This is a genomic window from Edaphobacter acidisoli (assembly GCF_014642855.1).
In the GTDB taxonomy this organism is placed as follows: domain Bacteria; phylum Acidobacteriota; class Terriglobia; order Terriglobales; family Acidobacteriaceae; genus Edaphobacter; species Edaphobacter acidisoli.
Genome location: NZ_BMJB01000001.1, coordinates 2993751 through 3051106, shown reverse-complemented (window position 1 = coordinate 3051106; position 57356 = coordinate 2993751). Strand labels below are relative to the sequence as shown.

General features: G+C 59.8%; 50 protein-coding genes (2 of these 50 cut by a window edge). 24 read left to right on the top strand and 26 right to left on the bottom strand.

The window, feature by feature from the left end; genetic code table 11:
• The 5 genes from IEX36_RS12440 to IEX36_RS12420 all read right to left on the bottom strand — a co-directional run.
• On the bottom strand, positions 1-559 hold the 5' end (the start) of the coding sequence (locus tag IEX36_RS12440; RefSeq protein ID WP_229668935.1) for a choice-of-anchor D domain-containing protein. Its footprint begins 4055 nt before the window's first position; only the first 559 of its 4614 coding nucleotides appear in the window; its start codon is at positions 557-559; its stop codon lies off the left edge, out of view.
• 266 nt (positions 560-825) lie between these two features.
• The gene (locus IEX36_RS12435) at positions 826-2421 is read right to left on the bottom strand and encodes an aldehyde dehydrogenase (NADP(+)) (RefSeq protein ID WP_229668934.1); all 1596 of its coding nucleotides are present in this window, start codon (positions 2419-2421) and stop codon (positions 826-828) included.
• 29 nt (positions 2422-2450) lie between these two features.
• Positions 2451-4157: a tetratricopeptide repeat protein gene (locus tag IEX36_RS12430; protein ID WP_188759589.1), complete on the bottom strand. Its 1707-nt coding sequence runs from the start codon at positions 4155-4157 to the stop codon at positions 2451-2453.
• Between the two features lie 12 nt (positions 4158-4169).
• Positions 4170-5234, bottom strand: a complete 1065-nt coding sequence (locus IEX36_RS12425) for a tetratricopeptide repeat protein (protein WP_188759588.1) — start codon at positions 5232-5234, stop codon at positions 4170-4172.
• Positions 5235-5311: 77 nt separating this feature from the next.
• Complete coding sequence (locus IEX36_RS12420; RefSeq protein WP_229668933.1) at positions 5312-8998, bottom strand: TonB-dependent receptor; 3687 nt, start codon at positions 8996-8998, stop codon at positions 5312-5314.
• 488 nt (positions 8999-9486) lie between these two features.
• Here IEX36_RS12420 and IEX36_RS12415 point away from each other — a divergent pair, with 488 nt between their 5' ends.
• From IEX36_RS12415 to IEX36_RS12405, 3 genes are all read left to right on the top strand, one after another.
• Positions 9487-10707, top strand: coding sequence for a GntR family transcriptional regulator (locus IEX36_RS12415; protein ID WP_188759586.1), 1221 nt, complete (start codon positions 9487-9489; stop codon positions 10705-10707).
• A 204-nt stretch (positions 10708-10911) separates the two neighbouring features.
• Positions 10912-12600, top strand: coding sequence for a glycoside hydrolase family 13 protein (locus tag IEX36_RS12410; RefSeq protein ID WP_229668988.1), 1689 nt, complete (start codon positions 10912-10914; stop codon positions 12598-12600).
• Positions 12601-12715: 115 nt separating this feature from the next.
• Positions 12716-14401 carry a trehalase family glycosidase gene (locus IEX36_RS12405; protein WP_188759585.1) on the top strand — a complete coding sequence of 562 codons (1686 nt, stop codon included), beginning with the start codon at positions 12716-12718 and terminating at the stop codon, positions 14399-14401.
• 56 nt (positions 14402-14457) lie between these two features.
• Here the strand turns inward: IEX36_RS12405 and IEX36_RS12400 are convergent, their stop codons facing one another.
• Positions 14458-15879: a DNA recombination protein RmuC gene (locus IEX36_RS12400; protein WP_188759584.1), complete on the bottom strand. Its 1422-nt coding sequence runs from the start codon at positions 15877-15879 to the stop codon at positions 14458-14460.
• Between the two features lie 234 nt (positions 15880-16113).
• Here IEX36_RS12400 and IEX36_RS12395 point away from each other — a divergent pair, with 234 nt between their 5' ends.
• Complete coding sequence (locus IEX36_RS12395) at positions 16114-16359, top strand: acyl carrier protein (protein ID WP_188759583.1); 246 nt, start codon at positions 16114-16116, stop codon at positions 16357-16359.
• 3 nt (positions 16360-16362) lie between these two features.
• Positions 16363-17613: a beta-ketoacyl-ACP synthase II gene (fabF, locus tag IEX36_RS12390; protein WP_188759582.1), complete on the top strand. Its 1251-nt coding sequence runs from the start codon at positions 16363-16365 to the stop codon at positions 17611-17613.
• A gap of 65 nt (positions 17614-17678) precedes the next feature.
• Here fabF and IEX36_RS12385 read toward each other — a convergent pair whose 3' ends face one another.
• The 4 genes from IEX36_RS12385 to IEX36_RS12370 all read right to left on the bottom strand — a co-directional run bounded on the left by IEX36_RS12385 (position 17679) and on the right by IEX36_RS12370 (position 21475).
• Complete coding sequence (locus IEX36_RS12385; protein ID WP_188759581.1) at positions 17679-18428, bottom strand: YIP1 family protein; 750 nt, start codon at positions 18426-18428, stop codon at positions 17679-17681.
• A gap of 100 nt (positions 18429-18528) precedes the next feature.
• On the bottom strand, positions 18529-19017 hold the full coding sequence (locus tag IEX36_RS12380; protein ID WP_188759580.1) for an acyl-CoA carboxylase biotin carboxyl carrier protein subunit: 489 nt from the start codon (positions 19015-19017) through the stop codon (positions 18529-18531).
• Complete coding sequence (locus tag IEX36_RS12375; protein WP_229668987.1) at positions 19014-20462, bottom strand: acetyl-CoA carboxylase biotin carboxylase subunit; 1449 nt, start codon at positions 20460-20462, stop codon at positions 19014-19016. Before IEX36_RS12375 ends, IEX36_RS12380 begins: the two co-directional genes overlap by 4 nt.
• A gap of 191 nt (positions 20463-20653) precedes the next feature.
• Positions 20654-21475 carry a tetratricopeptide repeat protein gene (locus IEX36_RS12370; RefSeq protein WP_188759578.1) on the bottom strand — a complete coding sequence of 274 codons (822 nt, stop codon included), beginning with the start codon at positions 21473-21475 and terminating at the stop codon, positions 20654-20656.
• A gap of 415 nt (positions 21476-21890) precedes the next feature.
• Between IEX36_RS12370 and IEX36_RS12365 the strand changes: the two genes are divergently transcribed.
• Positions 21891-23165, top strand: coding sequence for an ABC transporter permease (locus IEX36_RS12365; RefSeq protein ID WP_188759577.1), 1275 nt, complete (start codon positions 21891-21893; stop codon positions 23163-23165).
• 54 nt (positions 23166-23219) lie between these two features.
• Here the strand turns inward: IEX36_RS12365 and IEX36_RS12360 are convergent, their stop codons facing one another.
• The 5 genes from IEX36_RS12360 to IEX36_RS12340 form a co-directional block, all read right to left on the bottom strand.
• Entirely contained in the window at positions 23220-23951 is a 732-nt protein-coding gene (locus IEX36_RS12360; protein ID WP_229668932.1) for a polysaccharide deacetylase family protein, read from the bottom strand.
• 20 nt (positions 23952-23971) lie between these two features.
• Positions 23972-24736: a CAP domain-containing protein gene (locus tag IEX36_RS12355; protein ID WP_188759575.1), complete on the bottom strand. Its 765-nt coding sequence runs from the start codon at positions 24734-24736 to the stop codon at positions 23972-23974.
• A 5-nt stretch (positions 24737-24741) separates the two neighbouring features.
• Entirely contained in the window at positions 24742-25206 is a 465-nt protein-coding gene (locus tag IEX36_RS12350; protein WP_188759574.1) for a peroxiredoxin, read from the bottom strand.
• A gap of 54 nt (positions 25207-25260) precedes the next feature.
• Complete coding sequence (gene fabD / locus IEX36_RS12345) at positions 25261-26250, bottom strand: ACP S-malonyltransferase (protein WP_188759573.1); 990 nt, start codon at positions 26248-26250, stop codon at positions 25261-25263.
• A gap of 124 nt (positions 26251-26374) precedes the next feature.
• Complete coding sequence (locus IEX36_RS12340) at positions 26375-26647, bottom strand: hypothetical protein (protein ID WP_229668931.1); 273 nt, start codon at positions 26645-26647, stop codon at positions 26375-26377.
• Positions 26648-26839: 192 nt separating this feature from the next.
• On the opposite strand from IEX36_RS12340, the gene IEX36_RS12335 reads away from it, so the two are divergent.
• The 3 genes from IEX36_RS12335 to IEX36_RS12325 are packed head-to-tail and all read left to right on the top strand — an operon-like array spanning position 26840 to position 28258.
• Complete coding sequence (locus IEX36_RS12335; protein ID WP_188759572.1) at positions 26840-27292, top strand: hypothetical protein; 453 nt, start codon at positions 26840-26842, stop codon at positions 27290-27292.
• A gap of 7 nt (positions 27293-27299) precedes the next feature.
• On the top strand, positions 27300-27830 hold the full coding sequence (locus IEX36_RS12330; protein ID WP_188759571.1) for an RNA polymerase sigma factor: 531 nt from the start codon (positions 27300-27302) through the stop codon (positions 27828-27830).
• A complete protein-coding gene (locus tag IEX36_RS12325; RefSeq protein WP_188759570.1) occupies positions 27827-28258 on the top strand; it encodes a hypothetical protein in 432 nt (143 codons plus the stop codon). The genes IEX36_RS12330 and IEX36_RS12325 overlap by 4 nt, the downstream gene beginning before the upstream one ends.
• Before the next feature lie 482 nt (positions 28259-28740).
• Here IEX36_RS12325 and IEX36_RS12320 read toward each other — a convergent pair whose 3' ends face one another.
• The 6 genes from IEX36_RS12320 to IEX36_RS12295 form a co-directional block, all read right to left on the bottom strand.
• The gene (locus IEX36_RS12320) at positions 28741-30168 is read right to left on the bottom strand and encodes a hypothetical protein (protein WP_188759569.1); all 1428 of its coding nucleotides are present in this window, start codon (positions 30166-30168) and stop codon (positions 28741-28743) included.
• Between the two features lie 307 nt (positions 30169-30475).
• Entirely contained in the window at positions 30476-31117 is a 642-nt protein-coding gene (locus IEX36_RS12315; RefSeq protein ID WP_188759568.1) for a hypothetical protein, read from the bottom strand.
• A complete protein-coding gene (locus IEX36_RS12310; RefSeq protein ID WP_188759567.1) occupies positions 31114-31449 on the bottom strand; it encodes a PadR family transcriptional regulator in 336 nt (111 codons plus the stop codon). The genes IEX36_RS12315 and IEX36_RS12310 overlap by 4 nt, the downstream gene beginning before the upstream one ends.
• 126 nt (positions 31450-31575) lie before the next feature.
• On the bottom strand, positions 31576-33573 hold the full coding sequence (locus IEX36_RS12305; RefSeq protein ID WP_229668930.1) for a CRTAC1 family protein: 1998 nt from the start codon (positions 33571-33573) through the stop codon (positions 31576-31578).
• A 2-nt stretch (positions 33574-33575) separates the two neighbouring features.
• Positions 33576-35399: a CRTAC1 family protein gene (locus IEX36_RS12300; RefSeq protein WP_188759566.1), complete on the bottom strand. Its 1824-nt coding sequence runs from the start codon at positions 35397-35399 to the stop codon at positions 33576-33578.
• Positions 35396-37195 (bottom strand): tetratricopeptide repeat protein, encoded by a 1800-nt coding sequence (locus IEX36_RS12295; RefSeq protein WP_188759565.1) that lies wholly within the window; start codon positions 37193-37195, stop codon positions 35396-35398. Before IEX36_RS12295 ends, IEX36_RS12300 begins: the two co-directional genes overlap by 4 nt.
• Positions 37196-37447: 252 nt before the next feature.
• Between IEX36_RS12295 and IEX36_RS12290 the strand changes: the two genes are divergently transcribed.
• Entirely contained in the window at positions 37448-39958 is a 2511-nt protein-coding gene (locus IEX36_RS12290; RefSeq protein WP_188759564.1) for an amylo-alpha-1,6-glucosidase, read from the top strand.
• 9 nt (positions 39959-39967) lie between these two features.
• Here the strand turns inward: IEX36_RS12290 and folP are convergent, their stop codons facing one another.
• Positions 39968-40876, bottom strand: coding sequence for a dihydropteroate synthase (gene folP / locus IEX36_RS12285; protein WP_229668929.1), 909 nt, complete (start codon positions 40874-40876; stop codon positions 39968-39970).
• 58 nt (positions 40877-40934) lie between these two features.
• On the bottom strand, positions 40935-41399 hold the full coding sequence (locus IEX36_RS12280; RefSeq protein WP_188759563.1) for a nuclear transport factor 2 family protein: 465 nt from the start codon (positions 41397-41399) through the stop codon (positions 40935-40937).
• 101 nt (positions 41400-41500) lie between these two features.
• Here IEX36_RS12280 and dacB point away from each other — a divergent pair, with 101 nt between their 5' ends.
• The 5 genes from dacB (at position 41501) to IEX36_RS12255 (ending at position 45470) form a co-directional block, all read left to right on the top strand.
• Positions 41501-43093, top strand: coding sequence for a D-alanyl-D-alanine carboxypeptidase/D-alanyl-D-alanine endopeptidase (gene dacB, locus IEX36_RS12275; protein WP_229668928.1), 1593 nt, complete (start codon positions 41501-41503; stop codon positions 43091-43093).
• Between the two features lie 58 nt (positions 43094-43151).
• Entirely contained in the window at positions 43152-43892 is a 741-nt protein-coding gene (locus tag IEX36_RS12270; protein WP_188759562.1) for a sulfite exporter TauE/SafE family protein, read from the top strand.
• A gap of 28 nt (positions 43893-43920) precedes the next feature.
• Positions 43921-44274 (top strand): c-type cytochrome, encoded by a 354-nt coding sequence (locus IEX36_RS12265; protein WP_229668927.1) that lies wholly within the window; start codon positions 43921-43923, stop codon positions 44272-44274.
• Positions 44271-44636, top strand: a complete 366-nt coding sequence (locus tag IEX36_RS12260; RefSeq protein ID WP_188759560.1) for a hypothetical protein — start codon at positions 44271-44273, stop codon at positions 44634-44636. The genes IEX36_RS12265 and IEX36_RS12260 overlap by 4 nt, the downstream gene beginning before the upstream one ends.
• A 204-nt stretch (positions 44637-44840) precedes the next feature.
• The gene (locus IEX36_RS12255) at positions 44841-45470 is read left to right on the top strand and encodes a flavodoxin family protein (RefSeq protein ID WP_188759559.1); all 630 of its coding nucleotides are present in this window, start codon (positions 44841-44843) and stop codon (positions 45468-45470) included.
• A 276-nt stretch (positions 45471-45746) separates the two neighbouring features.
• On the opposite strand, the gene IEX36_RS12250 is transcribed toward IEX36_RS12255, so the two are convergent.
• Positions 45747-48512: a glycoside hydrolase family 31 protein gene (locus tag IEX36_RS12250; RefSeq protein ID WP_188759558.1), complete on the bottom strand. Its 2766-nt coding sequence runs from the start codon at positions 48510-48512 to the stop codon at positions 45747-45749.
• 147 nt (positions 48513-48659) lie between these two features.
• On the opposite strand from IEX36_RS12250, the gene IEX36_RS12245 reads away from it, so the two are divergent.
• The 8 genes from IEX36_RS12245 to IEX36_RS12215 all read left to right on the top strand — a co-directional run bounded on the left by IEX36_RS12245 (position 48660) and on the right by IEX36_RS12215 (position 55048).
• Positions 48660-49544, top strand: coding sequence for a hydroxypyruvate isomerase family protein (locus IEX36_RS12245; protein WP_229668926.1), 885 nt, complete (start codon positions 48660-48662; stop codon positions 49542-49544).
• Positions 49545-49603: 59 nt separating this feature from the next.
• The gene (gene lipA / locus IEX36_RS12240) at positions 49604-50524 is read left to right on the top strand and encodes a lipoyl synthase (RefSeq protein ID WP_188759557.1); all 921 of its coding nucleotides are present in this window, start codon (positions 49604-49606) and stop codon (positions 50522-50524) included.
• 38 nt (positions 50525-50562) lie between these two features.
• On the top strand, positions 50563-50853 hold the full coding sequence (locus IEX36_RS17505) for a hypothetical protein (RefSeq protein ID WP_229668925.1): 291 nt from the start codon (positions 50563-50565) through the stop codon (positions 50851-50853).
• A 58-nt stretch (positions 50854-50911) separates the two neighbouring features.
• The gene (locus IEX36_RS12235) at positions 50912-51526 is read left to right on the top strand and encodes a flavin reductase family protein (RefSeq protein WP_229668924.1); all 615 of its coding nucleotides are present in this window, start codon (positions 50912-50914) and stop codon (positions 51524-51526) included.
• Positions 51527-51604: 78 nt separating this feature from the next.
• A complete protein-coding gene (locus IEX36_RS12230; RefSeq protein ID WP_188759555.1) occupies positions 51605-52804 on the top strand; it encodes a pyridoxal phosphate-dependent aminotransferase in 1200 nt (399 codons plus the stop codon).
• A 91-nt stretch (positions 52805-52895) separates the two neighbouring features.
• Positions 52896-53480, top strand: a complete 585-nt coding sequence (gene frr, locus IEX36_RS12225) for a ribosome recycling factor (RefSeq protein ID WP_188759554.1) — start codon at positions 52896-52898, stop codon at positions 53478-53480.
• A 108-nt stretch (positions 53481-53588) separates the two neighbouring features.
• The gene (locus IEX36_RS12220; RefSeq protein ID WP_188759553.1) at positions 53589-53984 is read left to right on the top strand and encodes a PilZ domain-containing protein; all 396 of its coding nucleotides are present in this window, start codon (positions 53589-53591) and stop codon (positions 53982-53984) included.
• 59 nt (positions 53985-54043) lie between these two features.
• Entirely contained in the window at positions 54044-55048 is a 1005-nt protein-coding gene (locus IEX36_RS12215) for a cytochrome D1 domain-containing protein (RefSeq protein ID WP_188759552.1), read from the top strand.
• Between the two features lie 17 nt (positions 55049-55065).
• On the opposite strand, the gene IEX36_RS12210 is transcribed toward IEX36_RS12215, so the two are convergent.
• Positions 55066-55539 carry a YybH family protein gene (locus tag IEX36_RS12210; RefSeq protein ID WP_188759551.1) on the bottom strand — a complete coding sequence of 158 codons (474 nt, stop codon included), beginning with the start codon at positions 55537-55539 and terminating at the stop codon, positions 55066-55068.
• Between the two features lie 87 nt (positions 55540-55626).
• Positions 55627-56256 (bottom strand): TMEM175 family protein, encoded by a 630-nt coding sequence (locus IEX36_RS12205; protein ID WP_188759550.1) that lies wholly within the window; start codon positions 56254-56256, stop codon positions 55627-55629.
• 85 nt (positions 56257-56341) lie between these two features.
• Here IEX36_RS12205 and IEX36_RS12200 point away from each other — a divergent pair, with 85 nt between their 5' ends.
• Positions 56342-57356 carry the 5' portion of a molybdopterin-containing oxidoreductase family protein gene (locus IEX36_RS12200; RefSeq protein WP_188759549.1) on the top strand. Its footprint extends 1145 nt past the window's final position, so only the first 1015 of its 2160 coding nucleotides appear in the window; its start codon is at positions 56342-56344; the stop codon falls past the right edge of the window.

Below are 57356 nucleotides of genomic sequence, written 5' to 3'. Positions count from 1 at the left end.
TGAAGACCGGTAGCGTGTCGGTGAGCGCGGTGAAGCTGACGCTGGCAGCGGACCCTGCGGCGTTGGTGGACTTCCATACGCCTCCGCCTGTCGTGCCTACGTAGACGGTGTTGCCGGTTGGGTCAGCCGAGTCTATGGCGATGGAGGTGATGCGTCCTGAGATTATGCCGTAAGCGACGCTGGTCACCTGTCCCGGACCGACTTGCTGCCACGGTGTCGTCAGACTGGTGAGATGCGGCTGAGCTGTTTCCTGCTGGCGGAGCATCGCGGCCTGTTGCCTGCGGGCAATTTCCATTGCGCGCGCTGCCGGTGCGCCGCCAATGGCGGCTCTTCCGTGGAGAAAATGATTTGTTTGCGTGGAGCGAAGCGCGGCCATGCGCGTCGCGTTTGAATTGTTCGTGGTTGTATTGCTGGTGAACCGTGCGCTGACTGTCTGGGCCTGCAACGACGATGCGCCTAGAGCTAGCGCGAGGCACACAGCCTTGCGCAGATGCCGGACTGGTTGTCGAAGCGGAATCTCTTGTGGAGGCGCGGGTTGAAGAGGAGCGATCAGGCCCATGTGTGCTGGCCGGCAATTCAGCCATCTCATCTCAAGGCTGCAAGCTGACGCCGGGTGAGTCAACGCTGGAGCTGAAAAGAACCTCTTCGTGCGGTGCCAGAACGGGATGAGAAAACTCTCATCTTGCGAGCGTGGCATCGGCAGCGGCCCTGGAGCAGTGTGCGAACATTCATTCGGACACCGTCAGGTACATCCATCTCTTCGCGCTTCTCGCAATGTACCATCGGCCTCGCGACGCTACAATGACTGATTTCTGGGCACGAAGCTCAGGGCTTTTCTGCCGCGGTCCGCGTCCAGGCTCCGTTCCACATGCGCAGGATGCCTTCGGGGTTGGATGATTGCAGCTCCGGTAGCAGAGCAGACTCCGGTAACCCCTGATAAGCTACCGGGCGCGTGAACCGGAAGATTGCCTGACTGCCGACCGAGGTCGAACGGCCGTCGGATGTAGCTGGATATGGTCCACCATGTACCTGCGCGTGACATACCTCGACCCCCGTTGGAAAGCCGTTGAAGATGAGGCGCCCGGCTTTGGTCTCGAGCACACGCAGCAGCTCCACGTTCTGCTGGAGGTCTTCTTCAGTGCCCAGGATGGTTGCGGTCAGATGGCCTTCGAGGCTGCGCGCGGCTTCAAGCATCTGCGCTGTGTTCGTGCACTGTACTACGAGTGTCGTCGGCCCGAAGACCTCGTCAGATAGCTCTTGCTCGGACAAAAACTGATCGCCACTCACCTCGTAGAGCGTCACCTGCGCGGAGTATCCGGTGCTGTTCGCTTTGCCTGAAGCAATCAGGTGCTTCTTGCGCTGGTTGACCTCGTGTTGATAGGCGCCGGCGATGCCGCTGGTGAGCAGGGAAAATGCTGGAGTCTCGCCGGTGAGCGAACGCATCCGCTCCATAAACCCTGTTGATTCCGAACGAGGCGCAAACACCAGCCCTGGTTTCGTGCAGAACTGGCCGCCGCCGAGGGTGAACGAACCATGCAGTCCGGCGGCGAGCGCGTCGCTGCGTTCGCGGAGTGCATTCGGCAGAACAAAGACGGGGTTGGTGCTGCCCATCTCGGCATAGACCGGTATCGGTGTTGGGCGCGATGCAGCGAGGTCCATGAGGGCGCGACCGCCGCGGAATGAGCCGGTAAAGCCGACGGCGCAGACATGTGGATGCTTCACCAGTGCAGCACCTACCTCATGGCCAGCATCGAAGAGCAGCGAGAAGGTGCCGCCGGGAAAGCCGCTCTTTCGAACTGCATCGACGATGACCTGCCCTGCCAGTTCGCTTGTGCCGGGATGCGCCGGATGCGCCTTCACGATGACGGGATTTCCCGCCGCGAGCGCGGACGCCGTGTCTCCACCGGCAACCGAAAACGCGAGAGGAAAATTGCTTGCGCCGAAGACGACGACAGGACCGAGCGGGCGCAGCATCGAACGAATGTCAGGTTTGGGAGGCGTGCGCGCAGGGTCGGCCGTGTCGATGCGCGCCATTACCCACGAGCCTTCTTCAAGCACGCTGGCAAAGAGACGCATCTGGTTGCTGGTGCGCGCGACTTCGCCGGTCAGACGCGGGACTGGCAGCGCTGTCTCGCGATGTGCGCGCTCGACCAACTGCGCGGATGCAGCATCAATCCCGTCGGCGATGCTGCGCAAGAATGCAGCCCGCTGTTTGCCTGAGCTTTGGGCCAACGCCGACGCGGCTTTGACGGCTTCAGCTACTGCGCTCTCGACATCTTCCGTCGTGGCCGAAAGGTACTCCGGATCGAGCGTGGAGCCATCTGCAGGCTGGTAGCCATGGAACGCAGCGCCGCCGCTTATGGCGGTCTTTCCTGCAACAATCGAGCGCCCATTGAGGCGATAGAGCGAGGTATCGGACATGCTTGTCTCCATCTCAATCGCAGCGTTGGTTATTGCACTGAACACTGGCCGCCGCGATAACGTCCGGATGCGAGAAATTGACGCAGTTCCGGATCGTCTGGATTTAAGCGTAATAGATTTTGAAGTATCTGCCGCGCCCGGTCTTTATTGTTCAGCCTGCACTCGATGAATGCGAGGTCCATCCCGGCGGCCATCTGGCTGGGGTCGGCATTGACGACTCTCTGCAATAGCTCGATAGCCTCGGTGGCCCGGCCCGATCTTAGATCGAGAATCGCTAGATCTCCTGCTGCGCTTGCGCCGTGCGGATCTTTCCTGAGCGCATCCATATATTCCTTTTGCGCGTCGGCGGTGTCGCCGGAGACCTGATCCAGAAAACCTAGTTGCGTATGGAGCTCGGCGTCATCGGTGCCGCTCTTCTCTGCGTTGCGTAAGAGAGGAAGCGCTTTTTCACCTGCTGCCTGGCTGCCGCGCTCGGCCAATTCAGCGTAGGCGAGGCCAAGCTCTCTGTCTCCTACTGAGACATGTCCTACTGGAACCAGATCGATGGAAGCGACGCGCGCCTGCTGCAAGGCATTCGCCTGCGCTGGATAGCGCTGAATATTGTGGTCCGTTTTTTGCTCGTGTGAGATGTCCGTCGTCTCACGCGTGGGCATGTGGCAGGCGGCACAGTCACGCTGCTCGGGATGATGCTTCGTTGCCATCGTTGTTCCGGCGTGGCACGTCAGGCACTTGCTGCGGAAGTATTCGACGCGCTCGGACGCGCTGGGTGAGTAGTGCGGATCATGGCATGTGATGCAGGTCAGTTTGTCTCCGCTGGCGATCTTGCAGGCGCTACGCAATAGAGCTTCGTACTGGCTGCTGGCCCTGCCTCCTCCGGTTGCTTCGCTCGTCTTCACAAAATACACGACGTCGTCCGATAGCTCATCGCCTGGATGAAACTGCGCCAGTGAGCATCCCGCACGATAGATGGCGACATCGCCCTCAAGATGGCATTGCAGGCACACGCTGTCTCTTCGCGGTGGGGTTAGCTTCGCCGGATTCAAGATCGGCGCGTAGCCATCAGCGGCAAGATGCTGCGAAGGATCTCCGTGGCACGACGAGCAGCCCACTCCGCCCTGCGAGAACGGCGGCCCTGCATACTTGTTGCGCGCCTCTGGAAGCGAAGCTTGGACACCTGTGGCGTGGCAGTGCAAACAGTTTGAGTCGATGGGAAGAGCGTCGGGCATCGACTTTGCCTGTCCATAGTTGGGAGCCATGTCCCAGAGTTGCTTCTTGCTGTAGTAGTTGATGGGAACTTCGAACCACTCCCCGCCCACTTGATAGAGGTACGTCCGCCCGCGATGGCCGGAACCGATGAAGTAGCGGAGTTGTCTTTCGCCGTGGAGTGGGGCCTGGGTTGCATCACGGTCATACGACATCCATGCCTTTCCATCGCGCAGAAATATTTGGTAATGAATGTCTGAAGCGACGTGGAGAAAGCCGCTTTGTATCAAGCCAGCAACGGCGTCGCCGCTATCGCGTGCCATCGGTGTGCGCTCGTAGCTCTCATAGATGTCGCGATGGCAGTTCGCGCAGACGGCGTCGGGATTTGTTGGGGTGGCCTGCTGGGTCGATTCGCTGGAAGCTGCAGCTACGCGAACCGGCCGCTCCATATAGAATGCGGCCACCAGTAACGTCGCAACCACGAAGAGCGCGGTCGAAGCTGCTCGTCTCCAATTTGGCTTCACAACCGGCACAGACGCCTCCGCTCAGTGGGTCGTCTCCAGCTTTGGCTCGCTGGCTGCTTGAATTTTCTGCGCCATGTCGGTTTCGCGGTGGGCTTCGTCGGTACGGCCCAGTGAGCGATATGCCTGCCCGAGCAATGCGTGCGTCATATAGTTGTTGGGGTCCATCTTCTCCGCACGCTCGAGATACATCAGCGCGTTCGCCGGGTCTTGTTGCCGCAACAGCACCTTGCCAAGAAGAATGTATGGCCCGGTCGATGTCGGCTCCAGAAGCACGGCGCGTTGTAACGATTGTTCAGCTCTGGTGTAATCCCCTGCCCGCGTGTACGCGTCGCCCAAGCGATCGTAGACTTCGCCGTTGAGTGGATTGAGCTGCTGCTCTTTTTGAAAATCTGCAATCGCTGTGTCCAGGTGCTCGCTTGCAAGCTCGATCTCGCCAAGCAGTTGATGCGCCAGCGGCAATTGCGGGTTGAGTGTCACTGCCTTTGTCGCATATTGCTGAGCGATAGGCAGGTATTCGCGTCGCAAGAGCATTCTCGCGGCCAGAAGATACGCAGAGGCCGAGTCGGGAGCAAAACCATACTGCACTGCAAAGGACTGCCTCGCCTTGTCATACTGCCGCGTGTCGATGTAGCAGAGCGCGAGTACGTAGCTGGGATCGACCTTCGTGTGCGAGGTCCAGTTGTGCGCTGATTCGAGCAGCGGAATCGCCTCCGCCGGCCGGCCTAAGCGAAAGAGCGTAAGGCCGCGTAACTGCGCTGATTCGACATCATGCGGGTCCTGTTTGAGCGCGCTGGCGAAGGCCGTGTCGGCCTGGGCAAATTGGTTTTCGGAGTAGAGCGCGAGTCCGCGCAGCCGGTTGACACCTGCCGGGACCGTTGGCCGCGTCGCAAAGGTATCGAGTTGCTTCAATGCCTCGACAGCTTGTCCACGGTCGATCATCAGGCGAAGCTGCGCGAGGTCTGGAGATGCCTCGGCTGTGTTGGGAGCAGCGGGGAGCGCCTGCGAAGGCGCTCTCACAGCCAGCAGCACAAGACACGCGGCAAGGAAGAACAACAAAAGCTGAACTGCATTCCAACGATGGCGCATAAGAAACGTGGCCCTAAGTGTAGATGAAAAAGAAGAGGGGAGCCGAGGCTCCCCTCTTGGGTGATCCAGTCACACGGCTAGAACTGGAAGCGGGCCATAAAGGACAATTGACGCGGACTTGCCTGTCCCACCTGGCCGACGCCGTTTCCGCCTGCGCCGTTGGTGATGTTGCCGTTGCTGTCAACATTGCCAGTGTTTGGATTGGCAGCATTGATGTGGTTGAAGACGTTGAATGCGTCCATGCGGAACTGGACCGACATGCTTTCCCTGATCGGGAAGTCCTTCTGCAGTGCGAGGTCGGTATTGAAGAACCCAGGACCGAAGTTGCTATTACGGCCAGTGCTGCCGATCTCGTCCAGACCCGGGCAAGAGAAGCCACCTGCAGGTGTTCCTGTTGGGTCGGCCTGCGACGGGCAGAGTGTGTTGCTGCCAGTCTCAACCGACTGATAGTAAGGCCGCAGGTGGGTGGCCGGGTTGAACGCGCCAAGATGAGTCTTCAACAGCCTGGGGTTTCCATTTGGGTAGCACGGCGCTGAAGTGCCGCCCACGGAAGATCCGCAGTTGTTGAAGCCGAGCGTGAATGGCAGGCCACTCGACAGATTGATGACTGGACTCAATTGCCAGCCACCAACCACCTCATCGACATACTTCGGCACACCGGAGAGGAACTGCCGGTTGTGCCCGAACGGCAACTGATACTCACCGTAGACAACCCACTGCTGTTCACGGATAGAGTCGTCACGGCCCTTGCCTGCCTGCTTATCCCAGGTAGCGTAGCCGCTGGCAAAGTTGAAGGCCCGCTGCCAGGCATAGGTTGATGTGAATGAGAGACCCCGCGTGAGCTGCTTGGTCAGAGTTATCTGCAATGCGTTGTAGTGTGTGTCCTGGTCGTCGCCATAGTAGCCGATACTTTGAGTCCATCCGCATGCCTGATTTGGAAGCCCCTCGCCGGTAGGCTGGCTATAGGCTGGGTCGGCGCATGCTGGTAGCGTGCCACCGTAGTAGCGCTGCAGGATCGTCCCAGTTGAGACGGCACCGCTTGCAGGAATGACTTTGCCTGTACCGCCAGCTCCGGTCGCTGTGCAGTTCGGTCCAAGTGGCCAGCAGTTGCCGCCATTCGGATCATAGTGCAGCGGTTGTCCCGTCACACTGTACTGAGCGGGCAGGAAGATCGCTGCTTCGTTCGGGTTGGTGTTGTTGCCATCGCCTGCGCTCAGGGTATGGGTTCCCTTGTTGCCGACGTAGGCCATGGTCAGCGAGAGTGTTGGCGTCAGAGCCTGTTGAACGCTCAGGTTCCAGGCGTCCAGCGTAGGCAGTCGCAACGGATTAGGACGCGCCTTCGTGCTGACAGCGTATCCGGGGTTCGGGAGCAGACCATTCGAAGGAACAGCAACCGTTTGATTGGGTACCGGACCAGTCGTTAAGGTGAACGGCTGCACGTAGCTCACTGCGTTTCCACCGACGCCGGTAATCTCCTGGTTAGCCAACACTGGCAGGTTCTGCGTGACGACGTGGCCGAAGATCGAGCCGAACACTCCCAGGTCGAAGCTACGACCATAACCTGCGCGTATAACTGTCTTGTCCGTTGCCTGATATGCAACGCCAATACGTGGGTTGTAGGTATGTGGAGCTGCTCCCCAACCCATATCACTCGGAACGCCACCGATACCGGCGACGTGCAGGTATCCCGTCTTGGGATCCATCAGAGCGCCATTACCCACACCGTTGACTGCCTCCGGGAAATAGAGCTCGTATCGAAGCCCAAGATTCAGGGTCAGCTTGGACGTAGCGCGCCATGTGTCCTGGGCATAGAAGAAGTCTCTCTTCTGAAACTCCTTCGCGTTCGTCGAAGTACTGACATAACGACCAAACTGACTAGGATCGCCAAGCACAAACGACGCCAGGCCCACGCCGCCAGTGCCATCCGTATTTCCAGTTGCCGATGCGTTGAAGGTAAACAAGCCGGTGCGGTCGGTATCGCTTGGCACACGCAGGTTGCGTGCATATCGCAGGTCAACACCGAACTTGATCGAGTGGTTTCCAATCGTCTTCGTCCAGTTGTTGACCACCTGGAACTGGTCTTCGCGCTCGGTCAGCGGGCAGTTGCAACGATTGATGTTCAGGCCCGCGCCCCACTCCGTCTGTCCACTGTTCGGCAGGGTGATCTGGAAACCGGGAAGGCCATTGGTGAAGTAGCTGCCGGTGTTCAGTCCGCCAAAGCCTAGCGCCGCGGCTGCCTGCGTGGACTGGTCGAACTTCGAGTCAACGATATTGTAACGGTAGTAGCCAAGCCGGAAGTCCGTCACCAGCGTCTGGTTCACCGCAATATCCATGCCTGCCGCAAGGCTGTCGTTGGCGCCCTGCGAGTTGCCGCCGTACCCGCCAAGTCCGAATCCGGGACCGCCAGCATTGCCGAGCAATAGCTTGCCGCTGAGAACGTCGGTAAACCGGCTGAAGCGAACGAACGCATGTGACGCTCCATTCACCTGATCGTCAACACGCACGTCCCACTGATTCCCGTTGAAGATGCCCGTTCCGCCCTGAGTGTAGGTGTCTAGCAGGCCGCTGGCGCCAATCTTGTTTGGCGTGTACTGCGAGATTGCCTTAAGGTAGTTAATCGCTGGCGTTGAGAGCTGCGAGTTGGGAATCACGTCGCCGGGATATTCGACGGCAACGCCGCCTACGTTGTGGTAGATGGGATAGCCCAGCGCCTTGTACTCGCTGAAGTCGCAGCCGTTGCCGCTCAGGCAGGTTGTCATGATGTGGCTGGTCGGAACGATGGTCGAAGAACTCGTGCCGACTCGTTGACGCGTTCCCTGATAATCGCCAAAAAAGAACAGCTTATCTTTGATAATTGGACCGCCAATCGATCCGCCAAACGCGCTCTTCAGGCCGGGAGCAATCAGACTTGCCGGAGTTGAGCCAACAGCAGGGAAGTTGTTGTATGGGTCTTGCGCGAGGTTAGCCGTGCTGGTGCGATAGTCAAAAATCGCGCCATGGAAACTATTCGACCCCGACTTCGTCTGCGCCGTCACAACCGACGAGACCGCCTTGCCGAACTCCGCGTCAAAGTTCTGCGTCGTGATCTTGGTCTCAGTCAGCGAGTCCAGGTTTGGGTTGATAACGATGATACCCAGAATCGGGTCCTGGTTATCCGTTCCATCGAGCGCGTAAGCAACTCCGCCAAATGCCTGTCCATCAACCTGGATCTGCGCGCTGCCTTGCGGGTTTTCGTCAGGAGCGTGGTTCCAGCCCAGCAACTGAGCGCCGGGCAACAACAGTTGCAGGTTGGTAAAGTTGCGTCCAGCCACCGGCAACTGTGCGACATCCTTCGAACTGAACACCGTCGAGACATCCGCGCGGTCTGTCTTCAGCTCGGGCACGGAGTCTGCGTTTACCTCGACGGTCTGCGCCGATCCGCCAACGGCAAGGGCTGGCGCTATCTTCACAGAGGTATCGGCGTAGACCTGAATGCCCTTCTGCTGATAGCTCTCGAATCCCTGCGCAGTAATCGTTACATCGTAGATGTCTGGAATCAGGTGCTGGACGTTGAAATCGCCCGTGCCGTTCGACTGGACGGTGACAGAGGTGCCTTTCGACTCGTCGTTGACAACAATAGATGCTCCCGGCACGACTGCGCCGGTTGAGTCTGTCACGGTGCCGTAGACGGAACCGTACACGGCCTGGCCAAATGCTGCCGGCGTAGACGCCAGCAGAAACAAGGCCGACAACAGAGCAAGTGTCTTTGCCGCAAATCCTCTCATAACTCCTCCCAAAGTTGCAGGTGCTGCCATTTGATTTACCGGCGATACCGTCTTCGGCTGCTGTTGGGCATCGCTCGTCTTGAACCTGAAGCCTGAAACGCTTCGAGATCGCGCTGTTCTGGTTTGCTCCTTCCGCCTTCAGACACGAAGGGTGTTTTCAGGAACTTCCCGAAAATACTCGCCAGCAAGCAAATATGTCAATAACTTTTGCATGTTGATACCATGCTTATTAGACATATATGACATAACAATTAAATCCCATCACAGCAAACAAACAATAAGGGGGTTGTTTTACATCCCTCGCTGTTCCGCTAAATAGCTGGAAAACACTAGCAGGGGTGTCGCAGCTCGATCTTCAGTAACGGTTGGCCGGCGGAAGTAACTTGGCAACAAGCCGCACTGACGGGCAACAAATTTCTCACTCGTTTCTTGATGCCGGAAAGTGGTATATACAATCAAGTCACGCCTTTTGGCATGAGTTGGGAGCGATGGGAACGGATAAGAGCAAACAGGCTTTGCGGCAGGCGCCAAGGCAACATGCGACAGGAGACACTCCAATCGCCACAAATCTCTCCTCGAGTGATCTGGCTGCAGTTCCGGCGACGCTGCCAAAGTACCGTCAGGTCTACGACGACCTGCTCTCTGCCATCAAAGCTGGGGTTTATCAGCCTGGAGACCGCCTGCCTAGCGAGGCCGAGCTGGGCGAACGCTACAACACCTCGCGCATCACCGTGGCCAAGGCCGTCAATGATCTACAGCTGCAAGGGCTCGTTACGCGGCGGGCCGGATCAGGCACGCACGTCATGGCCCCGGCTGGCTCCAAGGGCCATGTCTTCGGGCTTCTCATCCCTGACTTGGGCCGTACCGAGATCTTTGAGCCTATCTGCCACGGCATGATGCAGTCTCCGCTGTCGAAGGCGCATTCGCTACTCTGGGGGCACTCCATGGGTGAAGAGAGCGAGCAGGAGCAGGAGGCCGAGCACCTGTGCCAAAAGTATGTTGCCCAGAAAGTCTCTGGTGTCTTCTTTGCGCCGCTTGAGTTTACTCGCGATAAGGATGTGGTGAACCGCAGGATCGTCGCTGCGCTCGACCGAGCGGGCATTCAAGTAGTGCTGCTGGACCGTTGTTATGCGCCTTATTCGATGCGCTCGAAATATGATCTGGTCGGCATCGACAACCGTCGCGCGGGCTTTCTGATTACGCAGCATCTGCTGTTGCATGGCGCCAAACGTGTGGCGTTCGTGGCCAGGCCATTGTCAGCCGCCACCGTAGCGGCTCGCATTGCCGGATACCGCGAAGCTCTGCTGGAACATGGAATTCAACCGCACCAGAACCTCGTGTGCCACGGCGATCCTGACGACGACTCCTTCATCCGAAAGGTCTTGAAGGACGCGAAACCTGACGCTATCGTCTGTGCAAACGACTTCGTCGCTGCACGCGTTATGGCTGCACTGGCAAACCGGGGCGTGCGAGTGCCGGAAGAGGTACGTATCGTTGGAATCGATGACGTGAAGTATGCCGCTCTGCTGCCTGTTCCCCTTACAACGCAGCATCAGAACTGCGCTGACATTGGTGCAATTGCCATACTCACGATGCTGCAACGTGTTGAAAATCCCACCTTGCCGACGCGAGACATCTTGCTCCAAACCCATACTGTAGTTCGCAGGTCATGCGGCTCTCACCTTGCTCCACGTCACAAGCAGGCATAAGGCGTCCTCGTTGCCGTAAATATTGCCATAGCAATCTATCTCAATCGCCATACCGATGGTGCTATAGTGCAGTGGGCTTCACGAGGAGGCATCTTGACTACCGCTCGCACTATTTTTCGCACACGCTTTTTCAACCCAGGAGCGATCATCTGCGCGTTTGCACTGCTTGCGGCGACCTGCATGGGGAGTTTAAGCTGGGCGCAGATGTCCGGAACCTCCGCCAACGCGGCAGCGCACCACAGTGACGGCCCTTGGTGGAAGCACGCCGTCATTTATGAGATTTATCCACGCAGCTTTCAGGATTCGAATGGCGATGGCATTGGTGATCTGAACGGCATCACCTCGCGACTCGACTACCTCCACTCGCTCGGCATCACCGCCATCTGGCTGTCGCCGATCTATCCTTCGCCACAGGTTGACTTCGGCTACGACATCTCTGACTACGAGAACATTGATTCGCAGTATGGCACGCTGGCCGATTTCGACCGCCTTGTCGCCGAGGCAAAAAAGCGCGATATCCGGGTCATCATGGACATGGTGATGAACCACACCTCTGACCAACACAAATGGTTTCTTGAGTCGGAGAGCTCACGCGACAATGCCAAGCGCGACTGGTATGTCTGGCGCGATCCCAAGGGCTACGATACTAAGGGCAAACCCATTCCGCCGAACAACTGGATTAGCGTTTTCGGAGGCTCGGCCTGGCAGTGGGATCCCAAGACGAAGCAGTTCTACTATCACGAGTTCTATAAGCAGCAGCCCGACCTGAACTGGCGCAATCCCGAAGTCGAAAAGGCCATGTTCAATACGGTGAAGTTCTGGCTCGATCGCGGCGTCGCAGGCTTCCGGCTCGATGCGGTTCCTACGCTCTTTGAAGATGAGAAGCTGCGCGATGAACCACTGACCGGCGGCACCAACGCGTTCGGCGATCCGAACGTGAGCGACATCTACACGAACAATCTTCCCGAGGTTCACGACGTCATGAGGAGGCTGCGTGCGCTGGTTAACCAATATCCTGGCGACCGCGTGCTCATCGGCGAGACGTACCTACCCAGCGTAGCCGAGCTCGACAAGTGGTACGGCGGCGCAAAGCACGACGAGCTGCAACTCCCCATGGACATGCAGGTCGGAATGATTAATAAGCTCGACGCCTCGCTGTTCCGGACACGCATCGCGCAAGCCGAGACACGGATCGATGGCAATCAGCCACTGTTTGTCTTCGATAATCACGACAACCCGCGCAGCTGGGACCGCTACGGCGACGGCGCTCACGATGCGGCTACCGCTCGCATCATCGCAACCATGCTCTTCACTACACGCTCGACTGCGCTGATGTATTACGGGCAGGAGATAGGCATGGTCACATCGACACCCACCAGAAAAGAAGACGTCAAGGACCCCATTGGCATTCGCGGATGGCCGAAGGAAAAGGGCCGCGACGGCGAGCGTACCCCGATGCAGTGGAATGACACGAAGAACGCAGGCTTCAGCACGGCGGATACGACATGGCTGCCGGTCGCCTCTGACTACACCACCGTCAATGTGCAGACGGAACAGGAGACGCCTGACTCGCTGCTGCACTGGTATGAGCGCCTGATCGCCATGCGCAGGAACGACCCTACATTACGCGATGGTGCGTCGGCCATGCTCGACAAAAATAACCCGTCGGTTCTCTCCTATATTCGCAAGGGAGTAAATGGCAGCCCTTCGATTGTCGTAGCTTTGAACTTCACGGCTCAGCCGCAGACCATCTCGCTTGATATGCAGGAAGCAGGAGTCAAAGCCACAACTGTCAAAACGCTACTGACAAACGAGCCGTCGCTTGAGCAGACCAACAGCCTCAACAAAATCACGCTGCCGCCCTTTGCCTCCTGGATCGGCAGCGTCGAGTAGTCCGCAACTCAAGGAGCATCCGACAAATCGTCGAGGCCGGATGCTCCTTACAAATGCTTTCACTTGAATCTGCCCTCGGCCTCCATGCTGAGGCAAATCCGTCTGGAGCATCTTCATGAAAAGCTCTTCCCGCTCATTGGCAGGCGTGCTCGTTGCAGTTCTTCTTTTCACGGGCGCAGTTTACGCGCAGACAGCTCAGGATGAGGGCAGCTCAAACGCTCGCGTGCTCGACTACATTGATCACGCATGGGACACGCTCTCGCGCTCGATGAACGACTGCAAATCCATGGGCGACATCAAGGTCACCACCGCACCGATTCTCTATCTACCTGCGGGAATGCCTGTGCCCGCAGCAGTTGCCAACATGCAGAAGCACTGCAACGTGCAGGTGAAGCATCTGCCGCGCACCATCCACCAGATGGGCGACGTGCGCGTCTCGGAGATTCCCGATGAAGGCCTGCTTTATCTGCCACATCCTTACGTCGTTCCCGGTGGCCGCTTCAATGAAATGTACGGCTGGGATAGCTATTTCATCGTCCTCGGTCTCGTCGCCAACCATCGCATGGATCTGGCCGAGGACATGGTCGAAAACTTTTTCTACGAGATCGACAACTACGGCGCTATCCTCAACGCGAATCGCACCTACTATCTCACCCGCTCGCAGCCGCCGTTCCTCACCTCGATGATCCGCGAAGTCTACGAGCATCAAGGAGGCACGCCGCTCTCCCACAAGTGGCTCGCCAACGCCTACAGCCACGCCGAGCGTGACTACGCTCTGTGGACCCGCGTGCCACATCTCGCAGGTAACACTGGCCTCGCACGTTACAGCGACGTCGGCACAGGCCCCGTGCCCGAGATGGCTGACGACAGCCGCTACTACATCGACGTCATCCAATGGCTGATTGCTCACCCGGCCGTCCACACTACTTATCTCGTCAAAGGCCCCGCCAATCCCACGTCGGCTGACGCCACTGCACTCGCCGAGAAAAGCTGCGACATTCGCGCCTCGAAACTTTGCGCTAACGCGCACGTCGGCAACGAATGGCTCTCCAGCGGCTTTTACCACGGCGACCGCGCCATGCGAGAGTCCGGGTTCGACCCCGCCTTCCGCTTCGGCCCATTCCAAGGCTCTACACAGGACTACGCGCCTGTCTGTCTTAATAGCCTGCTCTATAAGTACGCGCGCGATATGGCGCACTTCGCCACGCTGCTTGGCCGTCCCGCTGAAGCCCGGATGTGGGAGCAACGTGCCGCTGCTCGACGCAAGCTGATCAATCAATACCTGTGGAACTCCTCTACAGGCATGTACTACGACTACGACTTCGTCACGCATCAGCAGTCCACCTATAACTACATCTCCGCGTTCTACCCGCTCTTCGCGGGCGCCGCCACACGCGAACAAGCGGATGCGCTTGAAAAGCATCTCAGCACCTTCGATCACGAAGGCGGTCTTGCGATGAGCGATTACGACTCCGGCACGCAGTGGGACCTGCCCTACGGCTGGGCGCCGACGAACTGGGTCACCACGCAGGGCCTCGTCAACTACGGCTTCATGCAGGACGCACGCCGCGTCTCGCGCGAGTTCACCTCGACCATCCGCCAGAACTTTCTGCGTGACGGCACCATCCACGAAAAATACGACGTGGTCAATGGCTCCTCGAACGTGCAGGTTGCCACCGGCTACAAGAGCAACGTCGTCGGCTTCGGCTGGACCAACGCTGTCTATCTGAAGATGAGTGACCTTCTGGATGCGCAGAAAAGCAGCGATACGCGGGCCGTGGCTGCAACCGATACAAAATGATCCGGTTTCATGTGCAGTGTGTCTCAACTCAACCGGAGATACGTCCTGAGCATGATCTAGTCAGCTTCTTCATCGGCCTGCGCCGCCAGAGATAGCTGCCCCTGCCATTCGTCGCTCGTCATCGGACGCAATTGCATCGCTGTCGGCTCCAGCGCCGGAAGGTCTTGTTCCCCAATCTCGAGCTCACGCAGCTTGCGCGAGATTGAGAACAATCCTCCTCGGCCCTCGGCCTTGATCAGCATGTCATCATATGCTTTGCTGGCGTTGCGCAGTTGTTTACCCAACTGCACGATGGCATCGTGCAACCCAACCAGCTTCGATTGCACTTTCAAAGCTTCATCTCGAATCAGTTGAGCATCACGCGCAATCTGCGATTGCTTCCATCCATAAGCAACTGCTTTCAACAACGCAATCAGCGTGGTTGGAGTGGCCAGCAGCACACGACTTTCTGCGCTGTATTCGAGCAGCGACGGGTCCTGTTCCAGCGCCGCCGAGAAGAGGACTTCGCTGGGCAGAAAGCACACTACGAAGTCGGGCGATTCCGGAAACTGCTTCCAATACGCCTTTCCGCAAAGTGCATCCAAGTGTTTTCTTACCTGGGCCGCGTGGGCGGCGAGGAATGCTGAACGCTGTGTCTCGTCCTCACTTGCACTGGCGTCGAGAAATGCATCGAGCGGCGTCTTCGCATCGACAATGATGCTGCGTCCGTTTGGCAACTTCACAATAAGATCGGGCCGGATGGAAACATCCTCGCCTCTGACAAACTTCTCCACGTCGAAGGATGCGTGCTGCACCATGCCGGCAAACTCGACACACTTGCGCAGCTGCATCTCACCCCAGTTGCCGCGTACTTTGGGAGCACGCAATGCTGCTACAAGCTGCGTTGTCTCTTTTCGCAGGTCAGCGTGAGAACGCTGAATGTTCTGTATCTCTGCCAGCATTGATTCATAGGCGCCCTGGCGCTTCACTTCGAGTTCCTGGCTGTGGCTGGAAAGCTTGGCCAGAGATTCCTGCATCGGTTTCAGCAGGTTCTCAATGGCGGACTCCTTCGCGGCCAATTCATTCGCCGACTCTACCTGTTGCTTATCGAGTTCACCCTTCGCCAGTGCGAGCAGGCGTTTGCTGTTTGCATCCAGCGCGTTTGCTGCCAATGCTTCAAAGCTGGCCTTCAGGCTGGTCTCTACATTGACAAGCGCCTGGATCTTTTCGTTGGTTGCTTTTCGCTCGGCCTCAATCTGTGAGCGCAGCCCGGCAGCATCTACACGCGCAGCCTCGGCCGCCTGTCGCACGTCATCCAACTCACCCGATTGCTTGTCAATCAGCTTTTCTTTAGCGTCGTTGCTATCGCGAAAGGCCCTGGCCTCAGCTTCCATTGCTGCGATACGTGCGGCCATGACTGCATGTGCGCTGCGCGCACGGGTATTCGCTATCAACCAACCGATGAGTACGCCGGCACCGCATCCGATGACGAACCACAATATTGTCATTTCCTGCATGGCCTAAATTTACGCCAAACCTTCGCCGCCGCCTAATGCATAATTCCCACCGCACAAAACTACCGCATGCAGCAGGTAACCACTGCGGTCCCTAATTCGCTGCCCGGTCGGGTCTGCTTTACACTCAACGGGACGCTCAGTATTCTTTAGGCTGGCGTGTTCACTAGACAGCTACGCCCAAAAGGTCCGATTTCAAGCAGCACACAGGAGAACGACATGGCAGCAGTGGATGAAAAGGTAAAACAGATTATCGTCGAGCAGCTTCAGGTGGATGAAGCGGAAGTCACCCCCGGCGCAAGCTTCCAGGAAGATCTCGGGGCAGACTCGCTTGACGTGGTCGAGCTTGTCATGCAGTTCGAAGAAGCCTTCGATATCCAGATCCCTGACGAAGACGCCGAGAAGATCAAGACCGTCAAGGACGCCATTGATTACATCGAAAAGCACCAGAAAGCGGCCAAATAAAGTATGGAGCAGCGTCGCGTCGTCGTAACCGGCCTCGGACTCATCTGCGGCGTGGGTAAAACCGCGCCGGAGCTGTGGGAAGGCCTCATGGCTGGAAAGAGCGGCATGGCCGAGATCAAGGCATTCGATCTCACTGGCCATCCCGTGCGTTTTGCGGCCGAGGTCAAGGACTTCGACCCGCTCCAGTTTGTGGACAAGAAGGAGTCCAGGAAGATGGGTCGCTTCATTCACTTCGCGCTGGCAGCATCGGCGGAGGCGATGGCGCACTCGGGCCTCAAAGTGGATGAGAGCAACCATGACCGCGTCGGGGTGCATATCGGCTCGGGCATCGGCGGCTTCGACGTCATTGAGCGCGAACACTCGAACCTGCTCTCCGGTGGCCCGCGCAAGGTGTCGCCGTTCTTTATTCCCGGCTCCATCATCAATCTCGCCGCCGGCCACGTCTCGATCAGGTACGGAGCGCGGGGACCGAACGAAGCAACCGCGACCGCCTGCACAACGAGCGCGCACTCGATCGGCGACGCCTTCCGCATTATCCAGCGCGGTGATGCAGACGCAATGATCGCCGGCGGCGCCGAAGCATCGATTACGCCTCTTGGCGTGGCGGGCTTTGCTTCGATGCGCGCCCTTTCAACACGCAACGACGATCCACAACACGCCAGCCGCCCCTTCGATAAGGACCGCGATGGCTTCGTCATCGGCGAAGGCGCAGGCATTCTCATTCTCGAAGAGCTTGAATTTGCCAGGGCCCGTGGCGCGAAGATTCTGGCAGAGATTGTTGGCTATGGCATGTCGGCCGACGCCTTCCACATGACCGGAATGGCTCCAGAGGGCGAGGGCTGCGCGCGATCGATGAACCATGCACTGCGGGTTGCGGGCATCTCTCCGGACAAGATTGATTATGTCAACGCACATGCAACCAGCACGCCACTGGGCGATGCGCTGGAGTCGAAGGCCATCGAGACTGTCTTCGGCGAGCGCGCGAAGAATCACACACTGCTGGTTAGCTCAACCAAGTCGATGACGGGCCATCTGCTCGGCGGTGCAGGCGGACTGGAGGCAGGCATCACCGTGATGGCGATGCAGCACCAGATCGCACCGCCAACGATGAACCTGGTCGACGTGGACCCCGAGTGCAGGTTGAATTACGTGCCCAACAAGGCGCAGGCTGCAAAGATTGAGTATGCGTTGTCGAACTCGTTCGGCTTTGGCGGAACCAATGGCTCGCTCGTCTTCAAGCGCTGGATCGAGTAGGCGCAATCAAAACATGACAAAGCCCGCGAGTTGCCGGGCTTTTCACTTGTATGCGACACGCTGATTTACATCATCACGGCAAAACCGGTCTTGATGATGACGATCAGCACCCACCAGCCGATGATGATCGCTGCTGCCGTGCTCCGCTTGACCTTCGCCACGATGGACGTACCGATAATCAACAGCGCCATGAACCAGAAGACCAGCAGATCGAAGGAGCCGAGCAGGGCCTTGAGCCACTGGGACGAGTCCGCGCTGAGATAGTAGCCCAGGTTGGTACCAATGGGTGACTGAGGATTGAAGTTCTCACCGCCTACGATGACCAGCATGACGATAATCAGCACGGCCCCGACCAACCCGGTCAGGCCGGAGTAGATCCAGACGGCGAACATCTCAGAAAAGCTGGTTTTAGCCCCGGCGAGAAAGCTAAAGCTGCCCCACAGTACCAGCGAAGCGATGGCTGCGAAGATCAGGCCGAAGGCCCAGTAGCCATAGGTGATTCCTTCGGTAAAGGCGACGCCGATCTTCATGCGCGAGGCGCGCTGGTCCGGCGGTAGCGAATCCATCTGGGCCTGCTGCGCTGGCCTTTGCGCGAGGCTCGTCTGATACATCTGGTCAAAACCGACGCGCTTCTGCATCGTCACGGCGACGGCCAGCGAGAAGATGATCGTTAGCAGAATGGGAAACCAGACGCTCCGGCTGCGGAGGATGTCGGTGAAGGTTTTGCTGGGCGCGATGAAGGTGTCTACCACGCGCTCAACCTGACTCAGCCCGGTGCTTTGAGCTTGTCCATCTACAACGAATTCGTCGCTCATGGGCGCAGCCTCGCTCCAAGTATTGAACTATCAGAAGAACCAAAAAACACGTGTTGCAGGATTGTAGCCTGTGCAGCGGACACCCGAAAGTAATTTTTGATTATTCGACGATCACAAGTATGTCTCCCGAGCCGACCGTGTCTCCCGGCGTAACCGCCACACGCGAAACTCGTCCGGACTTCGGCGACTTCAGTTCGTTCTGCATCTTCATCGCTTCGATGACGACTACCCCCTGGCCATCAGCTACCTCTTCACCAGCCGCAACAAGTACGCGAACGACGCGACCCGGCATAGGGGCCTTTACCGGACGCGGGCCTTCTGCTCCTGCGCCAGAGCCGCGACGTCCAGCCAGCGAGCGCGGATCATCTAGCACAAAGGAGTACCGCTTGCCGCCAATCCATACGCCGTCTCCATCCAGAACACAGCCGTATTGCCGCCCATCTACGATCAGCGACAGGACACCAGGCTCAACCATCTGCGCATCGGCTTGGATCGTGCGGCCATCAACGACACACTGCATGAAACCGAGGGCCGCCGCGGGCAGATCGACTCTTTGCTTGCGGGCTTCAATCTCCAGCCAGATGGTCACGCTCGCAGCGCCTCCTGCCGTCCGGCCTGCGCCCAGCGGCTTGGTTGTGTTGGTTCTGACTCTGATGGAGTCAACTGTGTGCTGGCGGAAAATAATGCAGCGGCGAGCGCAACGATATCTTCTGGGACCTCGGTTTTGTTATCCGCGGCAGGAGCAGTGCTCAACAACCGCTCAAGGTAGCCCGTGTCGATGCGGGCTGCTCGGAAGTCTTCGTCGGTGAGGATCCGACGGAAGAGCGAGATGTTTGTCTTGATACCGCCTATAACATACTCATCGAGTGCACGCAGCATCCGGTCGATGGCCGCGAGGCGTGTAGGCGCATAGGCAATCAGCTTTGAGAGCATGGGGTCGTAGTCGAGCGGCACGACCCAGCCGGGGTACACGGCCGAGTCTTCGCGGATGCCGGGGCCTCCGGGCTGCGTCAGTCTCGTAATCAGGCCGGGCGACGGGAAAAAATTGTTGTCCGGGTCCTCGGCGTAGATGCGGCATTCGATTGCGTGACCGCGCAGGTGGATGTCTTCCTGCCGCACGCCCAGCGGCTCGCCCATCGCAATGCGAAGCTGCATCTCCACCAGGTCGAGGCCCGTGACCATCTCGGTGACCGGGTGCTCAACCTGTAGCCGAGTATTCATCTCGAGGAAGTAGAAGTTCTGTTCAGCATCTACAAGGAACTCGATGGTGCCCGCGTTGACGTATCCGGCTGAGAGCGCCAAGCGCACTGCCGCTTCGCCCATACGGCGACGCAGGTCTTCGCTCACGACTGCGGAGGGCGCTTCCTCGATGACCTTCTGATGCCTGCGTTGTACGGAGCACTCGCGCTCGCCCAGATAGATGCAGTTGCCATGCATGTCGGCCATCAACTGAATCTCGATGTGGCGGGGCCGCTCGATCAACTTCTCCAGGTAAACCTCGCCGGATCCGAAGCTGCGCTCTGCCTCACTGCTGGCTCCCATGAACGCCGAGGGCATATCTTCAGGGCCCGTCACGGCGCGCATCCCCTTACCGCCACCGCCCGCTGCTGCCTTCAGCATGACGGGGTATCCAATCTCCGCAGCGACTCGCTGCGCTTCATCCACATCTTTCAGGCCGGTCACGGAACCAGGAACGCGCGGCATCTTTGCCTTGTCCGCTGCCTGGCGAGCGAGTGTCTTCGAACCCAGCGCGCGCATAGCGCTGGCGGGCGGGCCTATAAAGGTGACACCTGCCTTCGTGCAGGCATCGGCGAAGTCAGCATTCTCCGAGAGGAAACCATAACCCGGGTGGATGGCATCAGCTCCTGAGCGACGCGCGATGTCCAGAATCAGGTCGCCACGCAAGTAGCTCTGTGTCGCAGGAGCCGGGCCAAGTCTATAGGCTTCATCTGCATAGAGCACGTGCAGAGCGGCGCGGTCGGCGTCAGAATAGACCGCCACTGTGGCAAGACCCATCTCACGGCAGGCGCGCATTACTCTGAGCGCAATCTCACCGCGGTTGGCGATCAGCACCTTCCTGAACTTTGAATTCACGTTTCGAGCCGCACTCCGCACAAGCGGCCATTTTATCGCACGCGCGACACTTACCAGGTACCTGTCGACCCAGGAATTACGCCAAATAGAGAAGCCTCCCATATGGGAGGCTTCTCCGGAAAAACTTCGGACTAATTCATGTGGATTCCGCCCGAGGTCTCCTTCTCTTTCTTGAGTTCATTCGCCTTGCGGGCACCCATGGCCTTCTGTACCCATTGATCCACCTGAGCCAAGTCGGCCTTACGGGCATCGGCGTCGCCACAATCGAGGTCTGCTTTCCGGCGATAGGTCAACTGCAAATAATCCATGGCGTTGTCGTATGTTGGGTTAACCTCAACAGCCTTATTCAGGTATTGAAGAGCCTCGGTGACCAGATCGGTGTTAGCTGCCTGAATCTTCTGGCAGGCGCCTTTGCTCATCTTCGGATTGCCATCGCCCGCATCGGTAATGCCGTCAGCAGCGAGAATGGTGGTGGCGTTCTTATACGCCTGAATCCAGTCGACCACGCCGACGGTGTAGTACGCCTCGGCATCGTTAGGAGCAAGTGCAATTACCTTCTTCTGATACTCCTTAGCGACCTCAAACTTCTTGATGTTGAAGTTGATCGAAGCAATCTGCTTCAGCGCATTGACGTCGTTCGGGTCGTGTGCCAGCACCTGGTTGAAGCCGTCGAGCGCCTTTTGCGCGATAGACAGATTCTCCGGAGTTTCCAGATTTGGAACGACTTGATAGGAATATGCAGTGGCTAAATACAGCTTCGCATCTTCGTAGTTGGGGTCGAGCTTAATGGAGTTCTGAAAATAGTTGACCGCCTGTTCGTACTGGGCGTTCTTGAATGCCTGTACACCCTTGGTCAACTGGTCCCGCGCCTTCAGGCGATTGCACCCGGTTACAGTAGTGAGCAACAGCGCGACCATCGCGGCCGTCACTGGAATTCGTGCGGTTAATTTCATTGGGCGAATCGTCTCCTTCAACAGTTTGGCGCGGGGACTTCTCTGGCGGTGCGCCGCCTTAATGATGTATCACAGCTTTGCGCTTGATTGTAATGGTATACGAACAGAATCGACCATAGGACGCTTTCTTTTCATCCCGCAACGTTCTTTTCGCCCTTTTTGGCCACGAAACCCTGTATTTGCGTAAAACTACAACGGCAAGGCCTGCTCAAGCAGCTTAGAGGCCCCAGACATCAGACTTTACCCAAAAGTCATGTCAATTGGAGGCGCTCGATAGATGGCCAAACCAGCAAAGCGGGTGGACCGGCGCATCGGCAGCCTCGTTACTCAGAAGGTTAGCGGCCATTGCTGCACCGTTACCCACATCGAAGGTGTCTAATCTATAGATGACGGGCACAACCCCGCGACTGCTGCCATGGCTCTGAGTGAATCCTCCAAGCCGGTCTCTTTTGAGCGCACGCTCGCCAGCGCACGCTCGACCATGCTCTTCAGTGAAGTGGTCAAACTGGCGGTTGACAGCTTTCGCACCAGCAAGACCCGATTTTTGTTGACGATGCTTGGCATGGTTATTGGCTCGGCCTCGATCATTCTGGTTACCACGCTCGGCCTCACTGGCAAGCAGTATGCTCTAGACCAGCTCACCAGCATGGGTCCTAACAAGATTGAGCTACAGTACGGCGGCGGCACCGTCTCCGGCCCAAACAACACCGGCACGCCTGACTACATGACCCTCGATGACATGAATGCCGTGCTCCAGCAGGTTCCCGGTATCGTGGCTTCTTCGCCCATGTTGGAGTTCCACGACAATGTAGCTATGGGTGGCGGCGTTACCAAAGCCACCATGCTCCTGGGAGTCTCGCCTCAGTACAAGATTGTGCGCAACCTCGTCGTCGTCTCGGGTCGATTTTTCGATGACCAGGACGCACTGTCACACGAGAAAGTCGCCGACATCGTGGAGCCATTCGCTATTGCTCTCTACGGCAGCCCGCAGGCTGCAATCGGCCATACGATCAGCATCAAAGGCATACCGTTCACCGTCATCGGCGTCTTCAAAGAGGCGTTCGACACCTACGGTCTGTCCGAGATCAGCGACCAGACCATGCTGGTCCCCTACCCTGTCCTGCGATACTTCACCGGAACCAATACGCTCAAGGAAATCTTCTTCACCATGCGCGACTCCGCCATGGTAGTTCCGGCATCCAAGCGTATCCTCGCTATTATCCGCTCGCGCCACTATGCAGGCTCTGTCTATTCAGCACAGATCCTTACCGACCTGCTCACCAGCGCAGCCAAGATCGCCGACATGCTTACGCTGGTGCTGACGCTGGGCGCTGGCATTACACTGATCGTCTCCGGTGTCGGCATTATGAACAGCATGCTGGCCAATGTGCAATCGCGCATCAAGGAGATCGGTATCCGCAAGGCGCTGGGCGCGACCAGCAATGAGATTCGATTGCAGTTCCTTACCGAAGCTGTCTTCCTCTCGCTGAGCGGAGGTCTTGTCGGCACGTTGCTTGGCCTTGCTATTCCTTTCACGCTAGGACTGCTGACGCCGTTCAAGATTCCGATCAGCTCATGGTCCGCTGTGATCGCGCTCGGTACTTCGGTACTCGTGGGAGTGCTTTTCGGAACGCTTCCGGCCAATCGCGCCGCTCGGCTCGATCCCGTCCAGACGCTCAAGTACGAATAGCTTGATAGAAGTCTTCGCGCGCTTCCTTGTAAAGCTCAATCGGCCCAGACCCAACTAGGCCCAATGATCAACGGTGACGAACTTCGCTCCGGTCTGCTTGTAGCGCGTAATCAGCTTGTCCGTGGCCTCAACCGAGGCGTGGCGTGGTGCATTCAGTCCGAGGTGGCCACCATCATGAAGGAGCACGTTTGATGCGCGGCGTCTGCGCTGATTACGAGTAATCCCGCTGATTGCGTGGTTAAGAATCGTCTCCGGCGGTGGCGCGCTCCAGTCAAAGCAGGTAACGTTCCACTGAATCGTGATGAGGCCGAGTTCGCGCGCTGTGCGCAGAACATAGGGGCGACGCGCTCCGTGCGGCGGACGGAAGTAATGGACTGGCGCTCCGATAGCGTCTTCGAGCGACGCGTTGCAGCCGACAAGCTCTTCCCGAATGCGCGCAGCCGATTGCCACGCCAGCCAGGGATGCGTCACGGTGTGGTTGCCGATGAGATGCCCTGCTGCAGCAATGGCTCGGGCAAGATCGGGGCGTTGGCGAACGAATCCTCCAATCAGAAAGAACGTTGCGCGCACATCATGCCTCGCCAAAACTTCGAGCAGCCGTTCCGTCGCGGCGGGATTCGGACCGTCGTCGTAGGTGAGGGCAATCTCGTTGGGGTCATTACCGGCGACGATAACTCTGCCAAAGAGTTGCGATGGCGGATAGAGCGCTCCATACGCCCATCCGCCTGCAAGCAACCCAGCAACGGCGAGTGCAGTCGCGGCTTCCGAGATGTGCTTCGACGGCACTGCTTTGCCCTTCCTTCGAACTAAAACATCAATACAGCGAGATGATACGTCGTGAATCCTGGCTGCGGATGCGTGCTCGGACATGCGCCAACCGCAACGGAGTGCTCGCGGACCTGCGGCAAGCTTTGGAGCACGGCTGCGGGAAGCTGTGTCAGATCCGCGCCGTCCCACTGCATGATGAGCAGCGGGTGGCCTGCTGTGCTCGATGGCTGACGGCAGATCTCGCGCGCATCTTGATGGGCTTCGGGCGAAGTGGCGATGCGGAGTCCACGCTCACGCAAAAGCCGTTCGGCTTGTTGCTCGACTTGATTGGTACCGCCAAAAACTTGCGTTGCGTGAGAGAAGTCTTCCACGGCGAAGAGATTGCCGCCGCGCTCGACCACAGCGATGCCGATAGAGGTGAGGTTGGGGTCGAGGATGTTGGCGCGGTGAACGGGCGAGTTCATCCATGCGCGGTCAAACTCGACAGGTGCCATGGCGTGGCCTGCGACGTTCTCCGAGACCTCACTGTAGTGCGCACCTGCTGCATAGGTACGCGACTTCAGGTCAGCCTCGCCCAAATACTGATGCTCGGCTGGTCCAGGGTGCGCTGCGATGACCGCTGCATGGTTTCGAGCGGCGCGGGCAAGCGCAGAGTCCCACGCGAGCGCGGGCAGGTGATGTTCGGCACGGTGCTGATTCGTCAGGGAGAACAGATACTGCTCGGCGACGGTCGCACCCTGCTGCGCCGGAGCCGCAGGAACCATCAGTGCAAGGATCGTGGCTAAGATGGGGAGTCTGTACATGGCCTCTAGTGCTTCTGTGATTTGACCAGCGCGAGCACTTCTTCGGCATGGCCTTCCGGTTTGACGTCTTCGAAGATATGAATCAGCCGCTGGTCCGGGCCGATAAGGTACGTGGTCCGCTTCACGCCCTTGACCAGCTTGCCGTACATGTTCTTCGGCTTGATGAGGTCGTAGCGGTTGATGAGGACGAGGTCCGGGTCGGCGAGCAAATCGTAAGGCAGGTCGTACTTGTCCTTGAATTTCTTCTGCGCCTTAACGGTGTCGCGCGAGATGCCGAGCACGACGATGCCTGCCTTCTGGAACTTCGTGAAAGCGTCGCGGAAGCCGCAGGACTCGATGGTGCAGCCGGGCGTGTCGGCACGCGGATAGAAGAAAAGGACGACGGGCTTGCCCTTGTAGTCGGAGAGCGAGATGTCATTGCCGTCCTGATTCTGGAGGGTGAAGTCTTCTACTTTGTCGCCGGGTTTCATGTGTGTTTCCTCGATATTTTTTTAACTTAAATGCGATATGTCGCGCCCAGAGTATTAGAGGCTCGCAAGGGCTTTTTCGAGCGAGGCTGGGTCTTCGACGTTCAGGGTGGGCATTGCGGCGTCCTTGCCGAGAATCTGGCGGTTCAGGCCGCTGAGTACTTTTCCGGGGCCGACTTCGATGAAGTGGGTTACGCCCTGCTGCGCGAGCAGTTGGATGCAGTCTACCCAGCGGACTGCGCCTGTCACCTGATGCACCAGCGCCTGCTTTGCCGCGCCAGCATTGGTGATGAGCGCGGCGCTGACGTTGGCAGCGACCGGAATCTTCGGGTCGGTGAAGTTGAGTGTTTGTAGGTCAGCAGCGAGCGCGTCCTGCGCGGGCTGCATCAGCGCGCAGTGGAAGGGTGCGCTGACCGGCAGCATCACTGCGCGCTTGGCTCCTGCCTCTTTGCACAGATCAGCAGCACGCTGAACTGCTGCTGCTGCGCCAGAAATCACCGTCTGGTCGGGCGAGTTCAGGTTTGCGGCGGAGACGACGGCAAGCTTCGGATTAAAGTCCTTGGCCTCAGGAGTCGTTGGCAGCGGGGTAAGTTCATCGGAGACTTGTGCGCAGACCTCGATGATGAGGTTGGCGGAGAGCCCGAGGATCGCAGCCATCGCTCCTTCACCCGGCGGAACGGCCTGTTGCATGTAGCGGCCTCGGTTGCGCACAGTGCGGACGGCGTCGGCGAAGGTGAGCGTACTGGCAGCAACGTGCGCGGAGTATTCGCCGAGGGAGTGTCCAGCAGCGAGCGCGGGGGCAATGCCACGCTCGGCAAGCACACGCATAGCAGCAACTGAGACGGTGAGAATCGCAGGCTGAGTGTGCTCGGTCAGCTTGAGCTGCTCTTCGGGGCCTTCAAAGATCAGCTTCGAGAGAGCGAAGCCAAGCGCCCCGTCAGCCTCGTCGAAGACAGCGCGGGCGGAGAGAAAGTTGTCGTAGAGTCCGCGGCCCATGCCGACAGACTGCGATCCCTGTCCGGGGAAGAGGAAGGCAAGTTTGGTCATCGAGATTGATGGTAAATCAGCGGCAGGATTCGGAGTTACGCGAAGAGATAGAAGCGGATAGCTCGCTTGTGGATTCTGTTCGTACCATCAATAAGGCACAACACAACCCCTTGGGACATAGAGCCTAAGTGCCCAGACCGAAGTCCACATCCTTCTCATCACCTGCGTGGGAGTAGGCATCGTAGGGCGTGCGGTGGTTAAATTTGTAGCGTTGACGAAGTTCGCGACCCACAAAGAGGCCAAGTGCCACGGCTCCAAGTCCTGCCGAGACCCAGCCAAGTGTCTTCATCAGTGTGGTATCCGAGCTGTCCTGTTCAGCTTCGGGAAACGGAAGCGGTTCAGTGGCAGGGACGTCCTCAGCTTTGAAGAAGACACACGCGTTGGGGAAAAACTTCATAGCTCGATGATAGCTCAGGTTAGACGTTCCAGTGGTAGAGACGTTTGTGGGATGCAGACAGACGTTCAGGGGATGCAACCGGCACATTGCTCGCGCCGTATCTGGGAAGTGCGGCCCTGCTGTTAACCGCCACCCGGCTGGCTGCGTTGTATCGGTGAAGGTTTGATTCGACTTTGTAGAAGGAGAGGTTTTATGGGTCACATCCTTGGACCGATTACCCTGTTTATCCTGTTTGGCTGGGTTGCGTGGCTGATCTTTACCTCGCTGCGGCGGTACATGATGGCGAAGCTGCAGACAAGTTTGCAGATGAAGCTGCTGGAGAAGATCGACTCCGGCCAGAACGCGCTTCAGTACGTGGAGACGGAGGCGGGCAGGAGCTTTCTCAAGTCCTTTCAGGCTGAGCAGGTCGAGGTGGCTGCGCCCTACCGGAGCATCTTGAGCGGAGTGCGGTGGGGGATTATGCTGATTGCGTTCGGGATTGCGTTCCTGGCGCTGAAGTCGATAGCCTCGTACCCTGAGCAGCAGCAGGTGCACATCTTCATTGGTTCGCTGGCGCTGGCGCTGGGTATTGGATGCGAGCTGGCGGCGGGGGCGACGTTCTTCCTCTCGCGGTCGTTCGGGTTGCTGAAGCGGGATGGTGAGTAGGGGCAGGATGCAGAGAGGCGAGACGCTTCCGGTGGCCCTGGCGGCGGAGGATGGCTCCGCGATGAGCGAGGGGGAGTTTCGTCTGCTCTACGAGGCGACTGCGCGGCCGATCCTCGCTTACCTGACTGGGGTGACCGGGCGGCGGGATGTTGCCGAGGACCTTCTGCAGGAGACGTACTGCCGGTTCCTGGCGCGGGGGAGACGGTCGCTGGAGGGTGAGGAGGCACGGCGGTACCTCTTCCGGATCGCGGGGAACCTGCTGCGGGACCGGTGGCGGCGGGGCGAGGATTCGCGGTGGGTGGAGCTGGTGGATGTTGGGGCTTCGGCGGATGCGGGGCTCGGGATCGACGTGCAGCGGGCGATGGGTGCGCTGAAGCCGCGGGAGCGGGAGCTTCTGTGGCTGGCGTACGTGGAGGGGATGAGTCATGCGGAGATTGCGGAGGCGACGGGGCTGGCGGCGATGAGCGTCCGGCTGCTGCTTTTTCGGGCGCGACGGAGGGCGGCGGGGTTGCTGCGGCCTGGAGAGGAGTTGGGATGAGACGGTGTGAGCGGGACCGAGAGGTTGCGGCGGCGTTGCGCGGGGGCGGGTTGAGTGCGGAGTTGAGCGGGCACGTGGCCGAGTGTGCGGGTTGCCGGGAGACGGTGCGGGTGACGCGGGCCTTGCTGGCGGTGCGGGCGGTTGAGCCGCCGGATGCGGGTGTGGTGTGGCGGCGGGTGCAGGAGGAGGTGTTGCTGCGGAGGGCGACTCGGCCGCTGGCGGTGATGCGGGTGTTGAGTGCGGTGTTCCTGGGGGTGCTGGCGGTATGGGCGGTTCCGGTGATGTGGGTGTTGGTGCGGGGGCATCTGGGGGATCTGGGGCCGGAGTGGGTGACCGGGACGGTGGTGTCGGCGGTGATGATCGGGGTTGGGGTGCTGGGGCTGTGGTATGTGGGAAGGCGAACCCCCTCCCCCGTCTTGAAGTACTAAAGTCTTCGATTGAAAGGGTTTAGGCTGCGCGAGATTTGATAAAGTCTTCATTTGACTGGGGTTGGAAGTAAAGTCTTCTAAATAAATGGTTTACACGCACGGAAGCCCCGGAGTTTATCCCGGGGCTTTTTGTGTTCTGTCTCTATTTTAATGTGGCGAGGAAAACTAAACCGCCACTTCGGGCAGAAAAATATCTGGCTTCGTTTGTGGTGGTTGAATGGATTTTCAGCGGGTCCGGGGCTTGACAGCACGACTACAGCGTGCGGACCCACCCGTGTCGCGATAAAGCTGCGCCATGAATGGGGCACCAGCGTGTTTCTGCGATGAGGCTGTGGCGAAAAGACATATCCCACGGGCTGAAGCCCCCTTTTTTGTGCGTGTTGTTGCCCGGACTAAAGTCCGGGCCTATCTCAGAAGCAACAGCGTGAGTAATCAGCCGTGGCCTTTAAGCAAGGCCGGGGTTTTCATCACCCTTTTCAGGATCAGGGGAGAAGTTCGAAGGATTGAACTGCTACGCGGGTGCCGACGAGGGAGCGTTCTTTGGCGGGTTCGATCGCAACCGTTATTTCGTTGAATTGCCGAAGGCGCGTTGAGCGTGGGATGTGGAAGGTGAGGAGTTCTTCGACTGGAGGACTGATCAGCGAGGCATAGGTGATGCGTCGCGTGCTGGATGGAAGTACCTGCGCTCCGAGTGATTGGGATGTGATTCCTTTTGGGCCGATGTTGCGCAGGCGGATTTCGACGAAGATTGCTCCGGGTATGTGGTCGGCGTTTTCGATGGAGAGGCGGATTGCGCTGAAGGAGGTTGTACGAATGGGAAGGCCCAGGAATTGGTGCGCCTCCATCAGCAAGGGGAGCGCGTTTGTGGAGCGGATGGTCTTCTTTGTGGGGTCGCCGTGGGCGATGATTGCACCTGGCCGGGGGCGCTGGTATGGCGGCTTGAAGTACCAGTAGGCACCGTCGAATGGGATCGTGACCGACTGCCTGGGTGCGCTGCTGGGCCTGATGGGAGCGGGCTGGGGGATTACTCGAGGATGAGGCTTCTTCGGAGAGAGAAGGATGATCCCGAGGTAGGAATCATCTGAATTGGAATGAGCGGCCACCTGTTTGACGTTTTTGCTCTGAGTGGATTTCGGCTTGATGTGCATGAAGGCGTTGGCGCCTATGGCGAGCCTGGGCACGGCCAGATATGGGATGAGAGCAATTGCGAGCAGAAGATAAACGAGACCCGTTCGCGAGACGACGCTGCGAAATGACGTGGGTACTGCGCGACTTCGAATGGGGCGGAGCTTTGCTGGATACGACCAGATCAGAATGGATATGCCCGCGGCAAGCTGCAGACCGGAGGAGAAGTAGTTGGTGAGCGCCAGTTCGGCGATGGTTGACTGGAAGGCAAGTGCGGCGATGATGGCTGGGCCGATGCTTCGCAGGAAAGATTGTGTGCGCTCGATTTGAAAGAGCGTGGGGATTTGGCTTTGATTGGGAGTCGTGGCTTCATCGGTCGCCGTCCAGCGGATGAGGGAGCGTGTGGCGGACACGAAGATGAGGGGTGGAATGAGTATGGTCCAGACCGAGTTCTCCTTGATGAGGAGGATGAGAAGCGGCGACCATACGACGGATGGCCAGATGGTGAGGGCGAGGAGCGGGACGGAAACATCCACCAGCCCGCTGAACATCGTCGCGTTGACCCAGACAGCGAAGACGTGCGCAGCCGCGGCAACCAGAAGGAAGTGCGCGGCTGTGGAGAAGAGGTGCGGCAGGTGAAGCGCTCCGGTTGTTGGCGTGTCGCAGGCCATCCACACGATGCCGCATGTCTGGAAGATGCTTCCGACGAACGCCACGATAAACGACGTGGCCGACTGTGGAGCGGAGTCGATGGAGTCCGGCGATGCGATTTGTTCCGTTGCCATCATGGCTTGTTGAGGGTGATCGGTCAGAGAAAAGCAGTACCTCAGGGGCTAAAGCCCCAATGATTCTGTGTCATTACGGCACGGCTAAAGCCGTGCTCTTAAGCAAGGCGGACTTTTCAGCACTGTCTGAAGCCCCTTTGAATCGCTGGCATTTGCACATCCTTCGACTTCGCTCAGGACAGGCTCTAAAGCCGTGCCCTTAAGCGGAACGGATTTTTCATCATCCTCTTGTTGCTCCCGCTGAAAAATGAGCGCAGTGCTGCATGGCTTTGAGACAAGCCTGTTTGTGGTGCGCGGATAGCTTCGGTTACGCGGTGAAAGGAATGGTTGGGTTGCTGCCTCGTGTGGACGGAAGCGCAGTCAGGATGGCAGTGAGCAGACTAAGAACCAGCGGTGCGTAATAGGACGAGAGACCAAGCGTCTGCGCTGTGAGCAGGTGCAGGTGAGAGAACACCTCTCGCAAAGGTCCTCTGAAAAGGACGATTGCCAGCAGCAGGACGTTCAGACTCAGGGACAAGCTGCCGAACAGCCGGGGTGCGGATGGTGCGTGTGTCCGTGTAGAGCGTAGCGGCCAGTAGATGAGCAGTCCAAGCCAGACAAAGGTGCAGGCAGGAAGAATCGCCTGAGCGATGTTGGTTGGCGCCGAGTATGGCCAGTCGAGCGCCGACCATTGATGGAAGGCCGATTGAACAAAATGGGCCTTCCAGATGGAGAGCTGCCACAGTGGAAAGAGCGTGCTCCAGCAGGCGGAAAACGCCAGGGGCAAAGCGAAGGCGCGAGACTTGAGGAAGATGCCGGTAGCGGCTGCGATGAAGACCTGCCGCCAATACCATCTCAGAGAGCGTCCGGAGTTCAGCTCTTCAAAGAGATCGCCTGTCAGAGCATGGCCGTGCGGCTCGGGGACGACGTGCTCCAAAACCCAGCTTGCGATGGCGACGGATCTCTTCATAAGGTGGTTTCTCCTGGCAAGGGTAGAGATCCCCACAACTTATTGAGCACTTCGCGGGTTTCGTGAACGGAGCGAAGGCCCTGCTCTGTGATGCGAAAATATCGCTTCGCCCGGCCACCCCGTTCCGGCGTTGCTTCGCCGAGAGTCGATGAGATGAGGCCCTTGTCTTCCAGCCGCTCTAGCGCCGCGTAGACGCTGCCGACGGCGACATCGCGGCCACGCATGGCGGTCAGTTCCCGAGCCAGTGGAACACCATACGCTTCCTCTCCCAGACGGGCAATGGTGAGTAGAACCATGAGCTCGAACTCGCCGAGATAGTTCTGCTTCGCCATATCTTCAATATATGCGAAGAAATAGGTTAAATCAAGGGAATTGTTGTGGGTGAGGAAGGAAACAGCAGATTCCCCCCCGTTCGACTTCGCTCAGGGTGCGGAATGGTAATGCAAAAGGGAATCCTGCTATTTTGGGGCGGCTGCGGTTTGGGCGGGGTGGCCTTTGCCTTCGGTGAGGGTGAGGATTTGGTCGACTTTTGCGGGTGGGGTGAAGGATTCGGTTTCGCCGTTGGGCCAGCGGACTTCGAGGGTTTTGATTTCGGTCTCGGCGCCTAAGCCGAAGTGGAGGCGCAGGTCGCTGGAGGAGTTGTAGCTGGAGCCTGAGCGGACTTCGTTGACGAAGATGCGTTTGGCGGTGTGCATGGTGACGCGCGCGCCAATGGCGTCGCGGTTGGAGGTGGTGCCGACGAGATTGAACTCGATCCAGTGGTTTGTGTTCTTCGCCATGTTGACGAGCAGCATGGGGTAGTCGCTGAGGTTGTTGATGACGGCATCGACACGGCCGTCGTTGAAGAGGTCGCCGGTGGCGAGGCCACGGCTGGAGCGCGGGTCGGTGAGCGCGGGGCCGGAGGTTTTGCTCAGGTCTTTGAATTTTCCGTTGCCGAGGTTCGAGTAGAGCAGGCGCGGCTCGCGGTATTTGGAGCCGAGATGGGCTGAATCGACCTCCGGGTAGACGTGACCGTTGACGACGAGGATGTCGGGCCAGCCGTCGTTGTCGACGTCGGCGAACATGGCTCCCCAGCCGAGGTCGTCGGTGTTGATGCCGAGGCCGGCGGGGAAGGTCTGGTCGGTGTAGGTGCCGTCGCCGTTGTTGCGGTAGAGGGTGGCGGTGTCGTCGGAGAAGTTGGTCTTGAAGAGGTCGAGGCGGCCGTCGCCGTCGTAGTCGGCGGAGGTGGAGCCCATGCCAGCTTGCTCGCGGCCGTCTTCGTTGAAGGCGACGCCCGAGTCTTCGGCTACGTCGGTGAAGGTGCCGTTGTGGTTGTTGCGGTAGAGGATGGCCGGGGTGGAGTCGCAGGCGACGTAGATGTCGGGCCAGCCGTCGTCGTTGTAGTCGAGCGTGGTGATGGAGAAGCAGTAGTGGCCGTTGGTGTTCTGGATGCCGCTGGCTTTGCTGACGTCTTCGAATTTACCGTTGCCGAGGTTGTGGTAGAGGATATTGGGCGCGCTGGCGAGGCCGCGCGGACCGCACATGACGGCGACGCCCTTCCACATGCAGCCTGAGGTTGCGCCGGGCGCTGGTGTGGTGGCGAGGTCGAAGTGGACGTAGTTGGCGACGGCGAGGTCGAGGTGGCCGTCGCGGTCGTAGTCGATGAAGGCGCAGCCGGTGCCCCACTCGTGGCCGGTGCCGGCGACTCCTGCTTGCTCGGCTACCTCTTTGAAGGTGCCGTTGCCCTGGTTGTGGTAGAGGCGGTTCTTGCCGTAGCCGGTGATGTAGAGGTCGTCGTAGCCGTCGTTGTCGTAGTCGCCGACGCAGACGCCCTGGCCCCAGGCGGTCGAGGTGAGTCCGGCTTTGGCGGTGACGTCGGTGAAGGTGCCGTCGTGGTTGTTGTGGAAGAGATGGCTGGTGGGCGGCGGGTTCGGGGTGGACTTGTCGCCGGGTAGAGTGGTGCCGTTGACGAGGAAGATGTCGGGCCAGCCGTCGCGGTCGTAGTCGAAGATGGCGACGCCGGAGCCGGTGGCTTCGATGATGTAACGCTTGTCGTCGACGCTGCCGTTGACGTTGCGGACGAGGATGCCGGCTTTGGAGGCTACGTCGATGAACCAGGCTGGTGGGGCGTGATCGGTGGTGGGTGGGTAGGGTTGCTGAGCCTGGATGGTGAGGGTGAGGAGGATGAGGCAGAACAGCATACCCCAGGGGCGAAGGATGGGGCACCCGAGCTTTGGTGGCTGGGACGAACCCACCTTAGCGACGATAAAGCTGTCGCGAAGATGGGGCACCCGGTCTGTGGCGTGTAGGTTGAGGTTGATGGCCTGAGACTGAAGTGGCTGAAAGGGTGGAGCGGCATGGGTTGCCGATGCGGCCTCGGGGTCCTTCGACTGCGTTGGGCGCAAAAGACGCGCCCAACTCCGCTCAGGATGACGGCTTGTGGGAGAGTATCGGCTGATGAAGTCTGCGCGCGGCATGGTTAGGGTTTTCCCATGGGCATGGTCTTGAGGATTTTGCCGCCTTCTTCGATGACGTAGAGACGGTTGGCGGTGAGGTTGGGGAGCTTGTCTTTTGTGCCGGAGGGCCAGGTGATTTCTATGTCGGCTTTTGTGGCGCGGTCGAGGCCGAAGTGGATACGCAGGTCGTTCTGTGAGTAGTAACTGCCGCCGCTGCGGACTTCGTCGATCTGCGCGAATGGTTTTGCTGTGGGTGAGGTTTGTGTGGTGACGGTGATGCGCGCGCCGATGCCGGTGCGGTTGGATTTTGTGCCGACGGTGCGGATCTTGATCCAGTTGCGGCCGGTGGTGGAGTCGCAGCGGAGAAGTTGCGGCGTGTGGTTGATGCAGTTGACGACTATGTCGATGTCGCCGTCGTTATCGTAGTCGCCGAAGGCACAGCCACGGGCGGGAACCAGCTCCATGATGCCGGGGCCGCCTTTCGCGGAGACATCTTCGAACTGGCCGTTGCGGAGGTTGCGGTAGAGATATTTGTGCTCGGCGTAGGGGGCGTCGACCTGGGTGCCGTCGACTTCGGGGTAGACGTGGCCGTTGGCGATGAGGATGTCGGGCCAGCCGTCGTTGTCCATGTCGAAGAAGCCGCAGCCCCAGCCGAGGAAGCGGGTGTTGACGCCGAGGCCGGACTGGTAGGTGCGGTCGTCGAAGGTGCCGTCGCCGAGGTTGAGGTAGAGGGAGTCGGTGTCGCCGGCGAAGTTGGTTTTGACGATGTCGAAGAAGCCGTCTCGGTTGTAGTCGCCGACGGAGACGCCCATGCCGGCTTGTGGTTTGCCGTCGGGCGAGTAGGCGACGCCGTCTTCGATGGCGTTGTCTTTGAAGGTGCCGTTGTGCTGGTTCTGGTAGAGGGTGGCGGGCATGGAGTCGTTGGCTACGTAGATGTCGGGCCAGCCGTCGTTGTCGAAGTCGCAGACGGCTACTGAAAGACCATACGTGCCGATGGTGTCGAGGATGCCGGATTTCGCGGAGACGTCGGTAAAGGTGCCGTCGCCGTTGTTGTGGTAGAGGATGTTCTTGCCACCTTGTAAGCCCGGCGGGCCACAGGCTACCTGGATGCCTTTGTACTCGCAGCCGGCGGCTGAGGGGATGGGCGCGGTCTTGATGTCGAAGTCGATGTAGTTGGCGACGAAGAGGTCGAGATGGCCGTCGCGGTCGTAGTCGAGGAAGGCGCAGCCGGAGTTCCATCGCTTGGTCGACTGGAGCAGACCTGCTTCTTTGGTGACGTCGGTGAAGGTGCCGTTGCCGTTGTTGCGGTAGAGCGCGTTCTGGCCGTAGTAGGAGACGAAGAGGTCGTCGTAGCCGTCGTTGTTGTAGTCGCCGATGCAGCAGCCCTGGCCCCAGCCGCTGCGGGCGAGGCCTGCCTTCTGGGTGACGTCGGTGAAGGTGCCGTCGCGATTGTTTTTGAAGAGATGGCAGGTGGGCTCGTGGCCTTTGGGGAAGCCTTCGAGGCGGAAGCCGTTGACGAGGAAGATGTCGAGCCAGTCGTCGTGGTCGTAGTCGTAGAAGGCGACGCCGCAGCCGGTGGTTTCGAGGAGATATTTGTTGTGGTGCTCGCCGCCGTAGATGGTTCGGGCGTTGAGGCCGGATTGGCGGGCGACGTCGATGAAGCTGACGCCGAGCGGTGTGCCGAGGACGGGTGAGGGCAATTGCTTGGGCGCGGCGTGCGGCGTGGCGTTGTAGGTGGGGCGCTGCATGGTGCTCTGCGGCGCGGCGAGGGCGAGGATGTCGTCGAAGGTGAGGACGAGCGCTGTGGCGGAGAGAGAGGTGAGGAAGCTGCGGCGGGACCGGTTCAACGAGGCTCTCCCTGCGGTTGTGTGGCCGAAGTTGCTTGCGTGGGTTTGGGTTGGGATTCGAGGAGCTTTTCGGCTTTCTGGCGCTCGGCGCGGGCTTCGGTGTTGCGGCCCTGGCGGGCTAGCGCGTCGGCTAAGGTGAGATGGGCTTCGGCGTAGGTGGGGTCGGCGGCGACGGCGGTCTGGAGTTGTGTGATGGCGGCTGCTATCTGGCCTTTGCGGAGAAGTGCGCTGCCGCTGTCGAGGGCGAAGTTGGCGCGCTGGCGGTTGACGGCGATGCGGCTGAGGTCGGCGGCCTTCTTGCGCTCGCTAAGTGCGCCTGCGTGGTCGCCTTGTTCGCTGAGGATGGAAGCGAGGGTGATGTGCGGGCTGGGCTGGTTGGGCTCTAGCTCGATGGCGCGGTGGAGTGCTTCGATGGCTTTGTCCGATTGATTGTTTTGGCGATAGACGTTGCCGAGCAGGGCCCAGGCGTCGCCGTTGTCGGGGCGCAGGGTGGTGGCTTTTTCGAGCTGCGTGACGGCGTCGCTAAAGTGGCCTAGCTGCATGTAGAGGACGCCGAGCGTGTAGGGCGGGTCGGGGAGGTCGGGCGCGAGTTTTTCGGCGGCGGCGAGTTCGGCGATGGCTGGCTCGGGTGTGTCCTTGAGCTTGAGGGCGAGGCCTAGGTCGTAGTGGAGCGTGGCGTTGTTGGGGTCGGTTTTGAGGCCGTTGCGGAATTGCTCGATGGCGTGGTCGATGTCGCTTTGCTGGAGGTAGGCGTCGCCGAGGTCTTCGCGCAGGGTGGTGTTGGTGGGGGTGATGCTAAGGGCCCGCATGTAATACGGGATTGCACCTTTGGCGTTGCCGGTCTGCACGAGCGCGAGGCCGAGGTTGGTGAGGACGGAGGCGTCGTGCGGGCGCACGGCTTCGACCTTTTGGAAGAGTGGAAGCGCGGTGCGTGGGTCGCCGCTGGATTGCAGCGTGAGGGCTAGCTGGTATTTGGCTTCGATGGATTTCGGGTCCTGCTCGGTGGCTGTGCGCAGGGTTTTGATGGCGGATTCGCTGTCGCCGGTGGCACGCTGGGCGAGGCCTAACTGGATGGCGTAGTCGGTGTTGTTTTTGACGAGGGAGTTGGCTTCGGTGAGCTCGGCTACGGCGTTGGTGGCGTCGTTTTGTTCGAGCAGCAGGGAGCCGCGATGGTAGTGGGCGGAGGCGAGCGATGGGTCGAGCGCGATGGCTCGTTGGAATTCTGCGTTGGCCTGGTCGTATTGCTTTTGCTGGGCGAGCAGGGCGCCTAGTGTGTCGTGGAGCTGCGCGTTGTCTGGTGAGCTTTCGAGCGCGCGGGTGACGACTTGCTGCGCTTCTGCCGTGTGTGATGTTGCGGAGAGCGCGGTGGCGTAGGCGAGGACGGCTTCGGGTGTGAGTGGCTGGGTTCGCTCGGCTTCGCGGAAGTACTCGATGGCGCGGGTGTAGTCGTGGAGTTGCGAGTAGGCGAGCGCGAGGTTGGTGGTGGAGTTTTCGTCGGCTGGATTCAGTTTGTGCGCGATGGTCAGCTCTTCGGCGGCTTTGCGCGGGTCGCCTTCTGCGAGCAGGACGGTGCCGAAGGCGGCGTGGCCGGCGGCTACGTTGGGTGCGAGGTGGACGAGTTTGGCAAACTCTTCGTGGGCGGTCTTGAGGTCGTTGCGGTTGAAGGCGTCGGAGCCGGCGCGGAAGGCTTCGTTGGCGGCTGCGAGGTTGGATTGGGAGATGGTGGTTTTGTGTTCGGCGGGTTTTGTTTGCGCGTGCGATTGAGCGCAGAAGATTGTTGCGGTGATTGCCGACACGGCCAGGGTGATTCTGACAAAGCTATGAATCGGGCTTTCAGCCCTCTGGGGCTTTATTTGGGTGCACACCTGGGGCTGCGCCCCAGGCTGGTATGAAGCGGGCCTTTGGCCCTTGTCGTTTTGCGAGAGGTGATGCATCCGCGAACGATTTTATCGTTTGGTGGTGAGGCGTGGCTTTGAGTTGTTATGTCAATTTGGTGTGGGCTGCTTTGTGCTGCGGGTAGACTGGTGAGCTTGGGAGCTGGAGGGTGCATGAGGCTGGCGGCTTTGCTGTTGATGATGTGTGCGGGTGGTGTGGCGGCGCAGACTTCGACGCAGGCGGAGTTTCATCCGGTTGCTCCGTTTGCGCTGGGTGAGAGTGGGTTGGCGATTCGGCATCATGTTGAGGCGGGTGTGCCGTTCACGGTGGCGGGTGAGCGCGGTGTGGTGCTGGGGCAGCAGGAGGGGACGTTTGAGGCGTGGGTGTTGCCGGTGAAGCTGCTGAGCCACTTTACGATTTCGGCGAACGTTGAGGGTTATCCGGTGCCGATTGATCTGAATGCTGATGCGGCGGAGATTCAGGTGTTTCCTACGCACACAGTCATCACGTATTCGCACATTGCGTTTACGGTGCGGCAGATTATGTTTGCTCCTGATGGTGGCGATGCGGGCGCGGTGGTGCTGTTTCAGATTGATTCGACGCGCAAGGTTGAGTTGACGTTCAGCTTCACGCCGGAGATGCATCCGATGTGGCCGCAGCCGGGGCAGGGCGTGCCTTCGGGTGAGTGGGTGAAGTCGGCGGCGGGCGGGTTTTATGTGCTGCACACGGATTTTCCTGATCTTGCGGGTGCGGTGGCGATGCCGGGAACGGAGCCGGGGATTATGGCGCCGTATCAGGAGAAGCCGAAGTTTTATCCGTTGCAGTTGGTTCTGCACTACGAGCCGAAGCGCGATGGGGCGCGGTATTTTCCGCTGCTGATGGCGGCGGGTTCGACGAACGCGACTGCGACTACGGCTGCTTTGCAGGAGAAGCTGGTGCGGATGAATGAGGATCTTCCTGAGATTTATGCGGCGCACGCGGCTGAGTATGCGCGCATGGCCTCGGAGCAGACTGCGATTAAGACTCCGGATGCGCGCTTCGATGACGACTTCGCGTGGGCGGAGGTTTCGATTGAGCAACTGCGGGCGAAGGTTGAGCCGAGCGGCGAGACAGCGATGGTTGCTGGATATTATTCGTCGGGCGATTCGGCGCGGCCTGGGTTTGGGTGGTTCTTTGGGCGTGATGCTCTGTACACGCTGTATGCGGTGGATGGGTTTGGCGACTTTGCGCTGGGCCGCGATGAGCTTGAGTTTTTGATGAAGCGGCAGCGCGCGGACGGCAAGATTATGCACGAGTACTCGCAGACGGCGGCGTTTGTGGATTGGAAGTCGCTGCCGTATATGTATGCGGCGGCGGATGCGACTCCGCTGTTTTTGACGGGGATGCTGGATTATGTGCGGGCGAGCGGGGATGTGGAGTTTCTGCGGCAGCATCGCGCGGAGGTGGAGAAGGCGTGGAGGTTTGAGACGACGCATGACACGGATGGTGACGGCATCTACGACAACTCGCAGGGGACGGGCTGGGTGGAGAGCTGGCCTTCGGGGATGCCGCATCAGGAGATCTATCTGGCGCTGCTGGATCAGCAAGGGTCGGCGGCGATGGGCGAGCTTGCGGAGCTGATGGGTGATGCGGATACAGCGAAGGCTGCGGCGGCGCGGGCGGATGCGTTGAGTAAGAAGATTGAGAGCGAGTATTACGAGCCGCAACTTGATGCGTATGCCTTCAGCCGCAATGCCGACGGTACGCTGGACAAGACGGCGACGATGTTTCCGATGATTGCGTGGTGGAATGGTGGCGCGGGGTTGGCTCATGCGGATGCGAGCTTTCGACGGTGGGACTCGCATGATTTTTCGACGGACTGGGGCGTGCGCGACCTGGCGGAGAGCGATCCGTTCTATGACCCGATCAGCTATCACCAGGGGTCGGTGTGGCCGCTGTTTACCGGGTGGGCTTCGGTGGCGGAGTATCGCACGGGGCGTGCGCTTGCGGGGTATGCGCACCTGATGCAGAACGCCGATATGACTACGACTCAGGATTTGGGTGCGGTGACGGAGTTGCTTTCGGGGGCGTACTTTGTGCCGTTTGGGCGGAGCACGAGCCACCAGTTGTGGTCGTCGGCGATGGTGATTACGCCTGCGTTGCGTGGGCTGTTTGGGGTGGATGTGGATGCGTTGAAGGGTGTGGTGATGGTTGATCCTCATCTGCCTGCGGATTGGAATACGGCTGAGGTAGAGCGGCTGCATGTGGGGGCTTCGGTGTGTTCAGTTGAGTATGAACGGCGCGGCGCGGAGATGGTGGTGCGGGTGAAGATGGTTTCGGGTGCGGCGGTGCATCTGGCGACGGATGTGAAGGGCGCGCGTGTGGCGGCGGATGGTGCGTCGATTACGTTTGCGTTGCCTGCGGTTGAGGTGAGTGTGCCGCATGGGCTTCCGTTGCCGGGCGCGCGGACGGCGCAGATGAAGGTGCTGGCCGAGACGCGGGAGGGACGGTCGTTGCGGCTTGATCTTGAAGGCGAGGGCGGATCGACGACGATGATGCAGGTGCGGGTGAATGGGCCGCGCGTGAGCGTTCATGCGGATGGTGCGGATTTGTCGGATGCGAAGGCGGATGGGTTGCTTCCGCTGATGGTGAGTTTTCCCGCGGGTGCGGGGTATCAGGAGAAGACGGTTACTTTGCGGTGGTAGGGTGAGCCTTTAGATTGCGCTGAGGATGCGGTCGGCGACGGCTGCGGCTTCGAGGGCGGGGCGCACGTCGTGGACGCGGAGGATGTGTGCTCCTGCGAGGATGGCTGCGGTGTTGGCGGCGGTTGTGGCGTTGAGGCGGTCCGCGGATGTGAGGCTCTCGGGGGCTACGTCGATATTTTGCGCGACTGCGCTGGCGAGGAAGCTCTTGCGCGAGACGCCGGCGAGGATGGGCAAGTTGAGCGACCGGAGTTCATCGAGGCGCGCGAGCAGCGGGTAGTTTTCGCCGAGACGCTTGCCGAAGCCGAAGCCGGGGTCGAGCACGATTTTGTCGCGCTCGATGCCGGCGAGGAGCGCGGACTTGAGACACTGCTTCAGGCCGTCTACGACGAGTGGCACGACTTCGTCTTCGGCGAGCGGGGCCTGGTTGCGCCAGTCCTGAGGGCGTCCGCGTGTGTGCATCAGGACGACGCCGCAGCCGGTGGCGGCGCAGGTCTCGGCCATGGCCGGGTCCCACTGGTGGCCGCTGACATCGTTGACGATATCGGCTCCGGCTTCGATGGCGCGGCGAGCGGTGGCGGCGTGGAAGGTGTCGACGGAGAGGATTGCCTGGGGCCGCTGGGAGGCGAGTGCTTCGATGACGGGCAGGATGCGCGACTGCTCTTCTTCAGGGGTGAGCGGGATGGCTCCGGGGCGCGTGGATTCGCCGCCGATGTCGAGGATGTCTGCGCCTTCGTCGAGCATGTTGAGCGCGTGCGTGATGGCGCGGTCGGGTGCGTCGGTGGGCGAGTAGAAGTGGCCGCCGTCGGAGAAGCTGTCGGGCGTGACGTTGAGGATGCCCATGACGAGCGTTCGGCGTCCCAGCCGGAAGCTGCGGGTGCGGAGACGCCAGTCGAATTCGGGACGCGCGGCAAAGGGCATGGGAAGACAGTGTAAGGCAGTTGCAGGCTACTGGGCAGGGCCGGAGCGGCGGCGCACGCTATCTTTGGTCCTCCGGCTGGTGCGCGGACATACCTCCCAGAATCTGCCATCCTGCGGGCGTTCTGATCCACGTATGCGTGATGCGACTGGTTTGGGGTTTGCCATTCCCGCCTTGGTCCCCCCAGACGGCGGTCAGCCGGTAATACGTAACAACAATGTTGCCAGTAGCGACGCTTCCCAGGGGTTCAAGTGAATAGGATGCAAGCCGAACGCCCTTCCCGGTGTACTGTCTGAGCCAGTCTGTAACGTGGTCCTTTCGTTGCGGCGCAGGGCTGATGTATGGCCAGCCCACGAATTTCGCATCCCATAACGTTCGATAGCCAACAAGATCGGCCGCCTTCACATACTCCCAGTAGGAGTGTTCGAGCTTCCAGACGGCTACTTCATTGGCGGATTGCTGGGCAAACACAGCGCCCGTGCAAAGCGCGAGTAGAAGCGCGATCAGTATTACTTTCGCTTTCAACTCTGGGTCCTCCAGGTTCACAAAATGGATGCTTCACCGTGAGCATTCCTGTTCAGCAACTATATGCTCGATGAGCGCGGGAGGAATGCTAGACTTCGCGAGTGAAGAAATCGCTGAATCACTGCGCTCTTATTGTCTTGCTTGGAGCAATCTGTCTGCCAGCCCATGCGAAAGTCCATCACAGACGACACAGGCCGAAGCCGCTGAAGACGCAGATTGCCGAGCTGCTGGATGACCCGGCGGTCTCGCGGGCGCACTGGGGCATTGTGGTGACGGAGATGGATGGCAAGCCCATCTATGCGATGAACGAAGGGCAACTCTTTCAGCCTGCGAGCAATAACAAGATGTTCACGACGGCTACGGCGCTGGCCTTGCTGGGACCGGACGCTACAACGGAGACGCGCATTGTGGCGAAGGGCGTCTTCAACGGCCCTGCGAAGCTGGCGGGCGATGTGGTGCTGGTGGGCGCGGGCGATGCGAATCTTTCGGGGCGCGCGCTGCAGTATGTTGAGCCTGCGGACAGGCCGAATCCTGCGCCGCCTGCGCCTGATCCGCTGCGGTATCTGGCGCAGATGGCTGACCAGGTTGCTGCGACGGGGCTTAAGGTTGTGAACGGTGATGTGGTGGGCGACGACACGCTGTTTCCGTGGGAGCCTTATCCGGAAGACTGGACGATTGATGATGCGGTGTGGGGTTATGGCGCGCCGGTGTCGGCGCTGACGATTAACGATAACCAGATCAAGGTGACGGTGACTCCGGCGGACACGGCGGGCAAGCCTGCGACGGTGTCGCTCTCGCCGGCGGTGCCGTATTACAGGCTGGATTTTTCGGTGATGACTGGTTCGCCGAAGAGCCCGAGCTCGATTGAGATGGAGCGGATGCCGGGCAGCAGGGAGCTGCGCATCTATGGCTCGATTGCGGTGGATGCGCAGCCGGATGAGGAAGAGGTTGCGATTGAAGACCCGGCGGAGTATGCCGCGGTTGCGCTGAAGTCGTTGCTGGAGGCGCGCGGAGTTGAGGTGACGGGCAAGGCTCGCGCGCAGCATCGGCTTTCGACTGACACACAGGGCTTTCTTGCGGAGTCTGCGCAGTCGGTGGTGGATTTGAGCGAGCGTGCGCCTGTGGCAGCGAATCCTGTGGAGAAGGTGCTGGCTTCGCACACTTCGCCTCCGCTTGAGGAGAACCTAGTCGTGACGAATAAGGTGAGCCAGAACCTGCATGCGGAGTTGTTTCTGCACCAGCTTGGCGTGGCGGTGCTTGGAGACGGATCGACTGCTGCTGGTGTGCGGGTGGTGCGGGTGTTTTTGACGGACAAGGTTGGGGTTGATCCGGATGATTTTGTTTTTTTCGATGGCTCGGGGTTGAGCGGGCATGATCTGGTGACACCGCGTGCGGCGGCGAAGCTGTTGCAGTATGCGGCGGAGCAGCCGTGGTTTGCTGACTGGAAGCGTTCGCTGCCGATTGGTGGCGAGGATGGCACGTTGGCTGAGCGTTTTCCGAAGGCTCCGCTGAAGGACCATCTCTTTGCCAAGACGGGCACGCTGGGTGAGGCGCGGGCGTTGAGTGGGTATCTGGAGTGTGCGAGTGGCAAGACGGTGATCTTCTCGATTATGGTGGGCAACCACACGCCGCGCACACATGCGGATCGTGAGGCGATGGATAAGATTGTTGCTGCGATTGCTGAGACGAATTGAGCGGCTCTGATTTTTCTCTTTCGTAGAATGGAGGGATGAAGAGCGGGCAGAGTTGTTGATGGCTGCGACCACAATCGAGGTGGTGGCGGTGGTGTTTTTGGCAACGGTGGTCCGCTCGGCGTTTGGATTTGGCGAGGCGCTGGTAGCTGTGCCGCTGCTGGCGCTGTGCATTCCGATTGGTGTGGCGGCTCCGCTGGCTGTGCTGGTGTCGATTACGATTGCCGCGGTTGTGCTGGTGGAAGACTGGAAGCATGTGCATGTGCGCAGCTCGGGATGGCTGCTGGCGCCTACGCTGGTGGGCATTCCGCTGGGCCTGATGCTGCTGGCGAGCACGCATCAGCTGGTGGTGAAGATCGCGCTGGGTGTGCTGATTCTTGCGTTCTCGGCTTACTCGCTGGCGGGCAGCAAGCCGCCGGAGTTGAAGCAGGAGAGCAAGCCCTGGCTGCTGGGCTGCGGTTTTCTGGCGGGCGTGATGGGCGGAGCGTATGGCATGAATGGGCCTCCGCTGGTGATCTATGGGGCGATGCGGCGGTGGTCGGCGCGGCACTTTCGCGCGACGCTGCAGGGATATTTTTTGCCAGCGAGCATTGTGGGCATGGCGGGGTACTGGCTTGCTGGATTGTGGACGTCTGCGGTGACGCACTACTACCTGGTGTCGTTGCCTGCGGCGCTGCCGGCGATCTTTCTGGGCAGGATGCTGAATCGGCGCCTGACGAGCGATGTTTTTTTGAAGTATGTGTATGTGGGTTTGGCGGGGACGGGCGTGCTGCTGATCGTTCAGGCTGTGAAGCATGGGTGATTGGCGGCTAATGCGACAATGGAGGCAGATGCGAATTGTGATTCGAGTGGCCGCGCTTGCGGCGTTTGCCATGCTGGCGGCGGGATGCAACCGGACTGCGCCGCCGACTCCGCTGGACCAGCTGAATGCGCAACAGATGAGCGGGCACGCTGTCTTTGAGTCGCAGTGCGCGCGCTGCCATGCCGACCGCACGGACCAGAAGCTGCATGGGCCTGCGCTGCTGGGCGTCTTCAAGAAGCCTTATCTGCCGAGCGGCGCGCCGGCCAATGACGATCGCGTGACCGACACGATCCTTCACGGGCACGGACTGATGCCTGCGATGGGCAACACTATGGACCAGCAGGACGTGAATGACGTGCTGGCCTATCTGCACACACTATGAGCGACGAGACCAGACCCAACGTACGTGGACAGATGCTGCCGGGCATTGCGGGCATCAGCATGTTCATGATCTTCATGACGATGCTGAATGCGTATGCCGCGCTGCGCGGCTCCTTCGGCAACGGCACGGCAAAGTATGGCGTGCTGGCGATGTGCTCGCTGCTGGCCGTGGGTATCTTCGGATTGCTGCGGCTCAAAAAGTGGGGCTGGGCGCTGGTGACGGCGGGATGTTTGCTGTTGAGCGTCGGCGACTTTTTCTATTTTGAAAAGACCCATGCAGGATTTTTCCTTGTGCGCGGGCTCTTCGATCTGATGTTCTTTCTTTATCTCGCGCGAACTGAGGTACGGGAGCGGTTGCTGTGACCGGGTACCCTTCGCTCATAATTTGAGCGCTAAATTTTGAAACGGGAGTTGGAAGAAAGCGGTTCGCGCTTTGCGCGAATGCCCAATCATGCGATGAAGCTGCATGAATGGGGCACCCGGCACCTGGAGTATGGGTGTCATTTCGTGCATGGGCACCCGCCGCAGCGTTGTTATGCTGGTGATTGGTAAGAGGCAAGGGGAGATATGACCATTGTTTCCGTCGTGTATCAATCGAGTCGCGGACATACTCGCGCTCTAGCGGATGCGGTTGCGCGAGGCGCCGCGTCTGTGGCAGGAACGGAAGTCCGACTCGTAGAAATCCGTGGCGAGCAAGTCCTCAATGGCAGGTGGAATCACGAAGAGACCATGGCCCAACTGGCGCAATCGGATGCCATCGTATTTGGGTGCCCTACTTATATGGGGAGCGTTTCGGCTATCTACAAGGCGTTTCTGGAGAAAGCGTTTGATCCCTGGCTGCAACAGCAATGGAAAGACAAGATTGCGGCTGGATTCACCAACTCCGCATCGCAGAGCGGCGACAAACTTTCGAGCTTGATTCAACTTTCTATCTTTGCGGCCCAGATGGGCATGATTTGGGTGGGAGTTGGCGATCCGCCGGGCAACAACTGGAGCGGGGGCACCGCAAACGACGTCAACCGGCTGGGCACATGGCTCGGCGCCATGGGGCAAAGCAACGGAGATCAGGGGCCTGAACTTGCACCGAGCCAGGGGGATCGAATAACGGCTGAGCGATTGGGCGCGCGCGTCGCGGGGATTACCCAGAGATGGATGGGAGCAGGAGCATATAAAACCGAGCGATTGAAGGCGCGGTGATTGCGATCCTGACCAAGACGCAGGCTCCGGTTCTTGTTGTGAGTCCACCAAGCAGGCTTTGGGAGGCCGCTGAAAAGGTGCTTCGTGGGTGGAAAATTGTACCTCTGGGCTAAGAGCCTCGTGCGTGCGCGGCGTGTGCGGCACGGCTGAGGCCGCGCCTTTAAGCAAAACGGACTTCTTCAGCGCCCTCTTTCAGCCACTTTGCTGTCCGCATACCTGGGAGATGTCCAGGCTGGTATAAGACGGGCCTTTGCTCCTCTTTGGGTCACGCAAAGCTCACTCCGGCTTGCCGTCTTTCAACTGTGAGAGGGCGCGTTGGAGGGCAGCTTTGTAGGCTATGGCGCGTTGCTTTGCGGTGTCGTCTCCGCGATGCTTCATGAGTTGGTCGACTAGTTGATCGTCGGAGAGGTTTGCAATCGGGTCGTAGAGTTGCTCGATGGATTGTTCGGCTGCGGCGTATTTTTTGGCGAAGTTGTCTAGTTCGGTGCGGGCTGTTTCGGGGTGGTAGCTGAGGCGGTCGCCGGTCTGCCAGGCGTCGATGAGTGGGTCGGGGGACCAGGTGAAGGGCCACTCCTGGTTGAGCGTGTCGTAGGCGGAGCGCAGGCGCGTGGTTGCTCCGGCGAAGCCGTCGAGTTCGGCACGCGCGGCAAGCGAACCGGCGGCGCGGCGGACTTCGATATGCACGGCTTCGGTGACCGGCTGCGATGGTACGTGGATGACGGTCGAGAGGGTGTTGCCCTCGTAGCTCCACTTGAGTGGTTCGCCGTTCGACGTGACGGATGCGGGCGGCCAGTCGGCGGGGAGGCGCAGCTCGTAGCCGCGGGACTGAATCATGCCGGGATAGCTGCCCTCTTCGGGCGCGATCTCGACGGTGAGGGTGTCGCCGTGCTGGGTTGCGGTGACGGGTGTGAGCGAGTAGACGCCGCGCTTGTAGTTCTCACCTTTGCTGGCGTCGGCGTAGACCTGGTACGTGGAGGTTTGGCCGTCGGCTAGCGGCCAGACATTCAAGATCAATGGATCGACGGGCTTCTGGCCGGTGTACTGCATCGGCGGCTGCATGGGGACGATGGCTCCGGCGCGCAGGTAGACCGGCGTCTGAGCGATGGAGAACGAGCGGGTGAGCGCGATGGGGCCGGTGAAGTGTTTGCCGGTTGACCACTCGATCCACTCGCCTTTGGGAAGCCAGATGCTCTCGGTGGCGAGGTCGGTTGCGGCGTCGATGGGATGGACGACGGGCGCGACGATCATCTGGCTGCCGAAGGCGTACTCGTTCTTTGCGGTGTAGGCTTCGGGCGCGTCGGGCGAGTCGTAGTAGAGCGGATGAAGGAAGGCTACGCCGGTGTCGTAGGTGCGGCGCGCCTCGGTGTAGACGTAGGGTTCGAGCGCATAGCGTTGCTGGAAGGCGGTGCGAAGGATGCTGGAGTATGGCTCGGGGTAGGCCCAGATGCGGCGCTCGGAGTCGGGGTTCTTCGTCGTGTGCGTGCGCAGGATGGGGCTGAAGGCGCCGAACTGCACCCAGCGTGTGTAGAGCTCGGGCGCGACGGCTCCGGGCATGTGGCCGCCGATGTCGTGGCTCCAGTAGGCGTAGCCGACGTTGGCCGCGGTTGCGGTGAACCAGGGCTGGAAGGCGAGCGAGTCCCACACGGAGACGGTGTCGCCCGAGAAGCCGATCTGGTAGCGGTGGTTGCCGAGGCCGCCCCAGCGATGGAAGAGCAGCGGACGCTTGCCCTCGCGCTGCTGGTCGGTGAAGTGGACGTAGTTGAGCCACCAGGTCGGGCTTACGCCGGGGACTTTGGTCGTCGGCTCCTGCTGCCAGTCGAGCCACCAGAAGTCGATGCCTTCTTTTTCGAGTGGATGGTGCAGGATGTCCATGTAGTTCTGAGCGTACTTTTTGTTGGTGATGTCGAAGGGGACGTACTGCTTCTGCGCCGGGTCCTGTCCCATCGCCTTCGCCATCGCGGTGTACTGGTCTTCCCACGGCTGCACGCCGGAGGCTGGGTGCATGTTGAGCGTGACCTTCAGGCCTTCGTCGTGCAGGTTGCCGAGGAACGCTTTCGGGTCGGGAAAGAGAAGGTGGTTCCAGGTGTAGCCGGTCCAGCCCTGGGAGTGGCCGGAGGCGTCCTTGATATTGAAGTGCATGCCGAGTGTGTTGTGCCAGTCCATGTCGATGACGAGCACGTCGAGCGGCGTGTCGTTTTCGCGGAAGCCGCGGACGAGATCGTCCAGCTCCTGATCGGAGTAGGCCCAGTAGCGCGACCACCATGCGCCGAAGGCAAAGCGCGGCGGCAGCGGGATGCGTCCAGCGACGCGGACGTAGTCGTGGAGCGCCTGGCGGTAGTTGTGGCCGTAGCCGAAGAAGTACCAGTCGAGGCTGCCGGCGGCGGGCCGCTCGATGACCCAGGGCCAGGTGCTCTGCTCGCCGCCTTTGAAGGTGAAGTCGTCGGAGTCGAAGAGGGGACGCGTTGAGTCATCGACGAGCGCCCAGCCGTTGCGTGAGACGAGGCCTTCGCCGATGGGCTCGCGCGTCTTGTCGCCGCGTGCGCCGTCGAGTGTGCGGGTGGTGCCTTCGAGATTGCCTGTGTCGGCGAGACCTGGGTGCCATATGACAGGCTGTGCGTCTGCTTCATGGAACTTTGTGAGTGTGATGGTCAGGTTGGTGGGGTCGAATTTGCCGTCGCCGCGTGGTGAGTATTTGAGCGTGAGCGCGCTGGTCTCGATGGTCAGTGCTTTGTGCTTGCGCGAGACTTTGAACTCGGGCACGGGCATGCGGCGGTTGAGGAAGACGAAGGAGGGATGATCTTCGAAGTGGTCGTCGGCAGCCCACTCCATGCGGACCAACTGCGGCGTCAGGACGGTGAAGCGGGCGTGGCCGAAGAGCACGATGGCGTGCGGGTCGGCTGTTGCAGAGAATGAGGCCTCGGGCTCTGCGTGCGGCGTGGGCGCGGGAATCTGCTCGGGTGTTTGTGCGTTGAGGGCAGGGGCGAAGAGCAGAGCGGCGGCAACTACTGCGGAGGCGAAGAGCGAGGCTGAAGACGTTTTCATGTCGCGCCCAGTATATCCACGCGGCGAAGACGCTATTGCGAAGCTGTATTGACATTTTGGCTAACGCCGCATCGACTGCTCGCCGGTTCTCTGATAAATGCGCTTCGGTTTGAGTCGGTATTCTTTTCATCTTTGCCATGAGCTACCATGCTGACCATGCTGACTCGCAGAGTGTTTGGGAAGGTGATGGCTGGCGCGATGGTTTTGCCAGTCAAGCTAGTGGAGGCGCAAGAGGCTCCACGCAAGACTGGATTGGTAGCGCCGCAGTTCTCGGTGATGATGTGGACGCTCAAATCGCGTGGCACGTTTGAAGAGAACCTGGAGCGGGTGGCGGCGGCCGGCTACAGCCATGTGGAACTGACGGGTGAGTTTAGCAAATGGTCGGAGGATGATTGGAAGCGCATCCTTGCGCGCATGCAGGCGCTGAAGCTGAGCGTGGACGCGACCAGTGGCGTGAAGCATGGCTTTGCCGACCCCGCGGGAGGAGATGCTTTTCTCGCTGAGCTGAGAGCGATGATGCCTGCGGTGAAGCGGCTGGGATGCGGGAAGATTATTTTGCTCTCGGGCAAGCGGGTCGAAGGCGCGGCAGAGGGGGCGCAGCATACGGCTTCGATTGAGACGCTAAAGCGCGCTGCGGAACTGCTCGACAAAGCAGGCGTTGTGTGCGTGGTTGAACCGATCGATACGCTGGAGGATCCCACGATCTATCTGGACGGGGTGACGGAGGCGTTTGAGATTGTGCGGGCAGTGGGAAGCCCGAAGGTGAAGGTGCTCTATGACCTCTACCATGAGCAGCGTGAGCACGGAAACCTGATTGAGAAGCTGGAGAAGAATATTGATGAGGTCGCGCTGATCCATATTGCCGATGTTCCAGGAAGGCACGAGCCTGGCACTGGCGAGGTGAATTACGGCAACATTTATCGGCGGCTGGCGGAGTTGAACTACAAGGGCGGGATTGCGATGGAGTTTTATCCTGTCGGGGATGCGGTGGAGACGCTGCGACGTGCGCGGGAAGAGGCGATGCGCGCCTGAAGGGTAACGGGCCGGGGCCGATTAGCGGCTGGTTTTCGCGGGCAGATACAATAAAAGAGATGACTCCGACTGCCGAGCTGGTGCAGATAGACCTTGCCCCGAAGAAGCCCGCGCCTAAGCCTGAGTGGCTGAAGGCGAAGGCGCCGATGGGCGAGACCTTTCATACGCTCAAAAAAATGGCGCGCGAGCTGGAGCTGCACACCGTCTGCGAGAGCGCGCACTGCCCCAACATCGGCGAGTGCTGGAACCAGAAGGCCGCGACCTTCATGATGCTGGGCAATCTGTGCACGCGGCGCTGCGGGTTCTGCGCTGTGCCCAAGGGCAAGCCGGAGCCGATTGACTTCGACGAGCCGCGGCGTGTGGCTTATGCGGTGGCGCAGCTTGGCCTGAACCACGCCGTCGTCACCAGCGTGAACCGCGACGACGACAATATTGGCGCGGCGCGGGCGTTCGTCATGGTCATCGAGGAGATTCGCAGGCAGGCTCCCGGCTGCCGCGTTGAGGTGCTGACGCCGGATTTTCAGGGCGTGGAAGAATCGCTGCGCATGGTTGTGGCCGCGCAGCCGGAGATTCTGAATCACAACATCGAGACTGTGCCGCGCTTGTATCGCATTGCCAAGAGCGGTGGGCGCTACGAGCGCTCGCTTGAGTTTCTTGAGAAGGCCAAGCGAATCGCAGCAGAGAGCGGCCATACACAGGTGACGAAGACTGGCATCATTGTCGGGATGGGCGAAGAGATGCACGAGCTGCTGGCTGTCTTCCGCGACCTGGCGGATCGCAAGGTGGACATTCTGACCATTGGCCAGTATCTGCGGCCCTCGCGCGACCACATCGTGATGACGCGCTACTACACGCCGGAAGAGTTCGCCTTCCTGAAGCATGAGGCGCTGGCGATGGGCTTCAGGCATGTCGAGAGCGGCCCGCTGGTGCGGTCGAGCTATCATGCGCAGGAGCAGGCTGAGTCTACAGGGTTGGCATAGTTCATCAGAGGTGTACTTTGGTCCCTCGATATCCAGTAATGCCCAAAGAAGAATCCCGAGAAGTGCGGTGCGCCATCAGACGTGTATTCGTTGAGGTATGGGACCCGATTGGCGTAATGGATGATCCAGAATGGCCTCGTGACGAATATGACGGTTATATAGGCCGGGTATTCGAACTCTTGGTGTTAGGTGGAACTGATCAGGAGATCGTTGATTATCTTGAATGGGCTATAGCGCGAATGGGGTTGGATAAAAGCAGAGTCAGTCTAAAAAGCGTAGTTGCGGCACTGCGCGCAATTACATGGAAAGGTAAGTCGGATTCAGTGTGACATTCCAGTTGATCTTCTTTTGATGCGAGCGCTACTGGTTGAGCATCCAATCATAGTGATGGAATTCAAGACGATTGAGCCAAAGATTCTCTACTTCGGCACGCCGGTGGCGTTGATCAGTTCGTTGAATGAAGATGGCAGCACGAACCTTGCGCCGATGTCGTCGTTCTGGGCGTTGGGTTGGACGCTGGTGCTGGGGCTGCTCGATGAGACCAAGACGGCGGAGAACCTGGCGCGTCATCCGGAGTGCGTGGTGAATCTGCCTTCGCCTGATATGTGGCGCGAGGTTGAAAAGCTGGCTCCGCTGACGGGTAAAGATCCTGTGCCGGAGTTGAAGGCGAAGCAGTTTCGCTTTGAGGCTCAGAAGTTTAATGCTGCGGGCCTGACGCCGATGGCGAGCGAAAGCGTGCGTCCTGAGCGGGCACGGGAGTGTCCTGTGCACATGGAGGCGCGGGTGACGAAGATGCACAGGCTTGGGGGCGAGCGGCTGGTGCAGCTTGGCGGAGGCTGGGCGGCTGAGGTCGAGATCGTCCGCGTGCATGTTGCGAGCGATTTTGTGCTCGAAGACAGGCACGTCGATCCGGCAAAGTGGTCTCCGCTGATCTACAACTTCCGGCATTATTTTCGGCTGGCTGAACACGAGATGGGCAAGACGTTTCGCGCCGAGCACTAGGGGCTGTGTTCGGCAATGCGCGAGGATTCGCTTGGCGGACGTAAGATAGTGTCCAGCGAAGAGCGAAGGGAGCGCACGATGCTACGGGCCGATGTTGCGGATGTCTCCGCTGTAGACAGATTGGGTTTGAGCGAGCTTGCGCCGCGGGTGGTGCAGTCGGAGATTCGCGCCATGACGGTGGAGTGCGACCGTGTGGGCGGGGTGAATCTGGCGCAGGGTGTTTGCGATACGGAGGTGCCTGCGGTTGTTGCTGAGGGCGCGACGCGTGCCATCCGCGACGGACTCAACATCTATACGCGGCTGGATGGCATTGCGCGTCTGCGGAACGCGATTGCGGCGAAGGTTGAGCGTACGCTTGGCATCGCGGTTGATCCTGACCGCGAGGTGCTCGTTACCAGCGGGACTACGGGAGGCTTTCACGCTGTCGCCATGGCGCTGCTGAATCCGGGCGACGAGGTGCTGGTCTTTGAGCCGTTCTATGGCTATCACGCGAACACGCTTCGCTCGGTGCGCGCTACGGCGGTGCCGGTTGCGTTGAAGGAGCCGGACTGGGCGCTCGATCTGGACACGGTCCGCGCAGCGATTACGCCGCGCACGCGCGCTATGGTTGTCAACACGCCTGTGAACCCCTGTGGTAAGGTCTTTACGCGCGTGGAGCTTGAGGGGCTTGCGGCGATTGCGCAGGAGTTCGATCTCTTCATCTTCACCGATGAGATTTACGAGCACTTCATTTATGGCGGGGTCAAGCACATCAGCCCGGCGATGATTCCCGGGATGCGCGAGCGCACGATTGTGATGTCGGGTTTTTCGAAGACTTTCTCGGTGACGGGCTGGCGCGTCGGCTACCTGCTGGCCGATGCGAAGTGGCTTGGTTCCATCGGGTACTTCCACGACCTGCTCTATGTGTGCGCGCCTGCGCCGTTTCAGCATGGTTGTGCCGATGGCGTGGAGCAGCTTGGGCCGGAGTTTTATATCGATCTTGCGCGTGAGCACGAGGCCAAGCGCACGATGATGGTGGATGCGTTGCGCGCTGCTGGCATGACGCCGCATGTGCCTGATGGGGCCTACTACGTGCTGGCCTCCACGGGCAGCCTGCCGGGTGCGACCGCCGCGGAGAAGGCTCGTGCGCTGCTGGCGAAGACGGGAGTGGCTGCGGTTGCCGGCTCCGCGTTCTTCCGTCCGGGCAAGGGCGAGGACCTGCTGCGCTTCTGCTTTGCCAAGAAGGACGCTGATTTGGCCGAAGCGTGCCGGCGGCTGAAGGCGCTTGCACCGAAGTAATCTCGCGATACGCTCGAAAGACAGTCAGCAGAGAGGGTGCAATTTCAGTAGAATTTGCTTTGGCGCAACCGCGCCCAAGGATGACACGGTTATGGCATCGGCGATGGCGAATATAGAGGCGTTGAAGGGAACGCACCGCGAGCTGAAGACCCGCATGGAGAAGTCGGTGGAGGACTTCCGCAGCTATCTGCTTTCGGCGCGCACGGGCCGCGCGAATGTGCACATGCTCGACCACGTCCGCGTGGACTACTACGGCACGGATACGCCGGTCGCGCAGATGGGCCAGGTGTCGACGCCTGAGCCGACGATGATTCTGGTGCAGCCGTACGACATGAGCATGATCGGCGCGATTGAGAAGGCGATCCGCACTTCGGGTAACGGGCTGAACCCGATGAGCGACGGCAAGGTGGTCCGCGTGCCTGTGCCGCCGATGACGGAGGAGCGGCGCAAGGAAGTGGTGAAGCAGTTGAATAAGACGCTCGAAGATCACAAGACCGCGGTCCGCAACATTCGCCGCGATGGCAACGAGCAGATCAAGAAGGCCGCGAAGGACAAGCTGATCTCCGCCGACGACGAGAAGCGCGCGAATGAAGAGGTGCAGCAGTTGACCGATGCTGAAATCAAGCGCATCGAAGAACTCTTCAAGGCCAAGGAAAAGGAGATTATGACGGTTTAGCCTTTGCGGGAAGGGCATCTCGGATGGGCCGGGCTTAGCGCCCGGCCTTTGCTTTTGCCCGAAGCGGACACGACTCATGCGGCTGCTGCTTTTGCCGATGACGACTCCATGGCGAAAGAACACGTGGAGGCATCCGAGGAGTTCATTGGGCCGGAGAGACGCGGTGTGGCTGCGGAAGACGTGCCGGACCGGCGGCAGCATCCGCGTTATGCGATCGATGCGTGGGCCGAGGTGATTGTGCTGGATGGGTCGCTGCTCTTTCGCGGGCGCGTGCTCGATATCAGTCTCGCCGGGTGCTTTATCCAGACCGAGGCGCGGCTCCACATGCGCCAGCGGACGCCTGTGGAGATCGTCTTTCGCTTGAACGAATCTGTTTTCCGCATCACGGCCACCAGCCGCATGGTGCGGCCTGGCATCGGCGCGGGGTTTTTGTTCGCAGAGATGAGCGAGCGGACGCGTCTTGTGCTGGATGCGCTGATTGCTGAACTGGGCGCGGCTGATTGATGGCCGCTGTGCGGACGGGCTTCCGAAACGACCACACGGCACGATATACTTTGCGGCCTATGGGAAAGCTCTCTTTGTCTGGTTTCGCCGCACCCCTCGTCTGTCTCGCCCTGGCTGTGCCTGCCTTCGCGCAGACGCCTGCGTTGATTGCTGTCAACCAGGGCGATGCCACGGCAAGCGTCATCAGCCCTGCCTCGGCTCGCCAGACGGCGACCATTGCGGAGGACGTGACCGGCGTTCATGCGCATGAGGCTGCGGTGTCGCCGGATGGGCGCACGCTCTATCTGCCCGTCTATGGCAGCACCGGTGTGGGTAAGCCAGGCCTCGACGGCCATGAGATGCTGGTCGTCGATCTTCCTTCGCGCAAGATTATTCATCGCGTTGACTTTGGCCACGGCGTGCGGCCGCACTGCGTTATCTATGACCGCAACAGCGGGCTGCTCTACGTGACCACTGAACTGGATGAGGCTGTCACGGTCATCGACCCGAAGACGCTCCAGATTGTGGCGAAGATTCCGACCGGGCAGCCGCAGTCGCACATGCTTGCCCTGACGCATGATGGCAAACGCGGTTACACGGCGAACGTTGGCCCTGGGACCGTCTCGGTGCTTGACATGGTGGCGCACAAGACGCTCGCTGTCATTCCCATCTCGGGCGAGACGCAGCGGATTTCGATCTCCCCTGACGACAGCATGGTCTTTACGTCAGACCAGATAAAGCCGCGCCTGGCTGTCATCGACACCACGACGAACAAGGTGAAGACGTGGGTCGCGCTGCCGGGTACTGGCTATGGAACTGCTTCCACACACGACGGCCATTGGCTGCTTGTGGCTGTCCCGAAGGCTGGCGAGGTTGCGGTGGTGAATCTGCGGACGCTTAAGGTGGAGCGCACGATTGCCGTTCCGAGCGCGCCGCAGGAGGTCCTTGTTCGCCCGGATGGCCGCGTGGCTTATGTCTCCTGCAACGCGAGCGGCAAGGTTGCGGCGATTGATCTTGCGACGTGGAAGGTGGAGTCGCTCATTAGCGCTGGACCCGGGGCCGATGGGCTTGCGTGGGCGAAGTGAGAGCTTGCTAACAGCGTTTACGTCGTGTGGTCGAGGATGATCTTCCAACCCTGATCTGTCTTCTCGAAGACCAGTGAGAACAGGCCTTCTGCGCTGCCACCGTCTTTTTTGCTTCGGTCGAGGTGATATTTGCCGATGACCACGGCGTAGTTCTCGTCCAGCGTGTGGACCTCGATGTCTGAGTAGGTGAGCGTGCCCATCGACGCCTTCGTCGGATAGTCGCGCTTGTACTCATCCACCATGCCTGCGTATCCGCGTGAGACATCGTGCGTCAGAAAAATAATGTTTGGGGAATTTTTATAGCCCGCTGCAAAGCTGTCGATGTCGCCGTGGTTCCATGCGGCCTCCTGCTTCAGGAGCACCTTCACGATGTCTAGCTCCTGCTGGCTGGCCGTGTGCAAAGGCGACTCGGGCGCAAGCTGGGCGCGAACCATCGGCGGCGCAAACACAATCAAGCTGAGCAAGAAGGAGCAGAAGCAACGGAACAGCATGTCGTAACCTCACAGCGAATGTTGGAAGAAGTGTATACGCGGATTGGCTGGAAGCGAGCACGTAGAACCTGTTGAGTCATTTCTGAGCTAGAGGTGCGGCGCCGGGCCTTCGTCGCATGGCTGAGTTCCAGCCGTCGGCACGATCCAGAGGACTGCGACGGCGGCTATCGCTGCCAGCGCAAAGTAGGGATGGTAGAAGGAGAGCGGCAGCGCGATGAGATAGATGCCGAGCGACATCCAGTGCTTGCGCTCGGTGGCTACGTCCTCCTGCTCGAGCCTGTCTTCGAGGCGCAGGCGCCTGGCAATCGACAAGCGCAGGATGAGGTAGGACACGCCCGTCAGAATCATCGATGCAACATACAGGGCTACGGAAAACGAGTCGATGTTTTTTTCCAACAGATACGCCGTGAAGAAAGGAATCAGCGAGAGCCAGAAGAGAAAGCCCAGGTTCGCCCACAGGATGCGCTGGTCCACCTCGCGCGCGCGATGCAGAAGGTGATGATGGTTGACCCAGTAGACGCCAGTGAAGCTGAACGAGAGCACGTAGACGAACAGCGTCGGAAGGATGGCTCGCAGACCTGCCAGGCCGTTCTGCGAGGGCACCTTCAGCTCCAGGACCATGATGGTGATGATGACGGCGATGACGCCATCGGAGAATGCTTCGAGCCGCGCTGGCGATGTTGTGTGCTTTGGCCTCTTGTCGTGTTCCGGACTCATGGCAGCAAGGATACAACGCCGCACCAAGGGAGTTTGCGAGGAGGTTGTCGTTCAGGAGGGATGACAGGAGGAATAAAATGAAGCTATGGGTGCAAGTCAGGTGGCACAGCCGGGCGCGACGAAGACTGTTCACGCGGTCTGCTCGCACGACTGCCCGGACTCCTGCGGTGTGCTTGTTACCGTAGACCAGATCACTGGGCGCGCGGTGAAGATCGAAGGCGATCCGACGCATCCGGTGACGCGCGGGTTTCTGTGCGGCAAGGTGGCGAAGTATCTCGACCGCGTGTATTCGCCTGATCGCCTGCTCTATCCTATGCGTCGCAAGCGCGGCGCAGCGAAGGGCCCTGCGGGCTATGGCGGCGTCAGTGGGCGCGAGGCCGACGCCTTCGAGCGTATTACGTGGGACGAGGCGCTCGATGAGATCGCTGCGCGTCTGAAGAGCATCGCCGATGAGTTCGGCCCGGAGAGCATTCTGCCCTACAGCTATGCGGGAACCATCGGCCAGCTTGGTTATGGATCGATGGATCGGCGCTTCTTCTACCGGCTGGGTGCGTCGCAGCTGGATCGCACGATCTGCTCGACGGCTGGCGGGGAGGCGTTGGTGAGTGTGTATGGCGTCAAGCTTGGCCCTGCTCCAGAAGATTTTGTTCATGCCGGACTGATTCTCGTGTGGGGCGGCAATGTTCATGGCAACAATGTTCACCTTTGGCCCTTCATCGAAGAGGCTCGTCGCGCGGGTGCGCGCCTGGTGGTGATTGATCCGTACCGCACGCGCACCGCTGCGCTCGCCGATGAGCATCTTGCCATCAACCCTGGCACGGATGCTGCACTCGCGCTGGGCATGATGCATGTCATCCTGCGCGAGGGTCTTGAAGATGCGGGCTATGTTGCACGGTGTACGGAAGGGTTTGCTGAGCTGAAGGCGTATGCGCTCAGGCCTGAGCACTCGCCTGAGGCTGTGGCGCGAGCTACGGGCATTGCTGCGGAGGTTATCGTCCGGCTTGCGCGAGAGTATGCGCTCAGTGGGCGCAAGGGACGCCGCCCTGCTGCGATTCGCCTGAACTACGGGATTCAGCGCAGCCAGAATGGCGGCAACTCTG

What these genes read in the sequence shown, in the direction of transcription:
- IEX36_RS12435 (WP_229668934.1), bottom strand. Translation starts at nt 2,421, where the DNA reads ATGTCCGATACCTCGCTCTATCGCCTCAATGGGCGCTCGATTGTTGCA.
- IEX36_RS12425 (WP_188759588.1), bottom strand. Translation starts at nt 5,234, where the DNA reads ATGCGCCATCGTTGGAATGCAGTTCAGCTTTTGTTGTTCTTCCTTGCC.
- IEX36_RS12420 (WP_229668933.1), bottom strand. Translation starts at nt 8,998, where the DNA reads ATGAGAGGATTTGCGGCAAAGACACTTGCTCTGTTGTCGGCCTTGTTT.
- IEX36_RS12415 (WP_188759586.1), top strand. Translation starts at nt 9,487, where the DNA reads ATGGGAACGGATAAGAGCAAACAGGCTTTGCGGCAGGCGCCAAGGCAA.
- IEX36_RS12410 (WP_229668988.1), top strand. Translation starts at nt 10,912, where the DNA reads ATGTCCGGAACCTCCGCCAACGCGGCAGCGCACCACAGTGACGGCCCT.
- IEX36_RS12405 (WP_188759585.1), top strand. Translation starts at nt 12,716, where the DNA reads ATGAAAAGCTCTTCCCGCTCATTGGCAGGCGTGCTCGTTGCAGTTCTT.
- IEX36_RS12395 (WP_188759583.1), top strand. Translation starts at nt 16,114, where the DNA reads ATGGCAGCAGTGGATGAAAAGGTAAAACAGATTATCGTCGAGCAGCTT.
- fabF (WP_188759582.1), top strand. Translation starts at nt 16,363, where the DNA reads ATGGAGCAGCGTCGCGTCGTCGTAACCGGCCTCGGACTCATCTGCGGC.
- IEX36_RS12385 (WP_188759581.1), bottom strand. Translation starts at nt 18,428, where the DNA reads ATGAGCGACGAATTCGTTGTAGATGGACAAGCTCAAAGCACCGGGCTG.
- IEX36_RS12375 (WP_229668987.1), bottom strand. Translation starts at nt 20,462, where the DNA reads ATGCGCGCCTGCCGTGAGATGGGTCTTGCCACAGTGGCGGTCTATTCT.
- IEX36_RS12370 (WP_188759578.1), bottom strand. Translation starts at nt 21,475, where the DNA reads ATGAAATTAACCGCACGAATTCCAGTGACGGCCGCGATGGTCGCGCTG.
- IEX36_RS12365 (WP_188759577.1), top strand. Translation starts at nt 21,891, where the DNA reads ATGGCTCTGAGTGAATCCTCCAAGCCGGTCTCTTTTGAGCGCACGCTC.
- IEX36_RS12355 (WP_188759575.1), bottom strand. Translation starts at nt 24,736, where the DNA reads ATGTACAGACTCCCCATCTTAGCCACGATCCTTGCACTGATGGTTCCT.
- IEX36_RS12350 (WP_188759574.1), bottom strand. Translation starts at nt 25,206, where the DNA reads ATGAAACCCGGCGACAAAGTAGAAGACTTCACCCTCCAGAATCAGGAC.
- fabD (WP_188759573.1), bottom strand. Translation starts at nt 26,250, where the DNA reads ATGACCAAACTTGCCTTCCTCTTCCCCGGACAGGGATCGCAGTCTGTC.
- IEX36_RS12340 (WP_229668931.1), bottom strand. Translation starts at nt 26,647, where the DNA reads ATGAAGTTTTTCCCCAACGCGTGTGTCTTCTTCAAAGCTGAGGACGTC.
- IEX36_RS12335 (WP_188759572.1), top strand. Translation starts at nt 26,840, where the DNA reads ATGGGTCACATCCTTGGACCGATTACCCTGTTTATCCTGTTTGGCTGG.
- IEX36_RS12330 (WP_188759571.1), top strand. Translation starts at nt 27,300, where the DNA reads ATGCAGAGAGGCGAGACGCTTCCGGTGGCCCTGGCGGCGGAGGATGGC.
- IEX36_RS12325 (WP_188759570.1), top strand. Translation starts at nt 27,827, where the DNA reads ATGAGACGGTGTGAGCGGGACCGAGAGGTTGCGGCGGCGTTGCGCGGG.
- IEX36_RS12320 (WP_188759569.1), bottom strand. Translation starts at nt 30,168, where the DNA reads ATGGCAACGGAACAAATCGCATCGCCGGACTCCATCGACTCCGCTCCA.
- IEX36_RS12315 (WP_188759568.1), bottom strand. Translation starts at nt 31,117, where the DNA reads ATGAAGAGATCCGTCGCCATCGCAAGCTGGGTTTTGGAGCACGTCGTC.
- IEX36_RS12310 (WP_188759567.1), bottom strand. Translation starts at nt 31,449, where the DNA reads ATGGCGAAGCAGAACTATCTCGGCGAGTTCGAGCTCATGGTTCTACTC.
- IEX36_RS12305 (WP_229668930.1), bottom strand. Translation starts at nt 33,573, where the DNA reads ATGCCGCGCGCAGACTTCATCAGCCGATACTCTCCCACAAGCCGTCAT.
- IEX36_RS12290 (WP_188759564.1), top strand. Translation starts at nt 37,448, where the DNA reads ATGAGGCTGGCGGCTTTGCTGTTGATGATGTGTGCGGGTGGTGTGGCG.
- folP (WP_229668929.1), bottom strand. Translation starts at nt 40,876, where the DNA reads ATGCCCTTTGCCGCGCGTCCCGAATTCGACTGGCGTCTCCGCACCCGC.
- IEX36_RS12270 (WP_188759562.1), top strand. Translation starts at nt 43,152, where the DNA reads ATGGCTGCGACCACAATCGAGGTGGTGGCGGTGGTGTTTTTGGCAACG.
- IEX36_RS12265 (WP_229668927.1), top strand. Translation starts at nt 43,921, where the DNA reads ATGCGAATTGTGATTCGAGTGGCCGCGCTTGCGGCGTTTGCCATGCTG.
- IEX36_RS12260 (WP_188759560.1), top strand. Translation starts at nt 44,271, where the DNA reads ATGAGCGACGAGACCAGACCCAACGTACGTGGACAGATGCTGCCGGGC.
- IEX36_RS12255 (WP_188759559.1), top strand. Translation starts at nt 44,841, where the DNA reads ATGACCATTGTTTCCGTCGTGTATCAATCGAGTCGCGGACATACTCGC.
- IEX36_RS12250 (WP_188759558.1), bottom strand. Translation starts at nt 48,512, where the DNA reads ATGAAAACGTCTTCAGCCTCGCTCTTCGCCTCCGCAGTAGTTGCCGCC.
- IEX36_RS12245 (WP_229668926.1), top strand. Translation starts at nt 48,660, where the DNA reads ATGCTGACCATGCTGACTCGCAGAGTGTTTGGGAAGGTGATGGCTGGC.
- lipA (WP_188759557.1), top strand. Translation starts at nt 49,604, where the DNA reads ATGACTCCGACTGCCGAGCTGGTGCAGATAGACCTTGCCCCGAAGAAG.
- IEX36_RS17505 (WP_229668925.1), top strand. Translation starts at nt 50,563, where the DNA reads ATGCCCAAAGAAGAATCCCGAGAAGTGCGGTGCGCCATCAGACGTGTA.
- IEX36_RS12235 (WP_229668924.1), top strand. Translation starts at nt 50,912, where the DNA reads ATGGAATTCAAGACGATTGAGCCAAAGATTCTCTACTTCGGCACGCCG.
- IEX36_RS12230 (WP_188759555.1), top strand. Translation starts at nt 51,605, where the DNA reads ATGCTACGGGCCGATGTTGCGGATGTCTCCGCTGTAGACAGATTGGGT.
- frr (WP_188759554.1), top strand. Translation starts at nt 52,896, where the DNA reads ATGGCATCGGCGATGGCGAATATAGAGGCGTTGAAGGGAACGCACCGC.
- IEX36_RS12220 (WP_188759553.1), top strand. Translation starts at nt 53,589, where the DNA reads ATGGCGAAAGAACACGTGGAGGCATCCGAGGAGTTCATTGGGCCGGAG.
- IEX36_RS12215 (WP_188759552.1), top strand. Translation starts at nt 54,044, where the DNA reads ATGGGAAAGCTCTCTTTGTCTGGTTTCGCCGCACCCCTCGTCTGTCTC.
- IEX36_RS12210 (WP_188759551.1), bottom strand. Translation starts at nt 55,539, where the DNA reads ATGCTGTTCCGTTGCTTCTGCTCCTTCTTGCTCAGCTTGATTGTGTTT.
- IEX36_RS12205 (WP_188759550.1), bottom strand. Translation starts at nt 56,256, where the DNA reads ATGAGTCCGGAACACGACAAGAGGCCAAAGCACACAACATCGCCAGCG.